The organism is Kocuria aegyptia (assembly GCF_039530085.1).
GTDB classification, from domain to species: domain Bacteria; phylum Actinomycetota; class Actinomycetes; order Actinomycetales; family Micrococcaceae; genus Kocuria; species Kocuria aegyptia.
On sequence record NZ_BAAAOA010000046.1, the window covers coordinates 615,026 to 672,333 of the forward strand.

The window sequence follows — 57,308 nt, forward strand, 5'->3', positions numbered from 1 at the left end:
CCCGTGGTCGCCCCGTACATCGCGCCCAGCATGGCCACCTTCGCCTGCGGGCGCTCGGTCAGCTCCGAGCCCCGCTCCTCGCCGAGGTCCGCGATGGCCTGGTAGAGGTCACGACCCCGGGACGCGGCGGCCAGGGCGTCGTCGTGGGCCAGCGCCGCCAGGACGCGCGGCTCGAGCTGGGCCGCGTCGGCCACCACGAGCACGCGCCCCGGGTCCGCCCGCACGGCGTCCCGCACCACGTGCGGGATCTGCAGGGCACCCCCGCCGCGGGCGGACCAGCGGCCGGTGACCACCCCGCCCACCACGTACTCCGGGCGGAAGCGGCCGTCCCGCACCCATGTGGCCAGCCAGTGCCACCCGTTGGCGCTGAGCAGCCGCGCCTGCTTCTTGTGCTCCAGGACCGGCTCGATCAGCGCCTGGCGCCGGGCGGCCAGGCCCGGCACGGCCCGGGCCCACTCGACGAGCTCCCACTGTCGCGTGCTCGTCACGTCGATCCCCGCCGCCCGCATCGCCTTGAGCAGCTCCTGCGGGGAGTCCGGGTTCAGCCCCGGGGCGTGCAGCGTCTCCCGCAGCCGGGCCACGGTCGCCTCCATCCGCGGGGGCCGCTCCCCGGGAGCCGGCTCGGGGCCCAGCGCGTCCTCCAGCAGTGCCCGGTGGACGTCCTCCCGCCAGGGCACCCCGGCGTGCTGCATCTCCGCGGCGATCAGGGCGCCCTGGGACTCCGCCGCCAGGAGCAGGGTCAGCCGGCGGGGATCCACGGCGCCCGCCACCGCGGCGAGCTGCGCCCGCAGCTCGGCGACCAGCACGGCCGCGTCCGGGCCCGCGGCGCGGGGGAGGTCGAACAGGCTCGACTGGTCCTCGGCGGGGGAGGGCGGGGGGAGCAGCCCGGGTGCCTCGTCGGCGGGCAGCGGCGCCAGCGCCGGCTCGTAGGGCAGCGGGCCCTCGGTGCCGGACCCGTGGGCGGTGGCGGCCGTGGCGAGGATCGCCTGGCACAGCCGCAGGTCGTGGCAGCGCTCCACCCGGACGCCGGCGGCCAGCAGCTGCGGGTAGACCGACCCCGTGCGCTCCCAGGTCCAGCGCGGCGGCGTGGACCCGGCCCGCCGGGCGGCCTCCTCGCGGTCGGCCACGAACGCGGCGAGCTCGCCGGCGGGCACGTCGACCGCGGGCCCGTCCGGGGCCCCGGAGCCCGTCAGGTCCTGGACCCGGTGCCCGCCCCGGCCGTCCTGCGCTGGTCCCACCACGATGTGCATCCGGCCATTGTCCTGCACGGGTCCGTCATGCTATGCCGGTGCCCGGACTGCACACGCCCCCGGGGTCGCCGGAACCCGGTTCCCCGTCCACACCGGAGCCGCTGTCGGGACGGGCCGGCTCCGGCCGCACCGACAGTGGGGCCATGAGCACCGCCGCCCATCTCCCCGCTCCGCCGCCCCCCGCCACCGCGGCCCGCGCGCGCACCGTGCGCCTCGTCAGCGACGACCCCGGGCTGCGCGCCACGGTCGAGCGCGTCTGCGCCGCCGCCGGCGTCGACCTGCTGGCCGACCCGCCCGGCGCGACGGCGAGCGGTGGCGCGCCGGGGACGGCCGCGGACACCGACCTCGTGGACGTGCGCCACGCCGTGCGGGGCCGGGTCCGGCCGGGCACCGTGCTCGTGGGCCGGTCCGAGGACCCCGGGATCTGGGACCGGGCGGCGGACCTCGGCGGCTGCGCGGTGGCCGTGCTGCCGGACGCCGCCGGATGGCTCGCCGACCTGCTGACCGCCCGGACCGGCGGCCCCGCGGGCCCAAGCGGCACGGGACGGGTGCTGGGGGTGCTCGGCGCCGTGGGCGGGGCCGGCACCTCCACGCTGGCGTGCTGGCTCGCCGACCGGGCCGCGCACGCGGAGCGCCTGGCCGTCCTGGTGGACGCGGACCGCGCCGGCTGTGGCATCGACGTCCTGCTGGGCCTCGAGGACCAGGACGGTCTGCGCTGGCCGGACCTGCTCCGGATCGCCGGGACGGTGCCCGCGGAGCAGCTGTGGCCGGCCATGGCCCGGACCGGACAGCTGCGCTGGCTCTCCTGGGACCGCTCCCGGCCGGACGGAGCCGCCGCCCCGTACGCCGCCGTGCTCGAGGCGCTGCGGCGGGCCGCGGACCTCGTCGTCGTGGACCTGGGCCGGGCGGGGCCGGGCACGGCGGACACCGCGGCCCTGTGCGACGACGTCCTCGTGCTCACGCCCCGGACGGTGCGGGGCGTGCTGGCCGCCCGGTGGGCCGCGGAGCTCCTCGCGGGAGCCGTGGCCCGCCTGGTGCCGGCCGGGCTCAACGTGGCCGACGTCGACGACGCGCTCGCCGCCGCGACGACCGGCCTGCCCGTCGCCGGCTCCGTGCGCTTCCACGGCGCGGTGCCGGACGCCGCCGAGACGGGCCGCCTGCTCGAGGCGGGCCGCTCCCGCAGGCTCGCCCGGGACGTGGCAGGCCTGCTCGAGGCCGTGGGGGCGGCGCCGTGAGCGCCGTGCTCCCGGAGCGACCGATCGCCCTGCCGGCCGGGCTCCTGGACGACGTGCGGGACCGGCTGCTCTCCGCCCCCGGGCCGGTCACCGACAGCGACATCGCCGAGGCCGTGCACGCGAGCGGCCGGGTGCTCGGGGCCGCCGGCACCCTGCGCGCGGTGCAGGCCGTCCGCGCCGAGCTGACCGGGCTCGGTCCCCTCGAGCCGCTGCTGCCGCACCGGGGGCTCACCGACGTCTACGTCAACGGACCCGACCAGGTCTGGCTCGAGACCGAGTCCGGGGTGCGCCGCGTCCCGTCCCCCTTCGGCTCCGACGCCGAGGTGCGCGCCCTCGCCGTGCGCCTCGTCACCGCCGCCGGGCGCCGCCTCGACGCCGCCCACCCCTGCGTGGACGTGCAGACGGCCGCCGGCTACCGGGTGCACGCCGTGCTCCCGCCCGTGTCCACGGGCGGGACCCTGCTGTCCGTGCGCTTCCGCAGCACGAGGACCCTGACCCTGCAGGACCTCGTGGCCGCCGGCACCGTGCTCCCCGGCACCGCCGAGCTGCTCGTGGCCGCCGTGCGCTCCGGCGCCAGCTTCCTGGTCAGCGGTGCCACCGGCGCGGGGAAGACGACGGTCCTCAACGCCCTGCTCTCCTGCTCCCCGGAGCACGAGCGGATCGTGCTCATCGAGGACGCCGCCGAGCTCCGGCCCGAGCACCCCCACGTGGTCGGCCTCCAGGCGCGGCATCCCAACACCGAGGGCGCGGGCGGCATCGACCTGGCCGAGCTCGTCCGGCAGGCCCTGCGGATGCGGCCCGACCGGCTCGTGGTGGGCGAGTGCCGCGGCGCCGAGGTGCGCGAGCTGTTCACGGCACTCAACACCGGTCACGCCGGGGCGGGCACCGTGCACGCCAACTCCGCCGAGGCGGTCCCCGCCCGGCTCTCGGCCCTCGGCGCCCTGGCCGGGATGAGCCGGGAGGCCGTGACCCTGCAGGCCGCGAGCGCCCTGGACCTGGTCGTCCACGTGGCGCGCTCGGGCGCGCGGCGAGAGCTCCGTGCCGTGTCCCTGCTCGAGGACCGCGCCGGCGCGCTCGTCACGGTGCCCGCGGCGGTCCGGTCCCACGACGGGGTGCGTCGCGGTCCCGGCTGGGACGGGCTGTGCGCGCTGCTCGACCGATCGAGCGGCCCCGGCCCCGACCTCGCGGAGCGCCGGCCGTGAGCACGGTCCTGGCCCTCTGCCTGTGCCTCGGCGGGAGCGCCGCGGTGCTGCTCGCCGGTCCGGTCCACCGCGTGCGCTCGGTCGCGCGGGCGGGCGCCGGCGCGGTCCCCGCGGTCCCGTGGTGGACCCGGTTCACCCGGGACGCCGAGGCGGAGTCCGCCGAGTGGACCGCGCTGCTGCGCCGGCTCGCGGCGCTGCTGCAGGCGGGCCGGTCCCCGGCGGCCGCCTTCGAGGGCGCGGGTCCCGGCGGACACCGCCGCCCCCGCACGGGAACCGGCCGGCACATCGAGCTGCTGTGCACCTCCGTGGCGGCCGCCGCCCGGCTGGGGCTGAGCGTGTCGACCGCCCTGGCGGGAGTGCCGGCACCGCAGCTCGGCCACCGTCCGCTGGAGCGGCGGGCCGTGGCCACCACGGCCGAGCTCTCCCTGTGCTGGGCGGTCTCCGAGCGCACCGGCGCGCCCCTGGCCGCCCTGCTCGGCGGTCTCGCCGACGCCCTCGAGGCGGAGCTCGACGCCGAGGCGGCACGCGGCACCGCCCTGGCCGGTCCCCGCTCCACCGTGCGGATCCTGACCTGGCTCCCGGTGCTGGGGATCGGTCTGGGCATGCTCATGGGCGTCGACCCGCTGCGCACGCTGCTCACCACGCCGTGGGGACTGGCCTGCCTCGTGGCCGGCGCGGTGCTCGCGCTGCTCGGGCGGGTGTGGACGCGCACGCTGATCGTCCGCGCCGAGGCGGTGGGGGCACGATGAACGCCCTCGCCGCGCCCGTCGCCGGGCTGCTCCTGCTGGCCGCCGTGGCGCTGGCCGTGTTCCCGTCCCGGGCCCGGCTGCCGGGAACGCCCCGGCCGGCCGCGGCCCGGCGCCCGTCCGGGCCGCAGGTCTCCGCGGGCGTCCTCGTGGAGCTCACCGCCGCCATGCTGGACGCCGGCCTGCCGCTGGGGGAGGCCGTGGCGGTGCTGGGCGGGAGCAGGAAGGACCCCACCGGCGCCGCCCTGGAGGGGGTGGGCTCCCGGTTGCGCCTCGGGCTGCCGTGGCACACGGCGTGGGCCTCGGCGGGAAAGCTGCCCACGCACCTGGTCGACTACCGCGAGGCGCTCACGTTCACCGCGACGTCCGGGGCGCCGTCGGCCCGGAGCCTGCGCGCGCAGGCGGCGCAGGTGCGGCGGGCGGCCTACCGGCGGGCCGAGCGCGCCGCGGAGTCGCTGTCCGTCCAGCTCGTGCTGCCCCTGGGCCTGTGCTCCCTGCCCGCCTTCGTCTGCTGGGGCGTGCTGCCGGTCGTGATGGGACTCGTCCCCGAGGTGTTCGGATGACCCGCCGAGCCCGGAGCCGCGGACCTCCGGCCGTGGGTCCGCACCCGTCCCGCACGGAATCCCCGTCCGTGCCCGGGTGCCGCCGGGGACCGGTCCGGTGCCACTGCGGCGTCCGTCCTCCTCCGGCGGCCCGTGCTGCTCGCCCGTCACGGTTCGCCCGGACCGTTCGTCCGGCGCTGTTCGTCCGGACCGCTCGTCGGGTACCGGCCGTCGTGTGACTGCTCGCCCGGCACGGTCCGCCCCGACCGCTCGCCCGGTACGGGCTGTCCTGCACCTGTTCGTCCCGCATCTGTTCGTTCTGCACCGAAAGGACCGTCATGTCCCAGCACCAGATCACCCCGTTCCGCCCCGTCCGGAAGCGCCGCAGCCTCCCGGGGCTCGATCCGGGCGTCGTCCGGGGCCGCCGCAGCACGCCGTCCGCCCGCGGGGCCACCGGGGCCCGGCCCCGTCCGCCCGCCCGGGTCGGGGACGCGGACCTCGGCGCGACCACCGTGGAGTACGCCATGGTCGTGCTCGCCGCCGCAGCCTTCGGCGGCGTCATGGCCGCAGTGCTGTCCTCCGGCCAGGTGCGCGAGCTCCTGACCGCGATCATCGAGAAGGCGCTCGGCGTCTGAGCGTCCCCCGCGGGGTCCGTGGTGCCTGCTCCGGCGCTGCGGATCCCGCGGGCGGGTCCTCCCGTCCCACGCGACCGCCGGCCCGGGCGGCCACGCACCATGCCCCGTGAGGAGTCGCCATGCCTGCCGACCGCCCCCGTTCTCGTCCTCGTTCCCGTCCCCGTCATTCCCCTTGCCGTCCCGGTTCCTGCCCCCGTAGCCGTGCCTGGGCCCCGCCCGGCTCACGGTCCCGCTCCGGGCCCCGGCCTGCAGCACGGGATCGCGGCGCCGTCACGGCCGAGACGGCCGTGCTCCTGCCCGCCCTCGTGCTGCTCCTGGCCGTGCTCCTCGCGTCCGCCGCGGCGGGGATGACCTTGATCCGCTACGAGGAGGCGGCGCGGGCCTCGGCCCGCGCCGCCGCCCGCGGCGAGAGCGCCGCCGTGATCCGCTCCACGGCGCTGCACGTGGCCGGGGAGGACGCGGCCGTGCGTCTGGGCGGGGACGCCGGGACGGCCACGGTCACCGTCACCGTCACCGGCCCTGCCCCCGGCATCCTCGGGACCTGGGGCGGCTGGGAACTGCGTGCGGACGCCTCCGCCGAGACGGAGGGGGCCGGCGCGGCCGGTGGGAACGGTGGCTGAGCCCGCGGTGCGGGGTGACCTGGGCCGGCTCGGCCGACCCGCGCACGGCGACGGTGACCGGGGAAGCGGCACCGTGCACGCGCTGACGCTCACCCTGGTGCTGGGGGTGCTGCTGGTGACCGTGCTCATGCTCGCCCAGGCGGGGATCGCGACCCACCGAGCAGGCAAGGCCGCCGACCTCGCGGCGCTCGCCGCCGCCGACACCGCCCGGGGTCTCGTGGCCGGCGACCCGTGCGGCACCGCCGAGCGCGTGGCCCGGGAGAACGGGGCGCGACTGGAGCGGTGCGCGCTCGTGGAACCGGAGCGCGTCGTCGTCGACGTGCGCACCGCCGTGGCCCTCGGCGGGCCGCTGGCGCGCTTCGGGTCGGCCCGCGGCGTGTCCCGGGCCGGGCCGCCGGAGGCCGCCGGTGCCCCGTGAGGAGTCAGGCGCGGGGGGCGTCCTGCAGCACCGCGTCGATCAGCCGCACCGCGCCGGCCTTGTCCAGCGGGTTGTTGCGGTTGCCGCACTTGGGCGACTGCACGCAGGACGGGCACCCGTGCTCGCACTCGCACGAGGAGATCGCCTCCCGGGTGGCGCGCAGCCACGCGACCGCCGTGTCGTAGCCGCGCTCCGCGAACCCCGCGCCGCCGGGGTGGCCGTCGTAGACGAAGACCGTGGGCAGCTCCGTGTCGGCGTGCAGCGCGGTCGAGAGCCCGCCCACGTCCCAGCGGTCGCACGAGGCCACGAGCGGGAGCAGGCCGATCGCCGCGTGCTCGGCCGCGTGCAGCGCGCCGGGGACGTCGGGCTCCTCGATCCCCGCGCCGGTCAGCACGGCGCCCGGGACGGTGAACCACACGGACTTCGTGAACAGGTCCCGGGCCTCGAGGTCCAGGGGCTCCTCGCCCAGCACCTCGTTGGAGACCACGGCCTTGCGCTGGAACGAGACCACCTTCGTGGTGACCTGGACCTGGCCGAAGTGGACGGTCACGGGTCCCCAGCGCTCCGAGCGCTCCTCGGTGACCACGCTCACCTGCGTGATGTCCCGCGCGGTGGTGTAGAAGTCGGGGTGCGCCCGCGTCACGGCGGCGACCGAGCCCGCCTCGTCGAGCTCGTCCACGATGTAGGTCCGGCCCTGGTGCACGTACACGGCCCCCGGGTGGGCCTGGTAGTGGGACTGGGGGGAGTCCATCGTGCCGAGCACCGCGCCGGTGTCGGTCTCGATGATCCGGATCGGCCCGCCGCCGTCCGAGCGCAGCGACACCATGCCCGCCGCGGACTGGGGGTGCGTCCAGAACCAGCCGGTCGGCCGGCGGCGCAGGTGACCGCTCGTCACGAGCGAACCGAGCACCTCCGCCGCGGTGGGCCCGAAGCTGTCGATCTCCTCCGCGCGCAGCGGGTGCTCGGCCGCGGCCGCGCACAGGTGCGGGGCGAGCACGTAGGGGTTCGAGGGGTCGAAGACCGTGGCCTCGACGTCCACGTCGAAGATCGCCTCCGGGTGGTTCACGAGGTACGTGTCGAGGGGGTCGTCGCCGGCCACGAAGGTCGCCAGGGCCTCCTGCCCGGCCCGGCCCGCCCGGCCGATCTGCTGGAAGAAGGACGCCCGGGTGCCGGGCCACCCCGCCACGACCACGGCGTCCAGCCCGGCCACGTCGATGCCGAGCTCGAGCGCGGACGTGCTGGCGATCCCGAGCAGCCGCCCGTCCCGCAGCGCCTCCTCGAGCTCCCGGCGCTCCTCGGGGAGGAACCCGGAGCGGTAGGCCGCCACCCGGTGGGCCAGCGCGGGGTCGACCTCCTCCAGCTGGCGGTGGGCGATCTGGGCGATCGTCTCCGCGCCGCGGCGGGACTTGATGAACGCGATGGTGCGGACCTGGCGGAGCACCAGGTCCGTGAGCATGTCGGCGGTCTCGGCCAGGGCGGTGCGCCGCACCGGGGCGTCGTTCTCGCCGCCGCCGTCCGTCTGCTCCGGTTCCCAGAGCACCACGGTGACCGGCCCGTGTGGGGAGAAGTCCGTGGTCACCGGCGTCACCTCGGCCTCGGGGACGCCCACGAGGCGGGCGAAGGAGGCGTGCGGCTCGAAGGACGTCGCGGACGCCCCGATGAAGACGGGGTCCGCGCCGTAGACGCGGCAGATCCGGCGCAGCCGCCGCATGAGGTTGGCCACGTGCGAGCCGAAGACGCCCCGGTAGGAGTGGGCCTCGTCCACCACGACGTACTTCAGGCGGCGGAAGAACCGGGACCAGCGCGCGTGGTTGGGCAGCACCCCGTAGTGCAGCATGTCCGGGTTGCACAGCACCACGTCGGCGTGATCCCGGACCCACCGGCGCTCCGCGGGGTCGGTGTCGCCGTCGTAGGTGGCGGCGCGCAGGGTCGGCAGGCCGAGCGCGTCCAGGCCCTTGAGCTGGTCGGCGGCCAGGGCCTTGGTGGGGGAGAGATAGAGGGCCGTGGCCTCGTCCGGGTGGTGGACCATGCCCGGGTTCGCCAGCGCCGCGAGCCGGCCTCGGTGCACGGCATCGGCCACGGGCGCCTGGTAGGCCAGGGACTTCCCCGACGCGGTCCCCGTGGCGACCACCACGTGCCGGGGGGCCAGCACCGCCTGGACCTGGTGCAGGTACGGCGCGTGCACGCCGAGCCGTTCGTAGGCGGCGACCACGTCCGGGTGGAGGTGCTCGGGCCACGGCGCCGTCACGGCGTCCCGGTCGGGGATCTCCCGGACGTGCCGCACCTGCTCCGGCGCGTCGCCGCGGCCGAGCAGGGGAACCAGGGAGTCGTGGTCGGAGGACGGCACCGGTTCATTGTGCCACCGCCGCCCCGTCGGCCCCACCGGCGGAGCCTCGGCGGGAGCCACCGGGGCGGCAGCGCGCGCCGGGCCCGGCGCCTCCACCCCGTGCCCCGGCGTCGTGCCTCAGCCCTGCGCCGCCCCCGAGCAGGTCCGCCGGTGCACGCGCGCCTCCCAGGGGCGCAGCAGCCCCTCCTCTCCGGGGGCGACTGCGTCGGCGCGGTTGCCGATCAGCACCTCCGTGCCGGCCCAGCCGTCGGGCAGCTCGGCCCGGACCTGCTCGCCCGAGACGTTGGCGAGCACGAGCAGTTCCACGTCCTCGAGCCGGCGGGTGAAGACGTAGATCTGCTCGTGGTGGGGGACCAGCATGGTGAAGTCACCCAGGGCCACGACGGGCTCGGTGTGCCGCAGCTCGACGAGGCGCCGGTAGTGGTGGAACACCGAGTGCGGCTCGGCCCGGGCGGCCTCGGCGTTGACCACCTCGTGGTTGGGGTTGACCGCGATCCACGGGGTGCCGGTGGTGAACCCGGCGTTCTCCCCGGGGCTCCACTGGACCGGGGTGCGGGCGTTGTCCCGGCCCGACCAGCGCAGCCCGGCCAGCACGGTCTCCGGGTCCGCGCCGGCGGCCACGGCGTGGCGGTAGTGGTTGAGGGACTCGATGTCGCGGAAGTCCTCGATCGTCTCGAACGGGGCGTTGGTCATGCCCAGTTCCTCGCCCTGGTAGACGTAGGGGGTGCCGCGGTGCAGGTGCAGCAGGGTGGCCAGGCAGGTGGCGGAGGCCACCCGGTGCTCCGGCGAGTCGTTGCCGAAGCGGGAGACCACCCGGGGCTGGTCGTGGTTGTTCCAGTACAGGGAGTTCCACCCCACCTCCTCCAGGCCCTCCTGCCAGCGGCCCAAGGAGGCCTTCAGATCGGTCAGGCGCAAGGGCCTCGGGTCGAACTTGCCCCCGGGACCGTGGTCGAGGCCCACATGCTCGAACTGGAAGACCATGTCCACCTCGGCCCGGGCCGGATCGGTGAACAGCTGGGCCTGCTCCACGGTGACCCCGGGCATCTCGCCCACCGTGATGAGCTCGGCGTCCCGGTGGGCGAAGACCTCCCGGTGCATCTCCTGGAGGAACTCGTGGATCCGGGGACCGCAGAGATAGGACGCCGACCCGTCGCCCCAGGGCGTCCCGTCCACGGGCGGTCCGTCGTGCAGGTGCCCGTCGGGTCCGGCGTCCTTGCTGATCATGTTGATCACGTCCATCCGGAAGCCGTCCACGCCGCGGTCCAGCCACCAGCCCATCATGGCGTACACGGCCGCCCGCACCTGGGGGTTCTCCCAGTTGAGGTCGGGCTGCTTGGTCGAGAACAGGTGCAGGTAGTACTCGCCCGAGGCCTCGTCCAGCTCCCAGGTCGACCCCGAGAAGAAGCTCTGCCAGTTCGTCGGCTCCGCCCCGGGCGCGCCGGCCTCCATGCCGCGGCGGGGCTTGCGCCACCAGTACCAGTCCCGCTTCGGGGAGTCGGGGGAGGAGCGGGACTCCACGAACCAGGGGTGCTCGTCGGAGGTGTGGTTGACCACCAGGTCCATCACCAGCTTCATGCCGCGGGCGTGCACGGCGGCGAGCAGCTCGTCGAACTGCTCGAGGGTCCCGAAGGTGGGGTCGATGTCCTGGTAGTCGCTGATGTCGTAGCCGTTGTCGTCCTGCGGGGAGCGGTAGATCGGGGAGAGCCAGATGACGTCCACACCCAGGTCCTGGAGGTGGTCCAGGTGGGCGAGGACGCCGCCGAGGTCGCCGATCCCGTCGCCGTCGGAGTCGGCGAAGGAGCGGGGATAGATCTGGTAGACGACCGCGTCGGTCCACCACGCGGGCGCGTCCCCGGTGCCGCTGCCGGTGCCGGGCCGCTGGGCGGTGATGTCCTGATGCTGTGGGACGGTGCTCATTCGGCTGCTCCTCGGGTGACGCCGCGGACGGCCGGTCCGCGACCGGCGACGGCACCCCGGGTGGTGGTGTCGTCGCTCCGGCGCGACCGGTCTCGATACCCGACCAGTCTGCTCGAACGGCGTGCTCCGCGACACCGCGGCCCCGAGCGAGGGACAACACGATGTCACACCAAGTATGTTCGAATGAACATCACACGGGCGTCGCGGGCCCGCGCCACCCCGGTGCACCGTCCCGCACCGGCCGCTCGACCCTCAGGAGGACCGATGTCCGACATGCTCCCCGACCGCCGACGGCGGGAGATCCTCGACCGTGTCCGGGCGGCCGGCGCCGTGCGGGTGGCCGACCTGGCCGAGGAGCTGGGCGTGTCCGACATGACCGTGCGCCGGGACCTGGACCGGCTGGCGCGGGACGGGGAGCTGCAGAAGGTGCACGGCGGCGCGAAGCTGCCCGCGGGGTCCTCCGCGGCCGAGCCGGGCTTCACGCGCAAGTCGGAGCTGCAGCTGCCGGAGAAGGCGGCCATCGCCGCCGCCGCCCAGGCCATGGTGGCCCCGGGGATGTCGGTCGCGCTGAACTCCGGGACCACCACCTTCGCCCTGGCGCGGACCCTGCGCCACGTCCCGGACATCACGGTGGTGACGAACTCCCCGCGCATCGCCGACGTGCTCCAGGACGCGCCGGCCCCGGGTCAGACCGTCGTCCTCACCGGCGGCGTCCGCACGCCCTCGGACGCCCTGGTGGGCCCGCTGGCCACCGCGGCCCTGCGCACCCTGCACGTGGACCTGTGCTTCCTGGGCGTGCACGGGGTCAGCGACCGCGACGGGCTGACCACGCCGAACATGATGGAGGCCGAGGTCAACCGTCTCTTCCTGGCACGCTGCGACCGCAGCGTGGCGCTGGCCGACTCCACCAAGTGGGGCCTGACCGGTCTCCACCGCATCGCCGGTCTCGACGAGGTGGACACCGTCGTGACCGACGACGGCCTCGACGCCGCGGGCCGCACAGCCTTGAGCCGATCCGTCCCCGACCTGCGACTGGAGCCCGTCCGATGACACTGCCGCTGCCCACCGAACACGCCGAAAGCTTCGCGCACCGGACCCACCACCTCGCCGACGGGCGGGAGGCCGTGTTCTTCAGCGACCGCGGCACCGCACCGGTGGAGCAGGTCGTGGACCGCAGGCCCCTGGACGCCCGGTCCGGCGGCGGTGAGGTCCGCTTCGACCGGTTGACGGGGGAGTGGGTGGCGGTGGCCGCCCACCGGCAGGCGCGCACCTACCTGCCCCCGGCCGACCAGTGCCCGCTGTGCCCGTCCGCGGGCGGGCGGGAGTCCGAGATCCCGGTCGAGGACTTCGACGTCGTCGTCTTCGAGAACCGCTTCCCCTCCCTGGGCCCGGGGCTGGCCGAGCTGCCCGACCCGCAGCGGACGGGGGAGCGGGCCCTGTGGGGGACTCCGTCCCCGGCAGTGGGCCGGTGCGAGGTGGTGGTGTTCACCCCGGAGCACCGGGGCTCCTTCGCGTCCCTGGCCCCGGAGCGGGCGCGTACCGTGGTGGAGGCCTGGGCCCAGCGCACCGAGGCGCTGACGGGGATGCAGGGCATCCGGCACGTGTTCCCCTTCGAGAACCGGGGCGAGCAGATCGGGGTGACCCTGCACCACCCGCACGGGCAGATCTACGCCTATCCCTACCCGGCTCCGCACGCCGCCCGGCTGGCGGCCCGCTCCCGGGCGCACCTCGAGCGCACGGGGCGGGCCCTGATGGGCGAGGTCCTGGCCGACGAGACCGCCTCGGGGGACCGGATGGTGATCGCGGGCGAGCACTTCTCGGCCTACGTGCCCTACGCCGCGCGCTGGCCGCTCGAGGTCCACTTGCTCCCGCACCGGCAGGTCCCGGACCTGGCGGCGCTGACCGGGGCCGAGCGGGACGAGCTGGCGGCGGTGTACCAGGACCTGGTCCAGCGCGTGGACCGGCTCTACGCCACGCCGACCCCCTACATCGCCGCCTGGCACCAGACCCCGATCACGACCGCCGACCGCGAGGCCGGCTGGCTGCACCTGCAGCTGACCAGCCCCCGGCGGGCGGCGGACAAGCTGAAGTTCCTGGCCGGCTCCGAGGCCGCCATGGGAGCGTTCATCAACGACGTCACCGCCGAGCAGACCGCCGCACGCCTGAGGGAGGCCGCACGATGACCGGACCGCACACCCACCAGCAGCCCGCTCAGAAATCAGCTCGGCGGCCGGGGCAGGACGACGCCGCCCGCGCCGAGGCACTCTCCCGCCGGTTCGCCGAGGTCTACGGGCACGACCCGGACGGGGTGTGGCGGGCCCCGGGGCGGGTGAACCTCATCGGGGAGCACACCGACTACAACGACGGCTTCGTGCTGCCCTTCGCCATCGACCGCTCGGCGATGGTCGCGGTCCGGCTGCGCCGGGACGCCGGGCCGGGGCGGCGGACCGGACAGGGGCAGGCCGGGCACGACGTCGTCGACCTGGCCTCCACCTGGGCCCCCGACGGGGAGGGGCTGTCCCGGGCCCGGTTCCGGATCGCCGACCTCGCCCCGGGGACGGCCGCGGGGTGGAGCGCCTATCCGGCCGGTGTGGTGCACGTCCTCGCGGGCCCGGACGGCGTGGACGTCCCGGGCTTCGAGCTGCTGCTGGACTCGACCGTCCCCGTCGGGGCGGGGCTGTCCTCCTCGCACGCCGTGGAGGTCGCCACGATCGTGGCCCTGAACGACCTGCTGGACCTCGGTCTGGACCGGCCGGCCATGGCCCGGCTGACCCAGCGGGCGGAGAACGAGTTCGTCGGGGCGCCCACCGGGATCATGGACCAGTCCGCCTCGCTGATGGGCCGCGCCGGGGCCGCGCTGTTCCTGGACTGCCGCACCCAGGAGGCCCAGCTCGTGCCGTTGCCGGTGGCCGAGCACGGGCTGGCGGTGCTGGTGATCGATACGGGAGTCGCCCACTCCCACGCCGACGGCGGCTACGGGGCCCGGCGCGCCTCCTGCGAGCACGGGGCCACCGCCCTCGGGGCGGCCTCGCTGCGCGACGTCCCGGCCGGGGCCGACCTGACCGGGCTGGACCCGGAGACCGCCCGCCGGGTCCGGCACGTGCTCAGCGAGAACCGACGGGTCCTGGGAACCGTGGAACGGCTGCGGGCCGGGGACCTCGCCGGCATCGGGGCGCTGCTGGTCGCCTCCCACGCCTCGTTGCGGGACGACTACGAGGTCTCGTGCCCCGAGCTCGACCTCGCCGTGGACACCGCCCTGGCCGCCGGGGCGGTCGGCGCGCGGATGACCGGCGGCGGCTTCGGCGGCTCCGCGATCGCCCTCGTGCCCGCGGCGCGGACGGAGCAGGTCCGGGACGCCGTCGCGCAGGCCTTCGCGGAGCAGGGCCGGCGGGCGCCGCAGGTCTTCGCCGTCGTACCGGGCGAGGGCGCCGGCCGGGTGCGGTGAGAAGATCCGCCCGGTGCCACCGGTCGCGACCATGACACGCGTCACCCCGGCGGAGGCCGCGTGCCAGAATGACCGCATGAGCAACCCCATGAACATCTCCGGGCGCAACCCCGACAAGGAGGCCCGGGCACACCGGTCCCCGGTCACGGTGCTGTCCCCGGAGCAGTGCTGGGAGCACCTCTACAGCTCGCGCTTCGGCCGGATCGCCACCATGGACGGCGACGAGATCGAGATCACCCCCATCAACCTCGTGGCCGACGACGAGAAGATCTACTTCCGCACCGCCGAGGGCACCAAGCTGCTGCACCTGGTGCTCAACGAGCACGTCGCCGTGCACGTCGACCACGCGCAGGGCGGGGAGGCGTGGTCCGTGCTCGTGCGCGGCACGGCCCGCCGGCTCACCGACGCGGAGGAGACCGCCCGGGTGGACGAGCTGCCGCTGCGGCCGTGGGTCGGGACCCCCAAGCCCGAGTACGTCGAGGTGGTCCCCACGAAGATCACCGGTCGCGTGTTCCACCTGGGCCACTGACCCGGCGCCCCGCACCCCGGGGTCCGTCCCGGACGGCGCCGGACGCCCCGCCGCGCTTGTAGCCTGGACCCGTGGCACAGCACCGGATCCTCCTGCACTACGTCTTCACCCCGCTCCCAGACCCCACGGCCGTGATGCTCTGGCAGCGCGCCCTGTGCGAGGGCCTGGGCCTGCGCGGGCGGATCATCGTCTCCCCGCACGGGCTCAACGCCACCGTGGGCGGTGAGGTCCGGGCGCTGAAGCAGTACGCCCGGAGCACCCGGTCCCATCCCGGTCTCCGGGACACGGTGTTCAAGTGGTCGGACGGCTCGGCGGAGGACTTCCCGCGGCTGTCGGTCAAGGTCCGGGACGAGCTCGTGTCCTTCGGCGCGCCCGGGGAGCTCGAGGTCGACGAGCACGGCGTCGTCGGCGGCGGCACCCGGCTGGCCCCCGCCGCGGTGGACGAGCTCGTGGCCCGCCGCGGCGAGGACGTCGTGTTCTTCGACGGCCGCAACGCCCACGAGGCCCGGATCGGGCGCTTCCGCGGGGCCGTGGTCCCGGACGTGGAGCACAGCCGCGACTTCGTGGCCGAGCTGGACTCCGGGAAGTACGACCACCTCAAGACCCGGCCCGTGGTCACCTACTGCACCGGCGGGATCCGCTGCGAGGTGCTCTCCGCGCTGATGCGCAACCGCGGCTTCCAGGAGGTCTACCAGCTCGACGGCGGCATCGCCGAGTACGGCCGTCAGCGCGGGGACCGAGGGCTGTGGGAGGGCTCCCTGTACGTCTTCGACCGGCGCATGCATGTGCGGTTCACCCCGGCCGCGGTCACCATCGGGCGCTGCGACCGGTGCGCCGGCCCGGCCAACCGCTTCGTCAACTGCGCCGACGTCGCCTGCCGCGCCCTCGTGCTCGCGTGCCCGGCCTGCCACGAGCAGTACCCGCAGCTCATCTGCCCCGCGGGGTGCGGGTCCGCCCCGGCACCCGCGGCCGGCGACGGCCCCCCGGTCGCCTCCGGGCCCGCCCCGGCACCCGTGCCCGTGTCCGTGCCCGTGCCGACGAGTGCCGCATGAGCCCGGACGCCCCCGGCCCCTCCGCGGCACCGGCCTTCTCCCGGGTTCCCGGGACCCCCGTCTCCGACGACCCGCGGGCGCCGGCCGCGCTGCACGACGCCCTGCGCCGGACGGGCTTCACCCACGACCGCGTGGCCGAGCTGCTGGGGGCGGCCGCCATGGACGCGCTCGCGCGGGACCAGGCGGTGCCCGCCCTGCGGCTGCTCGAGCCGGCGCTGCGCACACCCGGGCACCCGGACCGGGATCTCGCCGGGGTCGTCACCCTGTTCCTGCTCGGCCGCACCGTCCCCCTGGAGGTGCTCGAGCCCGCCCCGGTGCGCCCGGAGCAGCTCGTGGGCCTGGGCCTCGCCGAGGAGACGGCGGGCGGGCTGCGCTCCACCGTGGACCTGCGACCCCACGCCTCCGACGACGGGACGGAGCTGTACGTGGCGAGCGACCTGGGCGAGTCCCAGCGCCCCGGCGTGCTGCGCCGCGACCACGTGCTGGGCATCGGGCAGGCCTCCCTGACGCTGGCCCAGACGACCGACCGCCGCCGGGTGGACCGGGCGCTGGACCTGGGCACCGGATGCGGCATCCAGACGTTCCACCTGCTCGCGCACACCGGGCACGTGACCGCCACCGACGTCTCGGACCGGGCGCTGGGCTTCACCCGGTTCAACCTGCTGCTCAACGCAGAGGCCCTGGGCATCGACCCCGACCGGCTCGAGGACCGCGTGAGCCTGCGGGCGGGCTCCCTGCTGGAGCCCGTGCGCGGCGAGCAGTTCGACCTCGTGGTGTCCAACCCCCCGTTCGTCATCACCCCGCGCCCCGCCGGCGAGACCCCGCAGGAGCGCTACACCTACCGGGACGGCGGCCTGCCGGGGGACCGGATCGTGGCCGACCTCGTGCGGGAGCTGCCCGGGGTCATGGCCCCCGGGGCCACTGCCCACCTGCTCGGCAACTGGGAGGTGCTCGCCCCGCCGCCGGGGGACGCGCGCCCGGCCGCGGAGCGCTGGGCGCTGCGTCCCGAGCAGTGGGTGCCCGAGGACGTCGACGCGTGGTTCGTCCAGCGGGAACTGGCCGGCCCGGAGGAGTACGCCGAGACGTGGCTGCGGGACGCGGCGGAGTCCCGCGACCTCGACCACTACGAACGCGCCTACCGCGCCTACCTCGACGACTTCGCCGCCCGCGGCGTCGAGGCCGTGGGCTTCGGGATGGTCCGCCTCCGACGCCCCGCCGGGACCCGGCCCGGGGGCGCGCTCCGCCGCTTCGAGCACGTCCCCCACCCGGTCCAGCAGCCGCTCGCCCCCGCGCTCGCCGCGACGTGGGCACGGGCCGATTGGCTGGCGGCGCACCCGCAGGACTGGCCGGACGCCCGGCTCGTGGCCGCCGAGGACGTCACCGAGGAGCGCCACCAGCGCCCCGGCGCCGAGCACCCCGGCGTGATCCTGCTCCGGCAGGGGGCCGGGCTGCGCCGGACCGTGCTGCTCTCCAGCGAGGCCGCGGGCTTCGCCGGTGCCTGCGACGGCGAGCTGAGCGCCCGGCAGATCCTCGGGGCGCTCGCCGCCCTGCTGGACTGGGCGGGCGAGGAGCGGCAGCGGCTGACCGAGGAGGTCCGCCACCTCGTGCTCGACGGCTTCCTCGTCCCGCAGGAGCCGGTGCCGCCCTCCGCCTGAGCACCGCTGTGGGCGGATGAGCAGGGGACGCCGCGGCGGTGCGGGTGGGAGGATGGAGGCATGAGCATCGGAGAGAACCTGAACCCCGTCAAGACGCTCGACAAGGACACCGTCTGGCAGCTCCTCGAGCAGCACCCCTTCGGCCGGCTCGCCGTCGAGGCCGCCGGGCTCGTGGACATCTTCCCCGTGAACTACGTGGTGCACCAGCGCAAGCTGTACTTCCGCACCGCCCAGGGATCCAAGCTCTCGAGCCTCATCGTCAACGACCAGGTGGCGTTCGAGATCGACGAGGTCACGGAGGAGCACGTCGTGCGCTCCGTGGTGGTCCACGGCAAGGCCCGCCGGCTCGAGACGCGCGCCGAGATCGACGCCGCGGAGGAGCTGCCGCTGAAGCCCTGGGCCCCGACGCTCAAGTACAACTTCGTGGTCATCGACGTGGAGCACGCCACGGGGCGCGAGTTCACGATCGGCGACGAGCCCGAGCGCTACCCCGTGTGAGCCCGGTCCGGCCCGCCCGGGAGGCGCCGGCCCCGCCCGTCCCCGCCGCGCGAGGGTTGACGGCGGTGACGCGTTATGGTGGAGCGCAACGGCGGGCCGACACCCGCCCGTCCGCCCCGACGTCCAGCAGCGCCGCGGCCCGCGGCACCGCGGACCGCAGCAAGGAGTACCGTGCCAACGAAGGCCACCCAGAGCCCGGGAACGGGCAAGAGCCTGCTCATCGTGGAGTCCCCGTCCAAGGTCAAGACCATCGCCGGGTACCTCGGTGACGCCTACGAGGTCGAGTCCTCGATGGGGCACATCCGCGACCTCCCGCAGCCCTCGGAGCTGCCGGCGGAGCTCAAGAAGGGTCCCTACGGCAAGTTCGCGGTGGACGTGGAGCACGGCTTCGAGCCGTACTACGTGGTGAACCCGGACAAGAAGAAGAAGGTCACCGAGCTCCGGCGCAAGCTCAAGGAGGCGGACGCCCTCTACCTCGCCACCGACGGCGACCGCGAGGGGGAGGCCATCGCATGGCACCTCCTGGAGGTGCTCAAGCCCAAGATCCCCGTCTACCGGCTGACCTTCTCCGAGATCACCCGCGAGGCCATCGAGCGGGCCTTCGGCGAGCTGCGCGAGCTCGACCAGGACCTGGTCGACGCGCAGGAGACCCGGCGCATCCTCGACCGGCTCTACGGCTACGAGATCTCCCCGGTGCTGTGGCGCAAGATCGCCTCGGGCCTGTCCGCCGGACGCGTGCAGTCCGTGGCCACCCGCCTGGTGGTGGAGCGGGAGCGGCAGCGCATGGCGTTCGTGCCCGCCGACTACTGGGACCTCAGCGGGACCTTCGCCCGCGCCGACGGCGAGGACGCCGGCACCGCCTTCAGCGCCCGGCTCTCCGCCGTGGACGGCAAGCGGGTGGCGGGGGGCCGCGACTTCGGCGACGACGGCGTGCTCAAGGGCGCCGCCGGCAAGCTCGCGCACCTGGACGAGCAGGCCGCCCGCGAGCTGGCCGCCGGCCTCGAGCACGCGGCGTTCACCGTCCGGTCGCTGGAGACCAAGCCGTACACCCGCCGCCCGGCCGCCCCGTTCACCACGTCCACGCTGCAGCAGGAGGCGGCGCGCAAGCTGCGCTTCACCTCCCGCACCACCATGCAGGTGGCGCAGAAGCTGTACGAGAACGGCTACATCACCTACATGCGCACCGACTCCGTGGCGCTGTCCGACCAGGCGGTCACGGCCGCCCGGCGCCAGGCCACGGAGCTCTACGGCGCCGACTTCGTGCCCGGCTCCCCGCGGGTCTACAGCTCCAAGTCGAAGAACGCGCAGGAGGCGCACGAGGCCGTGCGCCCGGCCGGGGACTCCTTCCGCACCCCGAACCAGGTCCGCGGCGAGCTCTCCGCGGACGCCTACCGGCTCTACGAGCTGATCTGGAAGCGCACCGTCGCCTCCCAGATGGCCGACGCCAAGGGGTCGACGGCGACCGTGCGGCTCGGCGCGACGTCGTCGGCCGGACAGGACGCCGAGTTCTCCGCGTCCGGCACCGTCATCACCTTCCGCGGCTTCCTGGCCGCCTACGAGGAGGGCCGGGACGAGGATCCCGCCACGGACAAGGACGGTGGCAAGGACGGCGACAAGCGGCTCCCGCGGATGGCGGAGGGCGACCGCCTGGACGCCACCGACGTCGAGGCCGACGGGCACCGCACCTCGCCGCCGCCGCGCTACACCGAGGCGTCCCTGGTCAAGGTCCTCGACGAGCTCGGCATCGGCCGGCCCTCGACCTACGCCGCCGTGATCTCCACGATCATGGACCGCGGCTACGTCCGCGTGCGGGGCTCCGCGCTGATCCCCTCGTGGACCGCGTTCTCCGTGGTGCGCCTGCTCGAGGAGCACTTCTCCGACTACGTGGACTACGACTTCACGGCGGAGATGGAGGAGGGCCTGGACCGGATCGCCCGGGGCGAGGAGGACAGCACCGACTGGCTGCAGGACTTCTACTTCGGCTCCCAGGGCCACGAGAACGGGCTCAAGCCCATCGTCGACGACCTCGGCGAGATCGACGCCCGCGCCGTGAACTCCATCCCCGTGACCGAGGACATCACCCTGCGGGTCGGCAAGTTCGGCCCCTACCTGGAGGTGGCCGGCGCCGTGGACCCGGAGACCGGTGAGATCACCGACCCGGTCCGGGCGAACGTGCCGGAGGACCTCGCCCCCGACGAGCTCACGCCCGACAAGGCCCGCGAGCTCATCGAGACGGGCAAGGCGGACGGCCGGGAGCTCGGCCGCGACCCCGGGACCGGGCGCGTCATCGTGGCCAAGGACGGCCGCTACGGGCCCTATGTCACCGAGGTGATCCCCGAGCCCACCGCCGAGGAGCTCGCGGCCCAGCCCGTGGAGTACTACAAGAACGGCAAGCCCAAGCCCCCGAAGAAACCGGTCAAGGAGAAGCCCCGCACGGGGTCCCTGCTCTCCACGATGACCCTGCAGGACGTGACCCTCGAGGACGCCCTCAAGATCCTCTCCCTGCCGCGCACGCTGGGCACGGACGCCGAGGGCAACGAGATCACGGTGCAGAACGGCCGGTTCGGCCCCTACCTCAAGAAGGGGAGCGACTCGCGCTCGCTGCAGTCCGAGGAGCAGCTGTTCACGGTCACCCTCGAGGAGGCCCTGAAGATCTACGCCCAGCCCAAGCAGCGCGGCCGCGGCACCGCCAAGCCGCCGCTCGCGGACCTCGGCACCGACCAGATCACGGAACGGCCCATGGTGATCAAGGACGGGCGCTTCGGCCCGTACATCACCGACGGGGAGACCAACGTGACGGTCCCGCGCGGCGAGACCGTGGAGCAGATCACACCGGCGCGCGCCAGCCAGCTGCTCGCGGAGAAGCGGGCCCAGGGCCCCGCCCCGAAGAAGACGGCGCGGTCGTCGGGCAGGGGGACGGCGGCCAAGCCCAGCACGACGAAGAAGAGCACGGCCAAGAAGCCCGCGGCGGCCAAGCCCGCCCGCGCCGGGTCCAAGGGCTGAGCCGCTCCGCACGCGCGGGACGGACACGGAACTCGAAGGAGCACCACGGCATGCGTCTCGGAGTCCTCGACGTGGGGTCGAACACCGTCCACCTCCTCCTGCTGGACGTCTACCCGGGCTCCCGGCCCGAGCCGTACGCGTCCCACAAGCTGGCCCTGCGGCTGGTGCAGTACCTCGACGCGGACGGCAACATCTCCGACGCCGGCCGGGACGCCCTCACCGCTTTCGTGGTCGAGGCCCGGGAATTCGCCGTGGACAACCGGGCCGAGGACTTCCTGGCGTTCGCGACCTCCGCGATCCGCGAGGCCGGCAACGGGGCGCAGGTGCTGGACCACGTCCAGTCCCGCTCCGGCGTCACCCTCACGGAGCTGGCCGGGGACCAGGAGGCGGCCGTCACGTTCTTCGCGGTCCGCCGCTGGTTCGGCTGGGGAGCGGGAACCGTCCTGGACCTCGACATCGGCGGCGGGTCCTTCGAGATGGCCATGGGCGACAACGCGCTGCCCACCGTCGCGGCCTCGGTGCCGCTCGGCGCGGGGCGGCTCACCCGCGCCTTCATCGCCGGGGACGTCGCGACCCCGAAGGAGATGAAGGCCCTGCGCAAGCACGTGCGCCAAGAACTCAAGCCCGCGGTCGCCCGGGTGAGCGCGGCGGGGGAGCCCACCTGCGTGGCCGGCACCTCCAAGACGTTCCGCTCCCTGGCCCGGATCTGCGGGGCGGCACCGTACGCCATGGGCCCGTACGTGCCCCGCACCCTCCACCTCGAGGACCTGCGGCTGTGGACGCGCCGGATGGAGGCCATGACCCCGGAGGAGCGCGCCGAGCTGCCGGGGGTCTCCCCCGCGCGGGCCCACCAGATCCTCGCGGGCGCCGTGGTGGCCGAGGCGGCCATGGACGCCTACGGCGTCGAGTCGATCCGGATCTGCCCGTGGGCCCTGCGCGAGGGACTGATCCTGCGCCGCCTGGACCAGCTGAGCAGCCACTCCGACGTCCGCACCGTGGACCCCCGGCAACTGGTCGGTGCGGCATGAGCGAGCAGCAGGGCTCGGCCGCGGAGCCGTACCGCCCGCACGTGGCGCTGTCCACCAGCTCCCTCTATCCGCTCGGGGTCCCGGAGACCTTCGAGGCAGCCGTGGAACTGGGCTACGACAGCGTGGAGGTGCTCGTCACGCACGAGCGGATGAGCCAGCTCACCCACCAGCTCCAGGACCTCGTGCAGCGCCACCAGCTCCCCATCTCCACCATCCACGCCCCCACCCTGCTGCTGACCCAGCAGGTGTGGGGCAAGTCGTGGACCAAGATCCAGATGGCCGCCGCGCTCACCGAGCAGGTGGGCGCGGAGGTCGTCGTGGTGCACCCGCCCTTCCGGTGGCAGCGGCGGTACGCCGCGAACTTCGTGGAGGGCGTGCGGGTGGTCTCCCAGGCCACGGGCGTGAAGATCTCCGTGGAGAACATGTACCCCTGGCGGGTCCGCGGCCGCGACACCGTGGTCTACGCCCCGCACTACAGCCCGCTGGGCCAGGACTACGACTGGGTGACGTGGGACTTCTCGCACGCCGCGACGGCCCGGATGGACTCCCTGGCCGCCATCCGGGAGCTGGGCCCCCGGCTGGGCCACGTCCACCTGACCGACGGGTCGGGGGAGACCACGGCCGACGAGCACCTGCTGCCGGGCCACGGCGTGCAGCCGGTGGCCGAGTCCCTCGAGTTCCTCGCCTCCACCCGGTGGCAGGGCATCATCGGCGTCGAGGTCTCGACCCGGCGCTCGAAGAACTCCGAGGAGCGCACACAGTGGCTCGCGGAGTCCCTCGAGTTCGCCCGCCGGCACACGAGCGTGCCCGACGGCGCCCCGAGCGGCGGCACCGAGGGCGCGGCGAGCACCGAGGGCGCGGACAGCGCTGACGGCACCGCGGGCTGACGGCCGCAGGCACCCGGCCGCCCGGCCCGCGCCCACCCGTCCGATCTGCTCCCCGTGCTCCGAGCCCACCGATCCACTCCCACCGATCCATGACCACCGACGAGAGGACCTCACCGACCATGACTCCTGTGCTCTCCTTCCTGGGCTGCGGCTCCATGAACGGCTCCATCCTGCGGGGGGTGCTGGCCGCCGGCGTGCCCGCCGACCGGGTCCGGGCCACCGTCCGCTCCGCGGAGAGCGCCCGCCGGCTCGAGGACGAGACGGGCGTGCGGCCCTACGTCACGGGCGAGGACCCCGAGGCGAACCGGCGGGCCGCGCGCGAGGCGGACATCGTGCTGCTCGGCGTGAAGCCCGTGGGCATCCTCGACCTCGCCCGCGAGATCGCCCCCGCGCTGCGCCCCGGCACGGTCGTGGCGTCGGTGGCGGCGGGGGTCTCCGTCGGCGCCCTCGAGCGCGCCCTCCCCCCGGGGCAGCCGGTGGTGCGCACGATGCCGAACACGCCCTCCAGCGTGGGCCGCGGGGTCGTCTCGGTGACCCCGGGGGCCGCCACCACCCCCGAGCAGACGGAGTCCGTGCGCCGGGTGCTCGAGGCCGTGGGCACCGTGGTCGAGGTCCCCGAGGAGCAGGTGGACGCCGTGACCGGCGTCTCCGGCTCCGGACCTGCCTACGTGTTCCTGCTGGCCGAGGCCATGCAGCAGGCGGGGGAGCGGATGGGGCTGCCGGCCGACGTCGCGCGGGTCCTCGCGAAGGAGACCGTCTCCGGCGCCGGAGAGCTGCTGCGCCCGGCGGAGGCCGACCCCGCGGCCCTGCGCAAGGCCGTCACGAGCCCCAAGGGCACCACCGACCGGGCCATCACGACCTTCCAGGACCACGGCTTCGAGGACCTCGTCGCGGCCGCCGCCCAGGCCTCGGCGGACCGCTCGGCGGAGCTCACCCGCGAGTTCAGCGGGTCCTGAGCCGCGGCCCGGCACGCCCGGGTCAGGGGCGGGCCGCGAAGCGCTCGAGCAGGTCCACGTGCCCCGAGACGATCAGCAGGTCCCGGGAGGTGACCTTGGTGTCGGGGCGGGCGTACGTGAAGTCCTCGCCCGGGGACTTCACACCCACCACGGTCACGCCGTACTTGGAGCGGATGTTGGAGTCCCCCAGCGTGAAGCCCTGCACCTCCCGCGGCGGGTACATCTTGACGATCGCGAAGTCGTCGTCGAACTCGATGTAGTCCAGCAGCCGTCCCGAGACCAGGTGCGCGGTGCGCCGTCCCGCGTCCGCCTCGGGGAAGATCACGTGGTGGGCACCGATGCGGGAGAGGATCTTGCCGTGCGAGGGCGTGATGGCCTTCGCCCAGATCCGGCCCACGCCGAGGTCCACGAGGTTCGCCGTGATGAGCACGCTCGACTCGATGGACGTGCCGACCCCGACCACGGCGGAGTCGAACTCGGCCGCGCCCAGCTGCCGCAGGGCGTCGATGTCGGTGGCCTCGGCCTCGACCACGTGGGTGAGCTGCCCGGAGAGCTTCTGGACCAGCTGGGCGTCCCGCTCCACGCCCAGGACCTCCCGGCCCTGGCGGGCCAGCTGGAGCGCGGTGGCGGTGCCGAAGCGGCCGAGGCCGATCACCAGGACGGGAACGCTGTGGGACGAACGGTCAGCCAATGATGGGCCTTTCCTCGGGGTACTTGTACAGGCGCCGGCGCGAGCGCAGCGCCAGGGCTGCGGCCACGGTGGTGATGCCGATGCGTCCCACGAACATGGTGGCCGCGAGCACGTACTTGCCCTCCGGCGGGAGCTCCGCGGAGAGGCCGACGCTCAGCCCGCACGTGGCGTAGGCCGAGATCACCTCGAAGAGCACCCGGTCCAGGGGGGCGTCGGAGAAGGCCAGCAGGAACCCGCAGGCCACCAGCACGATCGTCGCCCCCATCATGATGACCGAGATCGCGATGCGCAGGGCCTCCTCGGGGATGGTGCGGTAGAACGAGATCACGGACCGGTCACCGCGGGCCTCGGCCAGGACCGCCAGGAACACGACGGCGAGCGTGGTGACCTTGATGCCACCGGCCGTGGACGCCGAGCCGCCGCCCGCGAACATCATGGCGTCCGTCATCAGCAGCGTCTGCGGCAGCTCGCTGTTGGTGTCGACGAGGGCGAAGCCGCCCGAGCGCATGTTGACCGAGGAGAAGAAGCCGTTGAAGATCTTCTGGCCCACGGACAGGTGCTGCAGCGTCCCCGGGTTGGACCACTCGAACGCGGTGTACATGATCCACGCCAGCACGAGCAGCACGGTCGTGGTCGTCACGGTGAGCTTCGTGTTGAGGTTCCACCGGGTGAACCGCAGCCCGACCTGCCGCACCACCAGGATGACGGGGAAGCCGAGGGAGCCGATGAACACCCCGAGGGCGATGGGCACGACGATCAGCCACGCCGTCGTGTAGGGCCCGAGACCGGCCTCGTTGGGCACGAAGCCGCCGTTGTTGAAGGCCGAGATCGAGTAGAAGACGCCCTGCCACAGGGCGAACAGGATCGGCTCGCCCTCGAGCAGGAACCCGACCGTGAGGACCGTGGCCAGCACCGCCTCGATGGTGACGGAGGTGACCACGATGATCTGCAGGAGCGAGCCGACCTCGCCGAGCCGCCCGATGTTGAGGGCCTCCTGCGTCAGGAGCCGTGACCGCAGACCGAGCTTGCGCCCCACGGCGAGGGCGAGGATCGACGTCATCGTCAGCGTGCCCAGGCCGCCGATCTGCATCGCGACCATGATGACGAACTGCCCGAAGAAGGACCAGTTCGTGCCGGTGGGCACCGTGGTGAGGCCCGTCACGGTGACGGCGGACGTCGCCGTGAACACCGCGTCCTCCAGTGAGGTGCTGACGCCGGGGGCGGACGAGACGGGCAGCCACAGCAGGAAGGAGAAGGCGGCGACGACGACGGCGAAGACGATCAGCGCCAGACGCGCCGGGGAGGAGGCCGCGATCCGGTCCACGAGGTCGCGCAGCGAGGTGAGCACCCAGAACCGGCCCCGCTCCTCGGGACGGACCCAGGGGCCGCGCTGCAGGTTGCTCACGGGCCCTCCTCCTGGTCTGCAGGCCGCCGGACGACCCGGGCGGCCGGCGGCGATCGCCGCGACCGCTGACAGTATCGCACTGCCGTCGGCGCTCGGGCGCGACGACACATAGGCCGCGACGGGCGGGCCCCGGGACACCGTCCGGCGCCCCGGGGTGATCTAATGTCGATGTGACCCCTGCTACATCCGGGCCTGGCGTCCCGTACCCCACGCGACTGTTCTGGGACCCCGCCCTGCTCGAGTACAACTTCGGGGACCACCACCCCATGCACCCGTCCCGGCTCGAGACCACCTACCGCCTGGTCCAGGAGTTCGGCCTCGACCGCCGGGACAACGTCACCGTGGAGGTGCCCGAGGTGGCCCCGGACGCGGTGCTCAACCTCGTGCACCCGCAGCACTACGTGGACTCCGTCCGGGCCGTCAGCGCCGACCCCTCCGTGGAGATCCCCGAGTGCGGGCTCGGCACCGAGGACACCCCCGGCTACCCCGGGGTGCACGAGGCCAGCGCCCGGCTCGTGGGCGGCAGCTACCAGGGCGCCGTGGCCGTCCTCGCCGGGGACGCGGTGCACGCCGTGAACTTCGGGGGAGGGATGCACCACGCCCACGCGGAGAAGGCCAGCGGCTTCTGCATCTACAACGACTGCGCCGTGGCGGTCCAGCACCTGCTCGACCAGGGGGTCCGGCGGGTGGCCTACGTGGACGTCGACGGCCACCACGGCGACGGCACCCAGGCGATCTTCTACGACGACCCCCGCGTCCTCACCGTCTCGCTGCACGAGACGGGGCTGACCCTGTTCCCGGGCACGGGATTCGCCAACGAGACCGGCCGCGGGGAGGCCGAGGGCCACGCCGTCAACGTGGCGATGCCCACGGCCTCCGACGACTCCATGTGGCTGCGCGCGTTCGACGCCGTGGTCCCGCCCCTCCTGCGCCAGTTCCGGCCCGAGGTGATCGTGAGCCAGCACGGCTGCGACTCGCACTTCGCCGACGAGCTCACCCACCTGCGCGTCAGCGTGGACGCGCAGCGGCAGACCGCCGTGGCCGTGGCCGGGCTGGCGCACGAGCTGTGCGAGGGCCGGTGGATCGCCACGGGCGGGGGCGGGTACAACTGCTACGACGTGGTGCCCCGCTCCTGGACGCACCTGGTCGGCGTCGCCGCGGGCCACCCGATCGACGTGCGCACCGCGGTGCCGCAGCCCTGGCGCGACTACGTGCGCGAGCGCTACGGCGCCGACGCGCCGCGGGTCATGGGCGACGGGGTGGACCTGTGGTGGCGCTCCTGGGAGGTGGGCTTCGACCCGAACGACGAGACGGACCGCACCATCATGGCCACCCGCAAGGAGGTCTTCCCCCAGTGGGGGCTGGACCCGTGGTTCGACTGAGCCCGCCGCCCGCGGGATCCGGCGACCGGGCCGACGGATGTGGCAGTGGCCGCGGCGGCGACCACGGCGGCGCCGCGGACGTGCCGGTGCCGGTAGCCGCGCGGCATCCCGTTTACAGTGATCGGATGGGCAACAACGACGTGTTCGCGGTGATCGCCGACAAGACCCGGCGGGGGATCCTCACCGCGCTCAAGGACGGCGAACGACCCGTGGGGGACCTCGTGGCGGAGTTGGGAGTGTCCCAGCCGACCGTCTCGAAGCATCTGAAGATCCTGCGCGAGGCCGGTATGGTGTCCATGGAGGCACAGGGGCAACGACGTCTCTACGCCGTGCAGCCGGAGCCGCTGGCCGAGGTCACCGCATGGGTCCACGAGGTCGTGGGCGGGGCGGCCCACCAGGTGGCCGTGCCGATGCGCGTCCCGGCGGGCACCGCCGGGACCGATACCGCCCCGACCGTCGGGACCGACGAGATCGGGACGACCGCGGGGGACCGCGAGGTGACGCCCGGGACGGACGCCGCGACGGCGCTCGTGCCGGCCCCGGCCGTCGACCCCGGCTCGGAACCGGCCGTCGCGCCCGGCCCGGGGCTGCCCGTCACCGGCACCCCCGCACGCCCGAACAGGGGCGCGGGGGCTCGCGCGGTGGACCTCCTGTCCAGCCTCTCCGGCCTGCGCCGCCGCACCAGGAATCCGCGGCGGTGACCGGCCGGTCCCAATCGATCCGAACGAGGAGCACCATGCACGAGGACCTGTACCCGATCCGCCAGGCCGTACTCGCCCGCAACCCCGGAGAGGTGGAGTTCCACCAGGCGGTGGACGAGGTCTTCGACTCCCTGGGCCCCGTGGTCGCGCGCCACCCCGAGCTGCTCGACGCGGCCGTGCTCGAGCGGATCTGCGAGCCGGAGCGGCAGATCATCTTCCGCGTCCCCTGGACCGACGACCAGGGCCGTGTGCACATCAACCGCGGCTTCCGCGTGGAGTTCAACTCCGCGCTCGGGCCCTACAAGGGCGGCCTGCGCTTCCACCCCTCCGTGTACCTCGGCATCGTGAAGTTCCTGGGCTTCGAGCAGATCTTCAAGAACGCCCTCACGGGCATGCCCATCGGCGGCGGCAAGGGCGGTTCGGACTTCGACCCGAGCGGGCGCTCCGACGGCGAGATCATGCGCTTCTGCCAGTCCTTCATGACCGAGCTCTACCGCCACATCGGCGAGTACACCGACGTCCCCGCCGGTGACATCGGCGTGGGCGGACGCGAGATCGGCTACCTGTTCGGCCAGTACAAGCGGATCACCAACCGCTACGAGTCCAGCGTGCTCACCGGCAAGGGCCTCAGCTGGGGCGGCTCCCTGGTGCGCACCGAGGCCACCGGCTTCGGCACCGTGATGTTCGCCGAGGAGATGCTGCGGACCCGCGGGCAGTCCTTCGATGGGCAGACCGTGCTGGTCTCCGGCTCGGGCAACGTGGCGACGTACGCCATCCACCGGGCGCAGCAGCTGGGCGCCACCGTGGTCACCGCCTCGGACTCCAGCGGCTACGTGGTGGACCCGGACGGCATCGAGCTGGACCTGCTGCGCGAGGTCAAGGAGATCGAGCGGGGCCGGATCGCCGAGTACGCCGAGCGCCGCGGCGGGCGCGCCCGGTTCATCGCGAAGGGCTCGGTGTGGGACGTGCCCGGCACCGTGGCCCTGCCGTGCGCCACCCAGAACGAGCTGGACGGCTCCCACGCCAAGAAGCTGCTCGGCCACGGCGTGCTCGCCGTGGCGGAGGGCGCCAACATGCCGACCACGGGGGAGGCCACCCGCCTGTTTCAGGAGGCGGACGTGCTCTTCGGCCCGGGCAAGGCGGCCAATGCCGGGGGCGTGGCCACGTCCGCGCTGGAGATGCAGCAGAACGCCTCCCGCGACTCGTGGACCTTCGAGTACACGGAGGAGCGGCTCGGCCAGATCATGAAGTCGATCCACGACACCTGCGCCGCGACCGCCGAGGACTACGGCATGCCCGGCAACTACGTGGCCGGCGCGAACATCGCCGGGTTCATGAAGGTGGCCGGCGCCATGATGGCGCAGGGCCTCATCTGATCCCGTGCCGGGCCCGGTCCCACCGGGCCCGGCAGGGTTCCCCGTCCGCACTTCCGACACGTCCGGAGCCGCGATCGCCCCACGGAGGGCCGCGGTGGTCCTACCCTGGAGACTATGGCAACGCATCGGCAGGTCCTGCAGTGGCTGGAGAACGAGCTGTTCGACGGCAACCTCGTGCTGGGCCAACAACTGCCCTCGGACCGCGACCTCGCGGCCATCCACCGCGTGTCCCGCAACAACATGCGGGAGGCGCTCAAGACCCTGGAGGCCCAGGGCATCGTGCGGCTCTTCGACGGGCCGCGCAAGTCGATCCTGCCGATGCTGGTGCGGGAGCCCGCGGCCTCCGCGGGGCCCGCGCTGCAGCTGCACATGGCCACCTCGGACTACCCCCTGCGGGACATCGTGCAGACCCGGGTGCTGCTGGAGACGTGGGCCCTGGAACGCTCGGACCCGGAGCACCCGGCCATGGCCGAGCTGCGGGCGCTGCTCGAGCAGATGGCCCGGGACGACCTGTCCCTCAAGGAGTTCCACCACCTCGAGGTCAGCTTCCACATCGCCCTGTGCAAGACCGCCGGCAACTCGGTGGTCTCGGCCCTGATGTCCTCCCTGCGGGACTCGATCTACGAGTACACGATGGCCCTCGTGGGCCACGTGCCCCTGTGGAGCACCACCTCGGAGCGGCTGCGCGCGGAGCACCACGCCATCTACTCGGCCGTGGCGGCCGGTGACCGCCGGCTCGCGTCCCGGCTGGTCGCGGAGCACATCGAGTACCAGTACCGCGAGGCCGGCGTGGACCCCGACCAGGAGCAGCGCACCCCCGGCCCCGCGCCGGACGCCCCCGCCGAGCTCAACCCGCCCGGCGCCGCGGCGGGGCCCCCGGACACCGCCGAGGACGCGTTCGGGGGCGAGTCCGGGGACGGGCCGGCGCCGGTGTCCCGCAGCGCCTGAGGCGCCCGCGGCCGCACCGAATGCGGCAATCTCCCCGTGAGACGGTAGGGTGTCAGTGAACGTTTGCCCGGCCGTCACCGCCCGCAGGCCGGCACCCCCGGGGCCCGCCTGTCGCGCGGAGCTCCCGGGACCACCACCGAGACATGAAGATGCGAGGGATCCTATGGGTTCAGTGATCAAGAAGCGCCGCAAGCGGATGTCCAAGAAGAAGCACCGCAAGCTGCTCCGCAAGACCCGTCACCAGCGCCGCAACAAGAAGTGACGCTGCGCTGAGCACGCCACCGGGGCCGCCGTCCGATCCAGGACGGCGGCCCCGGTGCGTTCCCGGGCCCATCCGCACCGCGCGACGGACCCGTAGCATGGGCTCCATGAGCTCTCCTCCGCCTCCCGCCGTGACCCTTCTGACCCGGCCGGGCTGCCACCTCTGCGTGGCCGCCCGGGAGTCCGTGGACCGGGTCACCTCCGCGCTGGGGCTGGCGTGGGAGGACGTCGACGTCGACACCGACCCCGAGCTGGCCCGCCGGCACGCCGAGGAGATCCCGGTGCTGCTGGTGGACGGCGTCCCGCGCGACTTCTGGCAGATCGACGAGCGCCGCCTCGCCCGGCTGCTGCGCGAGCGCCTGGCCGGCTGAGCCCCGTTTGGGGCCGGTGCGCCCGGTCTGGGACCATGGGTGCCATGCCCTCCTCGACAGTCCATCTGCTGCGCCACGGCCAGGTCCTCAACCCGGACCGCATCGTCTACGGGAGGCTCCCCCGCTACGGCCTCACCGAGCTGGGCGCGCGGATGGCGGAGGCCGCCGCCGCGGAGCTCGTCCGCCGCGTGAACGCCGGCTCGCGCATCGTCCACCTCGTCTCCTCCCCGCTGCAGCGGACCCGGGAGACCGCCGCGCCCGTGGCCCGGGAGCTGCACCTGCCGGTGCACCCGGACGAGCGGATCATCGAGGCGCCCAACCACTTCGAGGGCCTGCACGTGGACGTCCCCGAGCTGCTGAAGCCGCGGCACTGGCCGCACCTGCGCAACCCCCTGCGGCCTTCCTGGGGCGAGCCCTACCGGCACCAGGTCGCGCGCATGGCGGAGGCCGTGCTGGACGCCGGGCGCACCGCCGCGGAGCGCGGCGGCGAGGGGGCCGAGGCCGTGCTGGTGTCCCACCAGCTGCCGATCTGGCTCACCCGCCGCTCCGCCGAAGGGCGGCCCCTGCCGCACGACCCCCGCCGGCGGCAGTGCAACCTCGCCTCCCTCACCTCGCTCGTCTTCGACGACCTCGGGTCCGGCCGTCCGCCCCGGGTCGTCTACAGCGAGCCCGCGGCCGACCTCTACTCAGGGGTCAACCAGCTTCCCGGTTCATAATGGCCGGGCGCCGCCGCCCTCCCCGTCCCGTCCAGAGCACCAGGTGATCCGTCCGTGACCTCCCGCCCCTCGCCCGCCTCCCGTCCGTCCCGCCGCCGCGTGCTCTCGCTCGCGGGCCTCGGCGTCCTCGGGCTCGCCCTCGCCGGGTGCACGGAGGAGGACTCCCTCGCCCAGCAGGCGAACTCGGGGGACCGGAAGGGCTACATCGCCGGGGACGGCACGGTCTCGGAGTACCCGCCCGCCGAGCGCGGGGAGCCGGTGCAGTTCGCCGGCACGCTCTTCGACGGCACGTCCCTCTCCGCCGAGGACCTGCGCGGACAGCCGGCGCTGCTCAACTTCTGGTACGCGGGGTGCGCGCCGTGCCGCGTCGAGGCGCCCGACCTCCGCGAGCTCGCCGAGCGGTTCGAGGGCCAGGCCGCCTTCTACGGCGTGAACCTGCGCGACGAGCGGGCCACCGCCGAGGCGTTCGAGCGGACCTTCGAGATCCCGTACCCCTCCGTCGAGGACAAGGGCGGGGGCGTGCTCATGGCGCTGAGCGCCTACGTGCCGCCGCAGGCCGTGCCGACGACCCTCGTGCTCGACGCCCAGGGGCGGGTGGCCGCCCGCATCCTGGGCATCGCGGACCGCTCCGTGCTCGAGACCCTCCTCGAGGACACGGTGGCCGAAGCGGCATGACGGCTGGCAACCCCTTCGCCGAGATCGTCCTCGACGGCTCCCTCCTCGTCGCGCTGCCCGTGGCGCTGCTGGCCGGCCTCGTCTCCTTCGCCTCTCCGTGCGTGCTGCCCCTCGTGCCCGGCTACCTCGGCTACGTCACCGGCCTGACGGGCGCGGACCTCCAGGAGCAGCGGCGCGGGCGCGTGCTGGCGGGGATCACGCTGTTCGTCCTCGGCTTCTCCGCCGTGTTCCTGGTGATGTCCGTGCTGCTGGCCCAACTGGGCGCCTACGCGTGGTTCCTGGGCCAGGACTGGATCACCGTGGTCCTCGGCGGCCTCGTGGTGCTCATGGGCGTCGTGTTCCTCGGCGGGGTGTCCTTCTTCCAGCGCGACCGCAAGATCGGGCGCCGCCCACCGCCGGGGCTCTGGGGCGCCCCGCTGCTCGGCGTGACGTTCGGCCTCGGCTGGGCGCCCTGCATCGGCCCGACCTTCGCGGCCGTGCAGGCGCTCGTCTACGTGGACGGCGCCTCGACCGGCAAGGCGGCCGTCCTCACGGTCGCCTACTGCCTGGGCCTGGGCGTGCCGTTCCTGGCCCTCGCGCTCGCCCTGCGCCGGGGCATGGGCGCCATGGGCTTCTTCCGGCAGCACCGCCTCGGCATCCAGCGCGCCGGCGGCGGTCTGCTCGTCGTCGTCGGCCTACTCATGATGACGGGCGCGTGGACCGCGTTCGTCTCCTGGGTGCAGGCCGAGCTCGTCACCGACTGGGTGATGCCGATCTGAACGCCTCCGAGCCCCGGCCCGCGACCGACCACAGAAAGGCCGGCATGAGCACCGCAGCGCCCCCGTCCTCCTCGGAGCCCTCGTCCCCGGACCCGTCCCGGGGGCGCACCCCGGACGCCGAGCTCCCCGCCCTCGGGCCCCTCGGCATGGCCCGGTGGGCCTGGACGCAGCTGACCAAGATGAACACCGCCCTGTTCCTGCTGCTGCTCCTGGCGGTCGCCGCGGTGCCGGGATCGATCTTCCCGCAGCGGATCCAGGACCCGGCGGCGGTCCAGGACTACCTCGACAACAACCCCGTCCTGGGGGAGTGGCTGGACCGGGTGCAGCTGTTCGACGTCTTCTCGTCGGCGTGGTTCTCCGCGATCTACATCCTGCTGTTCGTCTCCCTCGTGGGGTGTGTCCTGCCGCGCGCGGCCAAGCACTGGCGGGCGTGGCGGGCCCAGCCCCCGCGCACCCCGCGCCGGCTCGAGCGGCTGCCCGAGCACCGCGCCCTCGCCCTGGGCGGGCGCGAGGGCGCCGGGGCCCCGGCCCCCGACGACGTCGTCGCCGACGCCGCGCGGCTGCTCAAGAAGCGCGGGTACCGGGTGGCGGTGCGTGACGCCGGCACGGCCGCACCCTCGGTCGCCGCCGAGCGCGGGATGTGGAAGGAGGTCGGCAACATCGTCTTCCACCTCGCGCTGCTGGGCGTGCTCGTCTCGGTGGCCGTCGGCTCCCTGTTCGGCTACAAGGGCCAGCGGGTGGTCGTGGAGGGCGAGTCCTTCGTCAACACCCTCATCGGCTACGACTCCTTCACCCCCGGCACCAACTACGACGCCGACTGGCTCGAGCCGTTCTCGCTCCGGCTCGACCGCTTCGAGGCAGAGTTCAACCGGGACACCACGGACCCGCGCAACTACGGGGCGCCCTTGGACTTCACCGCCGAGGTCACGGTGCAGGACGAGCCCGGCGCCGAGCCGCGGCAGGAGGTCCTGAAGGTGAACCAGCCGCTCAACGTGCACGGCGTGAAGAGCTACCTCGTGGGCAACGGCTACGCCCCGGTGATCCGGGTGACCGACGGCAACGGGGACGTGGCCTTCGAGGGCCCGGTGGTGACCGTCCCCTCCGACGGCGTCTACACGTCCTCGCTCGTGCTCAAGGTCCCGGACGCCCGTCCCGACCAGCTCGGCCTCGTGGGGCTGCTGCTGCCCACCGCCGTGGGCGGAGAGGGGGAGATGCCGCGGTCGGTGGACCCCGGCCTCGCCAACCCCCGGCTGATCCTCTCCGCGTACCACGGCGACCTCGGCCTGGACAGCGGGGAACCGCAGAACGTGTACGTGCTCGACGTCGAGCCGCTCACCGAGCTCAACGCCATGGCCAACGAGAACGGGGCCATCACGCTCGACGCCGCGAACCCCGTGCACGAGCTGCCCGACGGCAAGGGCACCGTGGAGTTCCTGGACGTCAAACGCTACGTGGGCCTGGACATCCACTACGACCCCGGCAAGACCGGCGCGTTCGTCTCCTTCGTCGCGGCGTTCGCGGGTCTGCTCATGTCGCTGTTCATCGCCCGGCGCCGGGTCTGGGTGCGCGCGGCGGAGGGCGTCGACGGGGACGGCCGGCCGTGCACGGTGCTGGAGTACGGGCTGCTGGCCCGCGGCGAGGACCCGCGGCTCGCCGCGGAGGCCGAGCGGCTGGACCGGCTCTGGACCGAGCAGTGGCAGGACGCCGGCGTGCGGGACACGGACACCACGACGGCGGCCACGACAGCGGCCACGACACCGGCGACGACACCGGCGACGACACCGGCGACGGCGGCGGCCGGGAGCACTGTGCGCGCCGGCGGCCGACCGGGCGCCGGGCCGGACCCCCGGCAGGACTACGAGTGAGAGGATGGGCGGCATGACCGTCAACGAGACACTGGGCGCCTGGAGCGAGCTGTTCATGCTCCTGGCGGCCATGACCTACCTGGTCGCCTTTGTGGCCTTCGCGTGGGACGTGGCGTCCCACTCCAAGGCCCTGCGCGGGACCGCGGGCACCGGGGAGCGCGAGCTCGTGGGCGCCTCCGCGGGGGCCTCCGCGGCGACCGCGGGGGACGCCGCCGAGCCCGCCGACTCCCGGGCGGGGCACGGCGCGGGCCACCGCGGCCGCGGCTACCGCACGAGCGCACGCTCCGCCCTGGCGGGGCACGTGGCGGACGAGGAGATGCGCTACACCGGCGAGCGACGCCCCGCCGCGCGCGTGGCCGTGGCCGTCATGGTCCTGGGCTTCGCCGTGCACACCGCCGCCGTGCTCAGCCGGGCCTTCGCGGCCGGACGGGTGCCGTGGGGCAACATGTACGAGTTCTGCACCACGGGCGCCCTGGTGGTCGCGGGCGTCTTCCTGCTGGCCCTGCTGGCCCGGGACCTGCGCTTCGTGGGCTCCCTGGTGTCCGGGCTCGTGGTGATCATGCTCTGCGCGGCCACCATCGGCTTCCCCACTCCGGTGGGGCCGCTGCAGCCCGCCCTGCAGTCCTGGTGGCTGGTGATCCACGTGTCCATCGCCGTGGCCGCCTCCGGGGTCTTCACCATCACGTTCGCCATGGCCGTGCTGCAGCTGCTGCAGGCCAGGAGGGAGCGGGCGATCCTCTCCGGCGACCGGCCCGGGATGGGCTTCCTCGCGATGGTCCCGTCCTCCCAGGCGCTCGAGAACCTGTCCTTCCGGCTCAACGCGGTGGGGTTCGCCTTCTGGACCTTCACCCTCGCCGCCGGCGCCATCTGGGCGGAGCAGGCCTGGGGCCGCTACTGGGGCTGGGACACCAAGGAGGTCTGGACCTTCGTGATCTGGGTCGTCTACGCCGCCTACATGCACGCCCGGGCCACCCGCGGCTGGACCGGCAACCGGTCGGCCTGGCTGTCGATCGTCGGGTACCTCTGCATCATCTTCAACTTCACCGTGGTCAACACGGTCTTCCCGGGCCTGCACTCCTACTCCGGGGTGTGACCCCTCCGGCCCTCCTGCTCCGGGGGCCGACCCTCCGGCCGCCCGCGCCGGACCACGACGAACGGCCCGCACTGCCGGTGCGGGCCGTTCGCCGTGGTCGGATCGTCGTTCGCCGTGCTGGGGTCGTCGGTGGGTCGGGTCCGTCGGTGGGTCGGGTCTGCGGGGGGGCTCAGTCGTGCGGGGGCCGGTTGCCGGGAGAGCCGTCGGTCGGTCCGTCCGTCCGGCCGGCGGACGACCCGCCGGAGGGCCCGTCGTCGGGGCGGTCACGGGGGCCGTTCTGCGGCCCGGTGCCGCCGGCCGCTCCCGGCCCGCCGTTGCGCCGCAGCTCCTCCTCCCACCGGCGGAGCTTCTCGGCCTTCTCCTGCTGCCGGCGGCGCTCCTCGAGGTTGCGCAGGAACTGGGGGTCGTCGTCGGGCCCCTTGCCGCGCACGGGACGTGACGACTCGGCGGTGCCCTTGGGGCGCCCGAGGAACAGCCACAGGAGGGCGCCGACGAGCGGGAGGAGGAGGATCACCGCGATCCAGCCCCCCTTGCGGAGACCGCGCATGTCGGCGCTGTCGGTCCGGGCGCACTCGATGAGGGAGTACACGATGACGCCCACCGCCAAAGCGGCCGCGCCGATGATGAGGATGGCTCTGCCCATGCCGACAATCGTAGGGGAGTTGCCTGGACGCCAGCTCAGCGCCCCGGAGTCCTGCCGGCCCGCCCCGCTAGACTGGGGGCGTGAATTTCTTGAAGTACTCCCTGCTCCGGTTCGCGCTGCTCGTGCTGGCCTTCCTGCTCAGCATGTGGCTGGGCGTGGGGTTGGTCCTGTCCGGGGTCGCCGCGGTGGCGGTCTCCTTCGCGGTCTCCTACCTGTTCTTCCCGCGTCTGCACAGGGCCGCGGGGGAGGAGTTCCACCGCTGGTTCGCGCGGTCGCCGAAGCCCCGCAACCGGGTGGCCCTCGAGGACCAGGAGGCCGAGGACGCCTACGTGGACCGGAGGCTGCGCGAGGACGGCCGCGAGCTCTGAGTCCCGGCCGCTGACTCCTCGGCGGGGGCTCACCCCCACTGCCGCAGCAGCACCGCCAGCAGGAAGAGCACGGCCCAGCCCACGTTGAGCACCCCGCACTGCCGGAGCACGGGGATGAGCTGGCGCCGGTCCTGCACCCGCAGCACCGTGGCCACGGGCGCCCACGCCAGCGGCAGGAGCAGCAGCACCAGGAGCATCCACGGGTTGTAGGGCACCAGGAACAGCACCAGGGCGAACGCCACGGCGATCTCGGCGGTGAACACCACCCGGGCCAGCGCGTCGCCCATCCGCACGGCCAGCGTCCGCTTGCCGACCTCCCGGTCCCCGGGCAGGTCCCGGAGGTTGTTGGCCATCAGCAGGGCGGTGGCGATCAGACCGGTGGACAGGGCCGCGATGAACGCCTCCAGGTTGAGGGTGCCGGCCTGGGTGAGCGTGGTGCCGAGCACGGCCACGAGCCCGAAGTAGACGAACACGAACAGGTCCCCGAGTCCGCGGTACCCGTACGGGCTGCGCCCCCCGGTGTAGCCCCACGCGGCGAGCACGGCCGAGAGACCGACGGGGATGAACCACCACTGGCGGCTCAGCACCACCAGCACCGCGCCGGCGAGCGCGGCGAGCGCGAAGCACAGCAGGGCCGCGGCCTTCACCCGTGCCGGCGCGGCGGCCCCGGAACCCGTCAGGCGCAGGGGCCCCACGCGGTCGTCGTCGGTGCCCCGGATGCCGTCGGAGTAGTCGTTGGCGTAGTTCACGCCGATCTGCAGGAAGAGGGCCACCAGCAGCGCGAGCAGCGCCCGGACGAGGTCGAAGGAGTACAGGGCCTGGGCCGCGGCGGAGCCGGCCACCACGGGGGCGAGGGCCATCGGCAGCGTCCGGAGCCGGGCCCCCTCGATCCACTGTGCTGGCGTGGCCACGGGCTACCTCCGTCGGGAACGACCCGCGCGGGACGCGGGGTGCGGGATGCGGGCCGCGGCGGGGGTCCGTGGCCGCGGACCATTGTGTCACGGCCCCGACCCGGACCCGGCGCGGGCAGGACCCTCAGCCGAGCAGACGGCCCACGGCGGCGCGGTCCGGTTTGCCGGTGGGCAGCAGGGGCAGCTCGTCCGGCCAGACCCAGCGCCGGGGCACCGCGGCGGCGCCGTGCCGGGCGCGCACCGACTCCTCGAGCTCGGCGCGCAGCCGCGGGCGGTCCGTGCCGGGGGCGGTGACGACCGCGGCCCCCACCGCCTGCCCCCACTCGGCGTCGGGCACGCCGAGCACCATGGCCTGGCGCACCGCGGGGTGCTCCGACAGCACCGCGGTCACGAGCCCGGCGGCGACCTTGACGCCGCCGGTGTTCACGACGTCGTCGGCGCGCCCGTGCACCGTGAGCACGCCGTCGGCGGAGAGCTCGCCGAGGTCGTCCGTGCGGTACCAGCGGGTCCCGGCGGCCTCCCGGAAGTGCCGAGCGGTCTGCTCCGGGTCCCCGGCGTAGCCGGCGGCGACGACGTCCCCGCCGAGCCAGATCCGGCCCGGCCCGGCCGGGCCGCGGAGCCCGGGGCGCGGGGCGTCGTCGTCGGCCCCCGCCGTGGCCACGTGCGCGGTGACGCCGTCCAGGGGCACGCCGTCGTAGACGCAGCCCCCGCACGTCTCGGACATCCCGTAGGTGGAGACCACCCGGATGTCGGCGGCCCGGGCGGCCGCCAGCAGGCGCGGGGGAGCGGCCGAGCCGCCGAGCAGGATCGCGGAGAAGCTCTTCAGCGCGGACACGGCGTCACCGTTGCGCACCCCGGACGCCGGTTCCAGGATCCGCTGCAGCTGGGTGGGCACCAGCGAGGTGTACCGCACCGGGTCCTCCAGCTCCTCGGCGGCCGCCGCGAAGGCCTCGGGGGTGAAGCGGGCCGCCGGATCGAGGACCACGGGGTCCGTCCCGGCGTAGAGGGAGCGGACGAGCACCTGCACCCCCGCCACGTAGTGGGCGGGCAGCGCGAGCAGCCACTGGCCCACCCCGCCGGTGCGCACCGCGGTGGCCATCGAGGACGCCGCGAGCGCGTCCCGGGTGAGGACCGTGCGCTTGGCCCGGCCGGTGGACCCGGACGTGCGCACCACCACGGCGGGGCCCTCCCGGCCCAGCGCGCGGGTCAGCGGGGACAGCAGGCGCAGGGGGTCGCCGGGCACGGGCCCGTCGAGGACCACGGCGTCGCCGGGGACGATCAGCTCGGCCATCGCGGCCCTCCTCCTCGCGCGGCCGGCCCGGCCGTGACCCGGGGACGGGTCGTGGCTCAGCCGGCAGGCGGCCTAGAAGTAGTAGGGGAAGCCGGACCAGTCCGGGTCGCGCTTGCCCAGGAACGCGTCCCGGCCCTCGACGGCCTCGTCGGTCATGTACGCCATCCGGGTCGCCTCGCCCGCGAAGACCTGCTGGCCGACCATCCCGTCGTCGGGCAGGTTGAACGCGAACTTCAGCATCCGGATCGCCTGCGGGGACTGGGCCGCCACGTCCCGGGCGGCGGCGATCGCCGCGTCCTCCAGCTCCGCGTGCGGGACCACCTCGTTGACCGCGCCCATCTCGAGCATCCGCTGCGCGCCGTACTCCCGGGCGAGGAAGAAGATCTCCCGGGCGGCCTTCTGCCCCACCTGCCGGGCGAGCAGCGCGGAGCCGTAGCCGGCGTCGAAGGAGCCCACGGTGGCGTCCGTCTGCTTGAACCGCCCGTGCTCCCGAGAGGCGATCGTGAGGTCGCAGACCACGTGCAGGGAGTGCCCGCCGCCCGCGGCCCACCCGGGGACGGCGGCGATGACCACCTTGGGCATGGTGCGGATCAGGCGCTGCACCTCGAGGATGTGCAGCCGCCCCGCGCGGGCCGGATCGATGCTCTCGGCGGTCTCGCCCTCGGCGTAGCGGTAGCCGTCGCGGCCGCGGATCCGCTGGTCCCCGCCGGAGCAGAAGGCCCAGCCGCCGTCCTTGGGGGAGGGGCCGTTGCCGGTGAGGACCACGGCGCCCACGTCGGAGGACATCCGCGCGTGGTCGAGCGCGCGGTAGAGCTCGTCGACCGTGCCCGGCCGGAAGGCGTTGCGCACCTCCGGGCGGTCGAAGGCGATCCGCACCCACGGCAGGTCCCGCACGACCGCCCCGTCCGGGTCCCGCTCCACGCCGCGGTGGTAGGTCAGGTCCTGCAGGTCCTGGAAGCCCTCGACCGTGCGCCACTGCACGGGGTCGAAGAGCTCCGAGACCTGCTCGGGGAGGTCGTTGCCGGGGGCGCGGGAGGTGTCGGTCACGCTCCCGAGTCTACGACGGCGGATCCGGCCGGACACCCGCGGGGACCTGTTGCGCGGGCACGGCGGCGCCGGGGCGGCGACGGCGGAGCACGGCCGCTGCCCGCTCGGGCGCGTGCCGGCCACGGCGGTGCCCCGGCCCGCCGGGGCCGCCTCCGGGGCCGTCTCCTGGGCCGTCTCCGGGGCCGCAGGGGCGACGGTGCCGAGAACTGCCTAAGCTCAGAGGATGACTGACTTCCGGACGAGCACCCTGCACACGACCCCCGTCGGCGACGACGGCGAGCCCGTCGTCTTCCTGCACGGCCTGTTCGGCAGGGGCAAGAACTTCGCCCGGATCGCCAAGGACCTCCAGCCGGACTTCCGGAGCCTGCTGGTGGACCTGCCCAATCACGGCCGGTCCGAGTGGACGGACCGGGTCGACTACGAGCAGATGGCGGACTCCGTGGCCGAGAGCCTGCGCGACGACGTCGCCTCGGCGGGTCCGGTCGCCGTCGTCGGGCACTCCCTGGGCGGCAAGGTGGCCATGGTGCTGGCGCTGCGACACCCGGATCTCGTCTCCCGGCTCGTCGTGGTGGACATCGCTCCCACCCGGACCGGGGGCGGCGAGGGCGAGTTCGCGCACCTGCTGGACAGCCTCGCGGCCGTGGACCTGACGGCCGTCGAGCGCCGCTCCGACGCGGACGAGGCCCTCAGGGAATCCATCCCGCAGGACACCACCCGCAGCTTCCTGCTGCAGAACCTGCGCAGCGGCAAGGAGGGCCTCTCCTGGGAGCCGAACCTCGAGCTGCTGCGGTCGAGCCTGGACACCATCGGCAGCTTCCCCGACACCGGTGACGCCGTCTACGAGGGGCCGGTGCTCTGGGTGGCCGGCGGGCGCTCGGACTACGTCCGCGACGAGCACGCACCCCTCATGCGCAGCCTGTTCCCCAGGGCGCACCGGGTGACGATCCGCGAGGCCGGCCACTGGGTCCACTCGCAGGAGCCGGAGAAGTTCGTCGAGGTGCTGCGCGGGTTCCTGACGCGCACCGGGGACTGACCGCTCGCCCCGCGCGGGCGCGCCCGTTCCGGGCGGCGGGTGCGGCAGCCGCCGGACCACCACGACCGGACGGCTCGTTCCGGTGGGAGACTGGGACGGTGAGCACCGCACCCTTCGACCTCGCCCGGATCGGCGCCGGCCTGCCGGTGGCCGGGGTGCTCGGCGAGCTCCGCGCGGCGCTGGCCGGCGATGTCGCCGTGGTGCAGGCCCCGCCCGGCAGCGGCAAGACGACCCTGGTGCCCCCGCTCGTCGCCGACCTGCTGCACGAGCGCGCGGCCGGGTCCGCCCCCGGCCGGGTGGTCGTCACCCAGCCCCGGCGGGTCGCCGCCCGCTCGGCGGCACGCCGGCTGGCGGAGCTGGCCGGGACCCGGGTCGGCGAGCTCGTGGGCCACACGGTGCGCGGCGACCGGCGCGCCGGGGCCCGCACGCTCGTCGAGTTCGTCACCCCCGGCGTGCTCCTGCGCCGGCTGCTGCAGGACCCGGGGCTGAGCGGAACGGGGGCCGTGGTCCTCGACGAGGTCCACGAGCGCGGCCTCGAGTCCGACCTGCTCGTCGGCATGCTGGCCGAGGTCCGGCAGCTGCGCGAGGACCTGGTGCTCGTCGCGATGTCCGCGACCCTCGACGCCCCGCGCTTCGCCGGCCTGCTGGGGGAGGGATCCCCGGCCCCGGTGGTCGACTGCCCGGCCGCCCTCCACCCGCTCACGGTCCGGTGGGCCCCGGTACCCGGCCGCCGCACCGACGACCGCGGGGTCACCCGCTCCTTCCTCGACCACGTCGCCCGGACCGCGGCCGACGCGCACACCCGGTCCCTGGCCCGGGACGCCACCACGGACGCGCTCGTGTTCGTCCCCGGGGCGTGGGAGGTCGCCCAGGTCGCCCGGCGGCTGCGGGAGGCCTGCCGCGGGACCGAGGTGCTCGAGCTGCACGGCCGGGCCGGGGCCGCCGAGCAGGACCGGGCGACCTCGGGACGCCGGCCGGGTGACCCGCCGCGCGTGGTCGTCACCACGTCCCTGGCCGAGTCCTCCCTGACGGTGCCGGGCGTGCGCCTCGTGGTCGACTCCGGGCTGTCCCGGGAGCCCCGGCGGGACGCGGGCCGCGGCATGACGGGCCTGGTCACGGTCGCGGCCTCCCGGGCCTCGGCCGAGCAGCGGGCGGGCCGCGCCGCCCGGCTCGGGCCCGGGGAGGTCGTGCGCTGCTACGACGAGCGGACCTGGGCCGCGATGCCCCGCCACCTCACCCCCGAGCTCGCGGCCGCCGACCTCACGGGCGCCGCCCTGCTGCTCGCCTGCTGGGGCGCCCCAGGTGGACGGGGCCTGCCCCTGCCGGACCCGCTGCCCGCGCCGGCCCTGGCCGAGGCCGTCGCCGTGCTGCGCGGGCTCGGTGCGCTCGACGGCGAGGGCCGGGCCACCGCCACCGGCCGGCGGCTCGCGGAGGTGCCCGTGGACCCGCGCCTGGCCCGCGGTCTCCTCGACGGCGCCCGCACGGTGGGGGCCCGGCCGGCGGCCGAGGTCGTCGCGATGGTCTCGGACGACCACCGCCCGCCCGGCGGGGACCTGTCCCGCCTGCTCGCCGAGCTGCGCACCGGGCGGGCCCCGGACGCCCGGCGCTGGGCCGACGAGGCCCGCCGCCTCGAGCGGATCGCCGCGGACCCGCCGCCCGCCGGACCGCCCGGCCGGCCGGCGCCGCCGGCGGCCGGTGCGGTCGCGGCCGAGCTCGTGACCGGTGCCGTCGTGGCGCTGGCCCTGCCGGAACGGGTCGCCCGGAAGGTGGGGGACACGTACCTGCTCGCCTCCGGGACCCGTGCGGGCCTGGCCCCCGGCAGCGGCCTGGCGGGCCACGAGTGGCTGGCCGTCGCCGACGTCTCCCGGGCAGCCGGACAGGCCGCCGCCGGGACCGGCGCGGTCGTGCGCGCCGCGGCGGCACTCGACCGCCCCCTCGCCGAGCGCTGCGCCGAGCACCTGCTCACCGACGAGGTCCGCACCCGGTTCGAGAACGGGCGGGCGAGCGCCCGCCGGGTCCGCGCGCTCGGGGCGATCGAGCTGTCCTCGACCCCAGTGCGGCCCGCGCCGGAGGCCGCCCGCGACGCGGTGCGCGCCGCCCTGGCCGAGCAGGGCCTCGGCCTGCTCGGCTGGTCGGACGGCGCCGACCGGATCCGGCGCCGGCTCGCGCTGCTCCACCACCGGCTGGGCGAACCGTGGCCCGACGTGGCCGACGCCGCGCTGCTCGACCGCCTCGACGAGTGGCTCGCCCCCGAGCTCGGCGCCCTCGCCGGCGGCGAGCAGGTCGACCTCGCGGCGCCCCTGCGACGGCTGCTCCCGTGGCCGGAGGCCGGCCGCCTCGACGAGCTCGTGCCCGAGCGGCTGGTCGTGGCCAGCGGCTCCCGGGCGAGGATCGACTACCCGGCCGCCGACGACCCCGCCGGCCGCCCGGTGGTCAGCGTCAAGCTCCAGGAGTGCTTCGGGTGGGCGGCGTCCCCGACGGTCGCCGACGGCCGCGTGCCGGTCCTCTTCCACCTGCTCTCCCCGGCGGGGCGGCCGCTGGCCGTGACCGACGACCTCGCCTCGTTCTGGTCCGGCCCCTACGCCCAGGTGCGCGCCGAGATGCGCGGCCGCTACCCCAGGCACCCCTGGCCGGAGGACCCCTGGACCGCGCCCGCCACCGCCCGCACCGCGCGCCGCTCCTGAACCCCGGTCCGGGTCCGCGCGCGGTGGGTGGCGCCCTCCTGTGATCTGCGTTACGGTGGAGTCACCGCACCTGCCGAGCGCGTTGATCCAGCGCGCACGGACCGGCTCGCCCACCTCGCGATCCCCGGCCCGAGGCACGCCCCGGCCGGACCCCCGCGACGCGATCGTTCCCGCGGTTCCGGCACCGGGCACGGTTCCGCCGGGCAGCACCTGCCCTCCCCGCACGGTTCCCCGGCACGCTTGCCGCAGCGCAGCGCGCTGCACCTCACGAAGAACGGGTACGCCCTCATGACTGCCACCTCGATCGAGACCTCGTCCACGACCCCGACCACCTCGTCCCTGCCGCTGGTTCCCCAGGCCGCCGCGCCCGCGGTCGGCCCGGAGCTCGCCCGCTCCTGGCTGCTCGTCAACGGCGCCCAGGCCGAGCGGTTCGCGGCGGCCCGGGCGAGCGCGGCCGACGTCGTCGTCCTGGACATCGAGGACTCCGTGGCGCCGAAGGACAAGGAGCGGGCCCGACGCAACGTCATCAGCTGGCTGGACGCCCAGGACGAGCAGGGCGAGCAGCACCACGCGTGGGTGCGGGTCAACGGCTTCGGCACCCAGTGGTGGGAGGAGGACCTCCGGGCCCTCGCCGGCGTCCGCGGCCTGGACGGCGTCATGCTGGCCATGGTCGAGTCCCCCGAGCACGTCACCCGCACCGCGGAGCTGCTCAAGGACACGCGGATCGTCGCGCTCGTCGAGACGGCCCGCGGCGTGCAGCACCTGCAGGCCATCGCCGGCGCCCGCTCCACCTACCGGCTGGGCTTCGGCCTGGGCGACTTCCGCCGCGACACCGGCTTCGGCGAGAACCCCATGACGCTGGCCTACACGCGTTCGCAGTTCACCATCGCCTCCCGGGCGGCCAATCTGCCCGGGCCCATCGACGGGCCCGCCGTCGGGGCGCTGGGCCCCAAGCTCGCCGAGGCCACGTCCGTGACCCTGGAGTTCGGCATGACGGGCAAGCTGTGCCTGATGCCGGAACAGGCCGCCACGGTCAACGAGGGCCTGAGCCCGTCCCTGTCCGAGCTGTCCTGGGCCACCGAGTTCCTGCAGGAGTTCGACGCCGACGGCGGGGAGATCCGCAACGGCTCCGACCTGCCGCGACTCGCCCGAGCCAGGAAGATCCTGGGCCTGGCCGGCGCCTTCGGCCTGAGCGTGCCCGAGGGCTACGACGTCCACTTCGAGGCGCCGACCGACACGTACCACTGCTGATCCGGTGGTCAGGGGCCGGCCCCCGGCCCCGCCCCGCGCGGGAGCGCACCCCCTCCCCGCGCATCCGACGGACCGGTGGGTGCCGTGCAGACACGGCACCCACCGGTCCTTCCGTGTCCTGAGCCCTCCGCCGGGTCTGTGCCGGGCGGGCCGAGCGGACTAGATTCGGTACCGTGCAGACGTCCCGCTCCACCCGGCAGCCCCCGGCGCCCCGGCCCCTCGGCCGGTGGCCGAGGACCGCCGTCCCCATGGCGCTCTCCGCCGCCCTCCTCGTCACCGGCTGCTCGGTGCTCTCCCCCGACGACGCACGGGAGGCCGCCGAGCGGGTCGCCACGGCCCTGGGCGCGGGCAGCGTCGAGGAGCTGTCCTTCGGCGACGTCGAGGGCGCCTCCGCCCAGGCGCAGTACGAGCGGATCACGGCCGGGCTCGGGGAGGCCGCCCCGGCCGTCGAGGTCTCCGCGGTCGAGGACGCCGGGGAGGAGGGGCGGCGCGAGGCCACCCTGTCCTGGTCCTGGGACCTCCCGGGGGCGGAGCAGGACTGGGCGTACGACTCGGTCCTGCCGCTGGTGCGGTCCGGGTCCGGGGAGTGGGTCCCCGAGTGGTCCCCGGCCGTGGTGCAGCCGGGTCTGGCCGAAGGGGAGGCGCTGCGCGCCCGGACGGTGGCCGCGGACCGCGGGGACATCCTCGGGGCGGGCGGCGAGACGCTCGTGACGGAGCGGCCGATCCGGCGGGTCGGCATCGACCGGTCGCAGCTGGAGGGGGCGGAGCCCGAGGAGGCGGCGCGCCGGCTCGCCGCCGCCGTGGACCTCGACGCCGACGCCTACGCCACGGCCGTCGAGGAAGCCGGGCCCGAGGCGTTCGTGGAGGCCCTGCCGTTGCGGGAGGAGGACTTCCGGGAGCTGGACGCCGAGCAGATGGCCGCCGTCCCGGGGCTGCTCGTGGTCGAGGACGAGATGCCCCTGGCCCCGGCCCGCGGCTTCGCCGCCGACCTCCTGGGCGGGGTGGCCGAGGCGACGGCCGAGGACGTCGCGGACTCCGGCGGGGAGCTCGCCCCCGGAGCGACGGTCGGCCGCGGGGGAGTGCAGGAACGCTTCGACGACCGGCTGCGCGGCACTCCCGGCGTCGTCGTCGAGGAGATCGGGGAGGAGGCGGTGGCCGGCGGCGAGCCGCTGTTCGAGGTGCCGGCGCAGGCCGGTGAGCCGGTCACGGTGACGCTGGACCGCGGGCTCCAGACCACCGCCGAGGAACTGCTGGCCGGGATCGAGTCCCCGTCCGCCGTCGTGGCGGTCCGGCCCTCCACGGGCGAACTCGTCGCCTCGGCCAACGGGCCCGGCTCCGAGGGCTACTCCACCGCGCTGCTGGGCCAGTACGCGCCCGGCTCCACCTTCAAGGTGGTCACGGCCCTGGGGATGCTCCGGAAGGGCGACACTCCCGCCACGGTCGTGCAGTGCCCGCCGTCCACGACCGCGGCGGGTGTGCGGATCGACAACGTCGAGTCCTATCCGGACGAGTTCACCGGGCCCATCACCCTCACCGAGTCCCTGGCCCACTCCTGCAACACCAGTTTCGTGGACCAGCACGACCGGATCAGCCAGGCGGAACTGGCCGAGGCCGCCGCCGCACTCGGCATCGGCGCCGGGACGGACCTCGGGGCGCCGGTGTTCTCCGGCTCCGTCCCCGAGGAGGAGGAGCCGGCCCAGCACGCCGTGGCGATGTTCGGGCAGGGCCGCACGCTCGTGTCCCCGCTGAGCATGGCGAACCTCACCGCCTCGGTCGCCGCCGGAGAGCTCGTCACCCCCCGGCTGGTCAGCACCGAGGGCCTGCTCGAGGAGGACGCCACGGCCGGGCCGGGCCCGGAGGAGCCCCTGACCGCCGAGGAGGCGGAGCAGCTGCGCACCATGATGCGGGCCGTCGTCTCGTCCGGGCACCTGGGCGTGCTCCAGGAGCTCGAGCCGGACACCGCGATCGGCAAGACCGGCACGGCCGAGTTCGGTGACGAGGACCCGCCCCGGACCCACTCCTGGGTGATCGCCGAGCACGAGGACCTCGCCGTGGCGGTCTTCGTGGAGGACGGCGACCTGGGCTCGGTCACCGGCGGCCCCCTCATGCGGGACTTCCTGGCAGCGGCCTCCGCGTCCCGCGAGGGCTGAGGGGCGCCGCGACACGGCGCCCAGGGGCCTTCCGCGACCCGTGCCCGCTGGCCCAGGATGGGAGTACACCGTCCGCTGCCGCGGACCGCCGAGCCTTCGAGGAGTTCCCCGTGCCCGAGACCGTGCCCACCACTCCCGCGCGAACCAAGATCGGCGTGGTCGGCGCCGGCTCCGTCGGCTCGTCGCTGGCCTACGCGGCCCTCATCAAGGGCGTCGCGCAGGAGGTGGCCCTCTACGACCTGGCCGGGGACCGGGTCCGCGCCGAGGGCCTGGACCTGGCCCACGGGGCGATGTTCACCCCCAGCTCCCGGGTGACCGGCTCCGACGACATCGCCGTGCTGGCCGGCTCGGACATCGTCTTCGTGACCGCCGGGGCCAAGCAGCGGCCCGGCCAGACGCGGATGGAGCTGGCGGGCGCCAACGCCGCGATCCTCGAGCAGCTGATGCCGCGCCTGGTGGAGCAGGCGCCCGAGGCCGTGTACGTGCTGGTGACCAATCCGTGCGACGTGCTCACGGTCATCGCGCAGAAGCTCACCGGGCTGCCCACGGAGCGGGTGATGTCGTCCGGGACCGTGCTGGACACCTCCCGGCTGCGGTGGCTGCTGGCCGAGGAGGGCGGGGTGTCCACCACGAGCGTGCACGCCACGATCGTCGGCGAGCACGGGGACACCGAGTTCCCCCTTTGGTCGAACGCGAACATCGGGCAGATCCCGTTGCGGGACTGGACGGTCGAGGGGCGCCGGCCGTTCACCGACGAGCGGCTGGGCGAGATCACGCACCGGACGATTAACGCGGCGTACACGGTGATCCAGGGCAAGGGCGCCACCAACTACGCGATCGGCCTGGCCGGGGCGCGCGTGGCCGAGGCCGTGCTGCGCGACGAGCACGCCGTGCTGCCGGTCTCCACGGTCCTCGACGACTACCGGGGGATCAGCGGCGTCGCCCTGTCCGTGCCGTCGGTCGTCGCGCGGCGGGGCGTCGTCGAGCGCCTGGTCGTGCCCATGGACGAGCAGGAACTGGCCATGCTGCACCGCTCCGCCGAGGCGATCCGGGCGAGCCTGGCCTCCATCGGGTACTGACCCGCGAACGGCCCCGGGGCCCGTTCCGGCGTGCGGAACGGGCCCCGGGGCTGCAGCGCGGGGGGTCAGCGGGCGGCCATCTCGTCCTGCGCGGCGTGGGTGAGGCGCACGGCGTCGTCGAACTCGCGCTCGACCGCCTCGTCGCGCCGGTAGGTGGCCTTGGAGACCAGCATGGCGGAGACGAGGCTCACCACGAAGCCGGGGACGATCTCGTAGAGGGCGGCCCACGGGGTCACGGTCCACGCGAAGACGGTCACCGCGCCCAGGACCATGCCGGTGATCGCGCCCAGGTTCGTGAGCTTGCGCCAGAACAGCGACAGGATCACGATCGGGCCGAACGAGGCGCCGAAGCCGGCCCACGCGAAGGCCACGAGGCCGAGGATCGTGTTGTTCTGCTCCCAGGCCAGGACCACCGCCACGAGGGCGACGAGGGCCACGCCCGCCCGGCCCATCCACACCTGCTTGCGCTCGGACGGCGACTGCTTGACGGTCAGCTTGTACAGGTCCTCCACCAGGGCGGAGGAGGAGACGATGAGCTGGGAGGAGACCGTGGACATGATCGCCGCCAGCACGGCCGCCAGCACGAAGCCCGCGACCACCGGGTGGAAGAAGACCTGCGCGAGGTCCAGGAACACGGACTCGGGGTCGGTCGGGCTCTCGTCCGGGCGGTTGCCGTAGTAGGCGAGGCCCACGAGGGCGGTGGCGATCGCCCCGAGAACGCTGAGCACCATCCAGGTCAGCCCGATCCGGCGGCCGCTCTTGGCGTCGGAGGGGGAGCGCATGGCCATGAACCGGACGATGATGTGCGGCTGGCCGAAGTAGCCGAGACCCCACGCCAGCGCCGAGACGACGCCGATCACGGTGGCGCCGCGCACCAGGGACAGGGCGTCGGGGTCCACCGCGGTGATGTTCTCCGCCATCTGCCCGAAGCCGCCGACGTTGATGATCCCGACGACCGGGACCATGAGCAGGGCGAGGAACATAAGGATGCCCTGGGCCACGTCGGTGTAGGTCGCGCCCAGGAAGCCGCCGAAGAGGGTGTAGGCGATGGTCACGCCGACGACCAGGAGCAGGCCGGCGTGGTAGGTCGAGCCGAAGGAGGACTGGAAGAACAGGCCGCCCGCGACCATGCCGGAGGAGACGTAGAACGTGAAGAACACCAGGATGATCAGCCCGGAGACGACGCGCAGCAGGCGGGTGCCGCCCTTGAGCCGGTTGTCCAGGAAGGACGGGATCGTGATCGAGTTGTGCGAGACCTCGGTGTAGGAGCGCAGCCGGGGCGCGATGAACTTCCAGTTGACCCACGCGCCGATGATCAGCCCGATGGCGATCCACGCCTCGACCAGGCCGGAGAGGAACACCGCCCCCGGCAGGCCGAGCAGCAGCCAGCCGGACATGTCGGAGGCCCCGGCGCTGAGTGCGGCGACGCCGGGCTTGAGGTTGCGCCCGCCGAGCATGTAGTCGTCGAGGTTCTTCGTCCTGCTGTTGGCGTAGAGGCCGATCGCGATCATGGCGGCGAAGTAGATGACGATCGCGATCGTCTGAGCTATCTCTTGGGGCATGGTGTCCTTTCCGCCCGGAGCCGGCCCGGTGGAGCGCAGCGTCCAGGGGGGTGGGTGGATCAGAGGTCGCACAGGACTTTACGCCCGCTCCCGGGCAGTGGCCAGCCACTACGGGTGCAGGTGGCCGGCCACTGCGGGTGCGGGCAGACCGCGCCCGCACCCCGCGGGGCCGGCTCAGGCGCCGTCGTGGGCCTGCAGGAACTCGTAGACCTCGCGCTCGTCGACGCCCGGGAAGGCACCCTCGGGCAGGGCGGCCAGCACGTGCGAGTGCGCCCGGGTGTTGGGCCACGCGTGGCCCGCCCACACCCGGCTGAGCTCCTCGGGCGGGCGCCGGCAGCATGAGGGGTCCGGGCACGTGGACACGGTGCGGTGCGGGGTATCGCGGCCGCGGAACCAGCGGGCGTCGGTGAACGCGACGCCCACGCCGATCGAGAACACGCCCTGGCTCGAGAGCTCCGTGCGCGTGGAGCACCAGTAGGTGCCGGAGGGCGTGTCGGTGTACTGGGCGAACGCCGTGAACTGGTTGGGCTGGTCGAAGACGGTGCGCCCGGACCACTTGCGGCAGGACATCTGGCCCTCGATCGCCCCGGTGTGGTCCGTGGGGAACGCCAGGCCGTTGTTCTCGTAGGCCTTGTGGATCACCCCGGACGAGTGGACCTTGTGGAAGTGGGTGCGGATCCCCAGGTGGCGCGTCGCGAGGTTCGTGAAGCGGTGCCCCGCCGTCTCGTGGGAGACGGCGAAGCGGTCCTTGAGGTCCTCGAGGAACAGGTCCCGGTCCTTCTTCGCCTCGAGCAGGAACGGGACGGTCTTGTCCTCCGGGAGCATCACGGCCGCGGCGAAGTAGTTCGTCTGCACCCGCTGGGCGAGGAACTCGGCGTAGTCCTTCGGCGGCTGGTGGCCCAGCACCTGGTGGCCCACGGCCTGGAGCAGCACCGCGCGGGGGTCGTGGTCCGCCCGAGGGCTCTGCACCAGGTAGATCCGCCGGTTGAGCAGGTCGGTCACCGAACGGGTCGAGTGCGGGAGGTCCGTGACGTGGTGGATGCCGTAGCCGAGCCGGCCCACCATCTCGGAGATCACGGAGTTGGACACGGGACCCGAAGAGTAGCCGCCCAGGGCGAGCAGCTCCTTCGCGGCCTGCTCCAGGTCCGGGAAGTAGTTGTCCTGCTCGCGCATGAGCCGGCGCAGCTGCACGTTGGCCCGGCGGGCCTCCTCCGGGGTGGCCGAGTTCTTCTCGAGGGCCTCGGCCAGCCGCTCCTGCAGGGCCACGAGCGCCTCGAGCACCTCGGTGGACAGGGCGGAGCTGACCCGGACGGTCGGCAGCCCCAGCTGCTCGTAGAAGGGGGAGCGCTGGGTGCGCTCGAGCTGGATCTCGAGCGCCTCGCGCCGGGTGCCGGGCTCGGCCCCGAGCAGGGAGTCCACGCTCGTGCCCAGGACCTCGGCGAGGCGCCGCAGCAGGCTCAGCCGGGGCTCGCGCCGGCCGTTCTCGATGACGGACAGCTGCGACGCGGCGGTGCCGGTCCGGTCGGCGAGCTCCGCGAGCGTCAGCCCCCGGTCCTTGCGCAGCGATCGGATGCGCCGGCCGAGACCGATGAGATCGGTGCTCCCGGACGGCTCCGCCGACGTCGGTTCCTCGGTGCCCCACGCGCTGGTCGTCATTTCTTCACGGTAGAGGAAGAACAGAGAAATTTCACCGAGAAACTTGGGGTGGACCCGGTGCGGATCGGGGCAGAGTGGGATGCGTCACCACGGGAGCGCGAACTTCCCGGGGAGCTCAAAGCCGAAGCACCCGTCCACGGACCACTCAACGAGGAGCCGACATGTCCTACCCCAACGCCCCCAAGACCGCCGACGAGATCCGCCAGGAGTGGGACGCCGATCCCCGCTGGGCGCAGATCACCCGCGAGTACACGGCGGAGGAGGTCGTCCGCCTGCGCGGCACGGTGCAGGAGGAGCAGACCCTCGCCCGCCGCGGTGCGGAGCAGCTGTGGGAGAAGCTGCACACCGAGGACTTCGTCAACTCCCTCGGCGCCCTGACCGGCAACCAGGCGGTCCAGCAGGTGAAGGCCGGTCTCAAGGCCATCTACCTCTCCGGCTGGCAGGTCGCCGGCGACGCGAACCTCGCGGGTCAGACCTACCCCGACCAGTCGATCTACCCCGCGAACTCCGTCCCGGCGGTCGTGCGGCGGATCAACAACGCGCTGATGCGCGCCGATCAGATCGAGCACTCCGAGGGTACGAGGACCGTCGAGGACTGGCTGGTCCCGATCGTGGCCGACGCCGAGGCCGGCTTCGGCGGCCCGCTCAACGCCTACGAGCTCATGAAGGCCATGATCGCCGCCGGTGCGGCCGGCGTGCACTGGGAGGACCAGCTGGCCTCCGAGAAGAAGTGCGGCCACCTGGGCGGCAAGGTGCTCATCCCCACCCAGCAGCACGTCCGCACCCTCAGCGCGGCCCGGCTCGCGGCGGACGTCGCCGACGTCCCCTCGCTGATCATCGCCCGCACCGACGCGGAGGCGGCCACCCTGATCACCTCGGACGTCGACGACCGCGACAAGCCGTTCGTCACCGGCGAGCGCACCGCGGAGGGCTACTACAAGGTCCGCAACGGGCTCGAGGCCTGCATCGCCCGCGGCAACGCGTACGCCCCGTACGCGGACCTGCTGTGGATGGAGACCGGCACCCCGGACCTCGAGCTGGCCAGGAAGTTCGCCGAGGGCATCCACGCGGAGCACCCCGAGCAGATGCTCGCCTACAACTGCTCGCCGTCCTTCAACTGGAAGAAGCACCTGGACGACGCCACGATCGCCAAGTTCCAGCGGGAGCTGGGCGCGATGGGCTTCAAGTTCCAGTTCATCACGCTGGCCGGCTTCCACGCCCTGAACTACTCGATGTTCGACCTGGCCCACGGCTACGCCCGCAACCAGATGACGGCCTACGTGGAGCTGCAGGAGCGGGAGTTCGCGGCCGAGGAGCGGGGCTACACCGCCACCCGGCACCAGCGAGAGGTCGGCACCGGCTACTTCGACCTGGTCTCCACCGTGCTCAACCCGGAGTCCTCCACCACGGCGCTCGCCGGGTCCACCGAGGCCGCCCAGTTCTGAGCCGGCCGGCGCGGCCGGGGCCCCGAGCGGGTCCCCGGCCGCGCCGCATCCGACGACGACCGGCTCCGGCCCGCTCCGGAGCCGCCCACCAGATCTTCCCAGGACACTCTTCAGGCGAGGAACCAGCCATGATGACGATGACCAGCAACCCCGTGACGATCAACGGGGTGACCCTCACGGGCCACCACGTGCCCCGGCAGAACAGTGTGCTCACCCCCGACGCGCTCGGCTTCCTGGCGGCCCTGCACCGCGAGTTCGAGCCGCGCCGGCGCGAGCTGCTGGCCGCCCGCGAGGAGCGGCGCAAGGCGATCGCCCGCGGCACCGACCCCACCTTCCTGCCGGAGACGCGGAGGGTCCGCGAGGACGACTCCTGGCGCGTGCCCCCGCCCCCGCCCGGGCTCGAGGACCGCCGCGTGGAGATCACCGGCCCCACCGAGCGGAAGATGACCATCAACGCGCTCAACTCCGGGGCGAAGGTGTGGCTCGCGGACATGGAGGACGCCAACACCCCGCACTGGACCAACGTGGTCACCAACCAGCTCAACCTGATCGACGCCCTCGAGGGGTCCATCGAGTTCACCGGCCCGGACGGCAAGAAGTACGCGCTGCAGAACAAGGACGCCCGGGCCAACCCCACCATCGTGGTACGGCCCCGCGGGTGGCACCTCGAGGAGAGGCACCTGTCCGTGCGGGAGGAGCCCATCGCGGGTGCCATCGTGGACTTCGGCCTGTACTTCTTCCACAACGCCCGCCGGCTCAGGAAGCTGGGCCTGGGCCCCTACTTCTACCTGCCCAAGACCGAGTCCCACCGGGAGGCGCGGCTGTGGCACGACATCTTCAGCCGTGCGGAGTCCCTGCTCGGGGCCGACCGCGGCACCATCCGCGCCACCGTGCTGATCGAGACGATCACCGCGGCCTTCGAGATGGAGGAGATCCTCCACGAGCTCGGGGAGCACGCCGCGGGGCTCAACGCCGGGCGCTGGGACTACATCTTCTCGATCATCAAGAACTTCCGGACCCGCGGGCCCCGCTTCATCCTCCCGGACCGCAACGCCGTGACCATGACGCAGCCGTTCATGCGGGCCTACACCGAGCAGCTCGTGCGGGCCTGCCACCGCCGCGGGGCGATGGCCATCGGCGGGATGGCCGCGTTCATCCCCTCCCGCCGGGACGAGGAGGTCAACCGCACCGCGATCGAGAAGGTGCGGGCCGACAAGACCCGTGAGGCCCAGGACGGCTTCGACGGGTCCTGGGTGGCCCACCCCGACCTGGTCCCCGTGTGCCGCGAGGTCTTCGACGCGGTGCTCGGCGACCGGCCGAACCAGCTGGACCGGCTCCGCGAGGACGTGGTGCCCGACGACAAGTCGCTCATCGACATCGCCTCCGCGACGGGGAGGATCACCGAGGAGGGGATCCGCAACAACATCGAGGTGGGGATCCGCTACATCGAGGCGTGGCTGCGCGGCAGCGGCGCGGTGGGCATCCACCACCTGATGGAGGACGCCGCGACGGCGGAGATCTCCCGCTCGCAGATCTGGCAGTGGGTGAACACCCGCGCCATCACGGACGAGGGCGAGGAGATCACCCGGGACTGGGTGCAGGAGCTGGTGGAGGAGGAGTTCGCGAGGATCGAGCGCGCCGAGGGCGACCGCTTCGACGACGCGCGCTCCGTCTTCGAGGAGGTGGCCCTGGGCGAGGACTACCCCGCGTTCCTGACCACCCCCGCCTACGAGCGGTTCCTGGCCGAGCCCGAGGACCCGCACGCCCCCGAGGAGGCCGGGGCCGCGGTGTCCTCGCGCACCTGAGCGGTCCACCGGGCCGGGTCCAGGACCCAGGGCTCCCGGGGCAGGACGTCCTCGTCGAAGACGGCGAGGACGTCCTGGGCCGTCCGGATCGGGCCGGGGAGGCCCAGCGACGCGGCCAGCCGGCCCAGCACCTCCTCGGGGCCGTGCCCCGCCGCCGCGAGATCGGCGAGGGTCACGGCGCCGTCGCGCTTGGCGAGACGCTGCCCGCGGGCGTTGAGCACGAGCGGGACGTGCGCCCACTCCGGCTCCGCCAGGCCGAGCACCGAGGCCAGGTACGCCTGCCGGGGGGTGGAGGGCAGCAGGTCGTCGCCGCGGACCACCTGGTCCACGCCCTGGTGGGCGTCGTCGAGTACCACCGCCAGGTTGTAGGCGGGGCGGCCGTCGTTGCGCAGCAGCACGAAGTCGTCGACGAGCCCCGTGCACGCCCCGGCCCAGCGGTCCACGACCGTGCGCGAGCGCACGTCCGCGCGCAGCCGCACCGCGGGGGGCCGCTCACCCCGGCGCCGCGCCCGCTCCGCGTCGCCGAGGTCCCGACACGTGCCCGGATAGGCGCCCGGGGCCCCGTGCGGGGCGCTCGCGGCCGCCCGGATCTCCCGGCGCGTGCAGTAGCACTCGTAGGTGCGCCCCGCCGCGGTGAGCCCCGCCACCACGGCCCGGTGCTCCTCCTCCCGCGAGGACTGCAGCAGCGGCGGGCCGTCCCAGTCCAGGCCCAGCCGGGCGAGGTCCGCGAGCTGCCGCTCGGCCGCCCCCGGCCGCACCCGGTCGATGTCCTCGACACGCAGGACGAATCGCCGGCCCGTCGAGCGCGCGAGGGCCCACGCGAGCAGCGCCGTGCGGAGATTGCCGAGGTGCAGGTCCCCCGAGGGGGACGGAGCATAGCGGCCGGCGCCGCCGGCCGCGCGGTCCGGGGCCGAGGCGGTCATGGTTGTCAGGATAGCCAGCAGCGGTCGGTACGCTGGTCGGGTGGCGCGCATCAACGAACTCCGCGACGGCATCTTCGCCGTGAGCACGGACAACTGGAGGCTGAACTCCGGTGTCGTGCTCGGGACCCGCCGCGCCCTGGTGGTCGACACGGGCGCGGGCCCGCGCCAGGCCCGGGAGATCCTGGAGGCCGTCCGCTCGCTCACGGCTCTGCCGCTGACCGTGGTGAACACCCACGCCCACTGGGACCACTTCCTGGGCAACGCCGTGTTCCAGCGCGCCGGGGCCGAGGACTTCTGGGCCCACCGCGGCTGCGCGTCGGCGATCGAGGCGCACGGCGACTTCCAGCGCTCCTTCGTGGGCACTCACGAGCCCGAGATGGCCGCCGCCGAGGGACCGGACACCCGTCTCGTCGTGCCCAACCGGCACCTGCCGGGCACGGGGCGGCGCCCCGCCCTGACCCGGGTGGACCTGGGGGAGCGGGCGGCGGTGCTCTTCTCCTTCGGCCCGGCCCACACCGACAACGACCTCTGCGTGGGCGTCGACGACGTCGTGTTCACCGGCGACCTCGTGGAGCAGGGCTCCGACCCCGACTTCGACGACTCCTATCCGCGGGGCTGGGCCACGGCCCTCGAGGGCTTGGCCGCCCTCGACCGGTACCGGGTCTTCGTCCCCGGCCACGGCAACCCCGTGGAGCGCGGCTTCGTGCTCCAGCAGGCCCGGCTCATGCGCACGGCGATCGAACGGGTGGACGCGAGCGAGGCCGCCGCGGCGCAGCCGGACGGCATGCGGCCCGTGACGGCCTCGATGTTCCGCCTGCCCTACACCCCGGGCGCGGCGCGGGTCCTCCTGGACCGGCTCGAGCGGATCAGGGCCGAGGACGCCGCGACCGGGGCGCTTGCAGCGCTGTCAGCGCCGCTGCCGCCAGCAGACTGACGCCGAGGATCGCCGCGCAGGCCGCGACCGCAGCCCAGCCCCCGCCCGGCAGGCGCAGGGCCGCCCACAGCGGCAGCAGGCCGACCAGCAGGGCCCCCGCGCCGGAGACGGCCAGCAGGGCGGTCAGGCCCCCGTCCCGGACGGGGCGCTCCACGGGCCCGGTCAGGCGCAGCACGAGTCCGCCCAGGGCCGCCCAGCCCGCCACGACCAGCAGGGCCGCCACGACGTCCGAGGGCCGGTGCCAGCCGTTCAGCAGCGTGGCCACCCCGGTCGCGGTCGTGGCGACGGCCCCGAGCAGCGCGACGAGGGGCCGGGAGGC

The 57,308-nt window shown here is 74.3% G+C and carries 51 protein-coding genes (2 of these 51 running past the window's edge); 38 read left to right on the forward strand and 13 right to left on the reverse strand.

Annotated features, from left to right (window positions below; genetic code table 11):
• Positions 1-1,250 carry the 5' portion of a bifunctional 3'-5' exonuclease/DNA polymerase gene (locus ABD220_RS17140; protein ID WP_344124662.1) on the reverse strand. 499 nt of this gene lie to the left of the window's left edge, so the window shows 1,250 of its 1,749 coding nt (coding positions 1-1,250); its start codon is at positions 1,248-1,250; its stop codon lies beyond the left edge, outside the window.
• Between the two features lie 143 nt (positions 1,251-1,393).
• Here ABD220_RS17140 and ssd point away from each other — a divergent pair, with 143 nt between their 5' ends.
• From ssd to ABD220_RS17175, 7 genes are all read left to right on the forward strand, one after another.
• Positions 1,394-2,485, forward strand: a complete 1,092-nt coding sequence (gene ssd / locus ABD220_RS17145) for a septum site-determining protein Ssd (protein ID WP_344124663.1) — start codon at positions 1,394-1,396, stop codon at positions 2,483-2,485.
• Positions 2,482-3,687, forward strand: coding sequence for a TadA family conjugal transfer-associated ATPase (locus ABD220_RS17150; RefSeq protein ID WP_344124665.1), 1,206 nt, complete (start codon positions 2,482-2,484; stop codon positions 3,685-3,687). The genes ssd and ABD220_RS17150 overlap by 4 nt, the downstream gene beginning before the upstream one ends.
• On the forward strand, positions 3,684-4,436 hold the full coding sequence (locus ABD220_RS17155; protein ID WP_344124668.1) for a type II secretion system F family protein: 753 nt from the start codon (positions 3,684-3,686) through the stop codon (positions 4,434-4,436). The genes ABD220_RS17150 and ABD220_RS17155 overlap by 4 nt, the downstream gene beginning before the upstream one ends.
• Positions 4,433-4,996 carry a type II secretion system F family protein gene (locus tag ABD220_RS17160; RefSeq protein WP_344124670.1) on the forward strand — a complete coding sequence of 188 codons (564 nt, stop codon included), beginning with the start codon at positions 4,433-4,435 and terminating at the stop codon, positions 4,994-4,996. Before ABD220_RS17155 ends, ABD220_RS17160 begins: the two co-directional genes overlap by 4 nt.
• Positions 4,997-5,313: 317 nt before the next feature.
• Positions 5,314-5,610, forward strand: coding sequence for a DUF4244 domain-containing protein (locus ABD220_RS17165; RefSeq protein ID WP_344124672.1), 297 nt, complete (start codon positions 5,314-5,316; stop codon positions 5,608-5,610).
• A gap of 287 nt (positions 5,611-5,897) precedes the next feature.
• Positions 5,898-6,230 (forward strand): TadE family type IV pilus minor pilin, encoded by a 333-nt coding sequence (locus ABD220_RS17170; protein WP_344124674.1) that lies wholly within the window; start codon positions 5,898-5,900, stop codon positions 6,228-6,230.
• Complete coding sequence (locus ABD220_RS17175; protein ID WP_344124676.1) at positions 6,223-6,648, forward strand: Rv3654c family TadE-like protein; 426 nt, start codon at positions 6,223-6,225, stop codon at positions 6,646-6,648. The genes ABD220_RS17170 and ABD220_RS17175 overlap by 8 nt, the downstream gene beginning before the upstream one ends.
• 4 nt (positions 6,649-6,652) lie before the next feature.
• Here ABD220_RS17175 and ABD220_RS17180 read toward each other — a convergent pair whose 3' ends face one another.
• Positions 6,653-8,995 carry a DEAD/DEAH box helicase gene (locus ABD220_RS17180; protein WP_344124678.1) on the reverse strand — a complete coding sequence of 781 codons (2,343 nt, stop codon included), beginning with the start codon at positions 8,993-8,995 and terminating at the stop codon, positions 6,653-6,655.
• Positions 8,996-9,112: 117 nt separating this feature from the next.
• A complete protein-coding gene (locus ABD220_RS17185; protein WP_344124680.1) occupies positions 9,113-10,912 on the reverse strand; it encodes a glycoside hydrolase family 13 protein in 1,800 nt (599 codons plus the stop codon).
• Between the two features lie 264 nt (positions 10,913-11,176).
• On the opposite strand from ABD220_RS17185, the gene ABD220_RS17190 reads away from it, so the two are divergent.
• The 11 genes from ABD220_RS17190 (at position 11,177) to proC (ending at position 23,965) form a co-directional block, all read left to right on the forward strand.
• On the forward strand, positions 11,177-11,962 hold the full coding sequence (locus tag ABD220_RS17190; protein WP_344124682.1) for a DeoR/GlpR family DNA-binding transcription regulator: 786 nt from the start codon (positions 11,177-11,179) through the stop codon (positions 11,960-11,962).
• Positions 11,959-13,095 (forward strand): galactose-1-phosphate uridylyltransferase, encoded by a 1,137-nt coding sequence (gene galT / locus ABD220_RS17195; RefSeq protein WP_344124683.1) that lies wholly within the window; start codon positions 11,959-11,961, stop codon positions 13,093-13,095. Before ABD220_RS17190 ends, galT begins: the two co-directional genes overlap by 4 nt.
• Positions 13,092-14,357 (forward strand): galactokinase, encoded by a 1,266-nt coding sequence (galK, locus tag ABD220_RS17200; protein ID WP_344124684.1) that lies wholly within the window; start codon positions 13,092-13,094, stop codon positions 14,355-14,357. Before galT ends, galK begins: the two co-directional genes overlap by 4 nt.
• Before the next feature lie 76 nt (positions 14,358-14,433).
• The gene (locus tag ABD220_RS17205) at positions 14,434-14,886 is read left to right on the forward strand and encodes a pyridoxamine 5'-phosphate oxidase family protein (RefSeq protein ID WP_344124686.1); all 453 of its coding nucleotides are present in this window, start codon (positions 14,434-14,436) and stop codon (positions 14,884-14,886) included.
• Positions 14,887-14,957: 71 nt separating this feature from the next.
• A complete protein-coding gene (trhO, locus tag ABD220_RS17210; protein WP_344124688.1) occupies positions 14,958-15,938 on the forward strand; it encodes an oxygen-dependent tRNA uridine(34) hydroxylase TrhO in 981 nt (326 codons plus the stop codon).
• On the forward strand, positions 15,935-17,593 hold the full coding sequence (locus ABD220_RS17215; RefSeq protein WP_344124690.1) for a DUF7059 domain-containing protein: 1,659 nt from the start codon (positions 15,935-15,937) through the stop codon (positions 17,591-17,593). The genes trhO and ABD220_RS17215 overlap by 4 nt, the downstream gene beginning before the upstream one ends.
• A gap of 60 nt (positions 17,594-17,653) precedes the next feature.
• Positions 17,654-18,091 carry a pyridoxamine 5'-phosphate oxidase family protein gene (locus ABD220_RS17220; RefSeq protein ID WP_344124692.1) on the forward strand — a complete coding sequence of 146 codons (438 nt, stop codon included), beginning with the start codon at positions 17,654-17,656 and terminating at the stop codon, positions 18,089-18,091.
• Between the two features lie 171 nt (positions 18,092-18,262).
• Positions 18,263-21,094: a type I DNA topoisomerase gene (topA, locus tag ABD220_RS17225; RefSeq protein WP_344124693.1), complete on the forward strand. Its 2,832-nt coding sequence runs from the start codon at positions 18,263-18,265 to the stop codon at positions 21,092-21,094.
• Positions 21,095-21,144: 50 nt separating this feature from the next.
• Positions 21,145-22,122, forward strand: coding sequence for a Ppx/GppA phosphatase family protein (locus ABD220_RS17230; protein ID WP_344124695.1), 978 nt, complete (start codon positions 21,145-21,147; stop codon positions 22,120-22,122).
• The gene (locus tag ABD220_RS17235) at positions 22,119-23,009 is read left to right on the forward strand and encodes a sugar phosphate isomerase/epimerase family protein (RefSeq protein ID WP_344124696.1); all 891 of its coding nucleotides are present in this window, start codon (positions 22,119-22,121) and stop codon (positions 23,007-23,009) included. Before ABD220_RS17230 ends, ABD220_RS17235 begins: the two co-directional genes overlap by 4 nt.
• A gap of 119 nt (positions 23,010-23,128) precedes the next feature.
• Positions 23,129-23,965: a pyrroline-5-carboxylate reductase gene (gene proC, locus ABD220_RS17240; RefSeq protein ID WP_344124698.1), complete on the forward strand. Its 837-nt coding sequence runs from the start codon at positions 23,129-23,131 to the stop codon at positions 23,963-23,965.
• A 22-nt stretch (positions 23,966-23,987) separates the two neighbouring features.
• Here proC and ABD220_RS17245 read toward each other — a convergent pair whose 3' ends face one another.
• Entirely contained in the window at positions 23,988-24,656 is a 669-nt protein-coding gene (locus ABD220_RS17245) for a potassium channel family protein (RefSeq protein WP_344124700.1), read from the reverse strand.
• Positions 24,649-26,061: a TrkH family potassium uptake protein gene (locus ABD220_RS17250; protein WP_425552584.1), complete on the reverse strand. Its 1,413-nt coding sequence runs from the start codon at positions 26,059-26,061 to the stop codon at positions 24,649-24,651. The genes ABD220_RS17245 and ABD220_RS17250 overlap by 8 nt, the downstream gene beginning before the upstream one ends.
• 170 nt (positions 26,062-26,231) lie before the next feature.
• Between ABD220_RS17250 and ABD220_RS17255 the strand changes: the two genes are divergently transcribed.
• The 11 genes from ABD220_RS17255 to ccsB all read left to right on the forward strand — a co-directional run bounded on the left by ABD220_RS17255 (position 26,232) and on the right by ccsB (position 36,207).
• Entirely contained in the window at positions 26,232-27,443 is a 1,212-nt protein-coding gene (locus ABD220_RS17255) for an acetoin utilization protein AcuC (RefSeq protein WP_344124702.1), read from the forward strand.
• A gap of 125 nt (positions 27,444-27,568) precedes the next feature.
• Entirely contained in the window at positions 27,569-28,144 is a 576-nt protein-coding gene (locus ABD220_RS17260; RefSeq protein ID WP_344124704.1) for an ArsR/SmtB family transcription factor, read from the forward strand.
• Between the two features lie 35 nt (positions 28,145-28,179).
• A complete protein-coding gene (gdhA, locus tag ABD220_RS17265; RefSeq protein ID WP_344124706.1) occupies positions 28,180-29,520 on the forward strand; it encodes an NADP-specific glutamate dehydrogenase in 1,341 nt (446 codons plus the stop codon).
• Positions 29,521-29,634: 114 nt separating this feature from the next.
• Positions 29,635-30,468: a FadR/GntR family transcriptional regulator gene (locus ABD220_RS17270; protein ID WP_344124707.1), complete on the forward strand. Its 834-nt coding sequence runs from the start codon at positions 29,635-29,637 to the stop codon at positions 30,466-30,468.
• 163 nt (positions 30,469-30,631) lie between these two features.
• Positions 30,632-30,730, forward strand: coding sequence for a 30S ribosomal protein bS22 (locus ABD220_RS17275; protein WP_005504750.1), 99 nt, complete (start codon positions 30,632-30,634; stop codon positions 30,728-30,730).
• Positions 30,731-30,836: 106 nt separating this feature from the next.
• Positions 30,837-31,100, forward strand: coding sequence for a glutaredoxin family protein (locus ABD220_RS17280; protein ID WP_344124709.1), 264 nt, complete (start codon positions 30,837-30,839; stop codon positions 31,098-31,100).
• Between the two features lie 44 nt (positions 31,101-31,144).
• The gene (locus tag ABD220_RS17285; RefSeq protein WP_344124711.1) at positions 31,145-31,816 is read left to right on the forward strand and encodes a histidine phosphatase family protein; all 672 of its coding nucleotides are present in this window, start codon (positions 31,145-31,147) and stop codon (positions 31,814-31,816) included.
• A 54-nt stretch (positions 31,817-31,870) separates the two neighbouring features.
• Positions 31,871-32,491, forward strand: coding sequence for a TlpA family protein disulfide reductase (locus tag ABD220_RS17290; protein ID WP_344124713.1), 621 nt, complete (start codon positions 31,871-31,873; stop codon positions 32,489-32,491).
• Positions 32,488-33,249, forward strand: a complete 762-nt coding sequence (locus ABD220_RS17295) for a cytochrome c biogenesis CcdA family protein (RefSeq protein ID WP_344124715.1) — start codon at positions 32,488-32,490, stop codon at positions 33,247-33,249. Before ABD220_RS17290 ends, ABD220_RS17295 begins: the two co-directional genes overlap by 4 nt.
• 44 nt (positions 33,250-33,293) lie before the next feature.
• Complete coding sequence (resB, locus tag ABD220_RS17300) at positions 33,294-35,114, forward strand: cytochrome c biogenesis protein ResB (protein WP_344124717.1); 1,821 nt, start codon at positions 33,294-33,296, stop codon at positions 35,112-35,114.
• A gap of 13 nt (positions 35,115-35,127) precedes the next feature.
• Positions 35,128-36,207: a c-type cytochrome biogenesis protein CcsB gene (gene ccsB / locus ABD220_RS17305; protein WP_344124719.1), complete on the forward strand. Its 1,080-nt coding sequence runs from the start codon at positions 35,128-35,130 to the stop codon at positions 36,205-36,207.
• Between the two features lie 169 nt (positions 36,208-36,376).
• Here the strand turns inward: ccsB and ABD220_RS17310 are convergent, their stop codons facing one another.
• Positions 36,377-36,850: a PLDc N-terminal domain-containing protein gene (locus tag ABD220_RS17310; RefSeq protein ID WP_344124720.1), complete on the reverse strand. Its 474-nt coding sequence runs from the start codon at positions 36,848-36,850 to the stop codon at positions 36,377-36,379.
• 80 nt (positions 36,851-36,930) lie between these two features.
• Here ABD220_RS17310 and ABD220_RS17315 point away from each other — a divergent pair, with 80 nt between their 5' ends.
• Positions 36,931-37,218 (forward strand): DUF4229 domain-containing protein, encoded by a 288-nt coding sequence (locus tag ABD220_RS17315; RefSeq protein WP_344124721.1) that lies wholly within the window; start codon positions 36,931-36,933, stop codon positions 37,216-37,218.
• 29 nt (positions 37,219-37,247) lie between these two features.
• On the opposite strand, the gene ABD220_RS17320 is transcribed toward ABD220_RS17315, so the two are convergent.
• The 3 genes from ABD220_RS17320 to ABD220_RS17330 form a co-directional block, all read right to left on the reverse strand.
• A complete protein-coding gene (locus ABD220_RS17320) occupies positions 37,248-38,129 on the reverse strand; it encodes a 1,4-dihydroxy-2-naphthoate polyprenyltransferase (protein WP_344124722.1) in 882 nt (293 codons plus the stop codon).
• Positions 38,130-38,253: 124 nt separating this feature from the next.
• Positions 38,254-39,420: an AMP-binding protein gene (locus ABD220_RS17325; protein WP_344124723.1), complete on the reverse strand. Its 1,167-nt coding sequence runs from the start codon at positions 39,418-39,420 to the stop codon at positions 38,254-38,256.
• 72 nt (positions 39,421-39,492) lie between these two features.
• Entirely contained in the window at positions 39,493-40,467 is a 975-nt protein-coding gene (locus ABD220_RS17330) for a 1,4-dihydroxy-2-naphthoyl-CoA synthase (protein ID WP_344124724.1), read from the reverse strand.
• A gap of 223 nt (positions 40,468-40,690) precedes the next feature.
• Between ABD220_RS17330 and ABD220_RS17335 the strand changes: the two genes are divergently transcribed.
• The 5 genes from ABD220_RS17335 (at position 40,691) to ABD220_RS17355 (ending at position 48,664) form a co-directional block, all read left to right on the forward strand.
• The gene (locus ABD220_RS17335; RefSeq protein ID WP_344124725.1) at positions 40,691-41,500 is read left to right on the forward strand and encodes an alpha/beta fold hydrolase; all 810 of its coding nucleotides are present in this window, start codon (positions 40,691-40,693) and stop codon (positions 41,498-41,500) included.
• A gap of 98 nt (positions 41,501-41,598) precedes the next feature.
• Complete coding sequence (hrpB, locus tag ABD220_RS17340; protein ID WP_344124726.1) at positions 41,599-44,184, forward strand: ATP-dependent helicase HrpB; 2,586 nt, start codon at positions 41,599-41,601, stop codon at positions 44,182-44,184.
• A gap of 288 nt (positions 44,185-44,472) precedes the next feature.
• Complete coding sequence (locus tag ABD220_RS17345) at positions 44,473-45,435, forward strand: HpcH/HpaI aldolase/citrate lyase family protein (protein WP_344124798.1); 963 nt, start codon at positions 44,473-44,475, stop codon at positions 45,433-45,435.
• Positions 45,436-45,683: 248 nt separating this feature from the next.
• On the forward strand, positions 45,684-47,585 hold the full coding sequence (locus tag ABD220_RS17350; RefSeq protein ID WP_344124727.1) for a penicillin-binding transpeptidase domain-containing protein: 1,902 nt from the start codon (positions 45,684-45,686) through the stop codon (positions 47,583-47,585).
• 110 nt (positions 47,586-47,695) lie between these two features.
• Positions 47,696-48,664: an L-lactate dehydrogenase gene (locus ABD220_RS17355; RefSeq protein WP_344124728.1), complete on the forward strand. Its 969-nt coding sequence runs from the start codon at positions 47,696-47,698 to the stop codon at positions 48,662-48,664.
• Between the two features lie 65 nt (positions 48,665-48,729).
• Here ABD220_RS17355 and putP read toward each other — a convergent pair whose 3' ends face one another.
• Both putP and ABD220_RS17365 read right to left on the reverse strand, forming a co-directional pair.
• A complete protein-coding gene (gene putP / locus ABD220_RS17360; RefSeq protein WP_344124729.1) occupies positions 48,730-50,226 on the reverse strand; it encodes a sodium/proline symporter PutP in 1,497 nt (498 codons plus the stop codon).
• A 174-nt stretch (positions 50,227-50,400) separates the two neighbouring features.
• Positions 50,401-51,882 (reverse strand): helix-turn-helix domain-containing protein, encoded by a 1,482-nt coding sequence (locus ABD220_RS17365; protein ID WP_344124730.1) that lies wholly within the window; start codon positions 51,880-51,882, stop codon positions 50,401-50,403.
• A 161-nt stretch (positions 51,883-52,043) separates the two neighbouring features.
• Between ABD220_RS17365 and aceA the strand changes: the two genes are divergently transcribed.
• Positions 52,044-53,327, forward strand: a complete 1,284-nt coding sequence (gene aceA / locus ABD220_RS17370; protein ID WP_344124731.1) for an isocitrate lyase — start codon at positions 52,044-52,046, stop codon at positions 53,325-53,327.
• Positions 53,328-53,458: 131 nt separating this feature from the next.
• Entirely contained in the window at positions 53,459-55,132 is a 1,674-nt protein-coding gene (aceB, locus tag ABD220_RS17375) for a malate synthase A (protein ID WP_425552589.1), read from the forward strand.
• On the opposite strand, the gene gluQRS is transcribed toward aceB, so the two are convergent.
• Positions 55,054-56,055 carry a tRNA glutamyl-Q(34) synthetase GluQRS gene (gene gluQRS, locus ABD220_RS17380; RefSeq protein WP_344124733.1) on the reverse strand — a complete coding sequence of 334 codons (1,002 nt, stop codon included), beginning with the start codon at positions 56,053-56,055 and terminating at the stop codon, positions 55,054-55,056. The genes aceB and gluQRS overlap by 79 nt on opposite strands.
• A 40-nt stretch (positions 56,056-56,095) precedes the next feature.
• Here gluQRS and ABD220_RS17385 point away from each other — a divergent pair, with 40 nt between their 5' ends.
• On the forward strand, positions 56,096-56,989 hold the full coding sequence (locus ABD220_RS17385; RefSeq protein WP_344124734.1) for an MBL fold metallo-hydrolase: 894 nt from the start codon (positions 56,096-56,098) through the stop codon (positions 56,987-56,989).
• Here ABD220_RS17385 and ABD220_RS17390 read toward each other — a convergent pair.
• A protein-coding gene (locus tag ABD220_RS17390; protein WP_344124735.1) for a phosphatase PAP2 family protein crosses the window boundary here: on the reverse strand, positions 56,922-57,308 show its 3' portion. 462 nt of this gene lie beyond the right edge of the window; only the last 387 of its 849 coding nucleotides appear in the window; the start codon falls outside the window, past its right edge; the stop codon is at positions 56,922-56,924. The genes ABD220_RS17385 and ABD220_RS17390 overlap by 68 nt on opposite strands.

Bases quoted from the DNA above. Each gene is read 5' to 3' on its own strand.
- ssd (WP_344124663.1), top strand. From the start codon at position 1,394: ATGAGCACCGCCGCCCATCTCCCCGCTCCGCCGCCCCCCGCCACCGCG.
- ABD220_RS17160 (WP_344124670.1), top strand. From the start codon at position 4,433: ATGAACGCCCTCGCCGCGCCCGTCGCCGGGCTGCTCCTGCTGGCCGCC.
- ABD220_RS17165 (WP_344124672.1), top strand. From the start codon at position 5,314: ATGTCCCAGCACCAGATCACCCCGTTCCGCCCCGTCCGGAAGCGCCGC.
- ABD220_RS17185 (WP_344124680.1), bottom strand. From the start codon at position 10,912: ATGAGCACCGTCCCACAGCATCAGGACATCACCGCCCAGCGGCCCGGC.
- ABD220_RS17190 (WP_344124682.1), top strand. From the start codon at position 11,177: ATGTCCGACATGCTCCCCGACCGCCGACGGCGGGAGATCCTCGACCGT.
- galT (WP_344124683.1), top strand. From the start codon at position 11,959: ATGACACTGCCGCTGCCCACCGAACACGCCGAAAGCTTCGCGCACCGG.
- galK (WP_344124684.1), top strand. From the start codon at position 13,092: ATGACCGGACCGCACACCCACCAGCAGCCCGCTCAGAAATCAGCTCGG.
- ABD220_RS17205 (WP_344124686.1), top strand. From the start codon at position 14,434: ATGAGCAACCCCATGAACATCTCCGGGCGCAACCCCGACAAGGAGGCC.
- ABD220_RS17215 (WP_344124690.1), top strand. From the start codon at position 15,935: ATGAGCCCGGACGCCCCCGGCCCCTCCGCGGCACCGGCCTTCTCCCGG.
- ABD220_RS17220 (WP_344124692.1), top strand. From the start codon at position 17,654: ATGAGCATCGGAGAGAACCTGAACCCCGTCAAGACGCTCGACAAGGAC.
- ABD220_RS17230 (WP_344124695.1), top strand. From the start codon at position 21,145: ATGCGTCTCGGAGTCCTCGACGTGGGGTCGAACACCGTCCACCTCCTC.
- ABD220_RS17235 (WP_344124696.1), top strand. From the start codon at position 22,119: ATGAGCGAGCAGCAGGGCTCGGCCGCGGAGCCGTACCGCCCGCACGTG.
- proC (WP_344124698.1), top strand. From the start codon at position 23,129: ATGACTCCTGTGCTCTCCTTCCTGGGCTGCGGCTCCATGAACGGCTCC.
- ABD220_RS17260 (WP_344124704.1), top strand. From the start codon at position 27,569: ATGGGCAACAACGACGTGTTCGCGGTGATCGCCGACAAGACCCGGCGG.
- gdhA (WP_344124706.1), top strand. From the start codon at position 28,180: ATGCACGAGGACCTGTACCCGATCCGCCAGGCCGTACTCGCCCGCAAC.
- ABD220_RS17270 (WP_344124707.1), top strand. From the start codon at position 29,635: ATGGCAACGCATCGGCAGGTCCTGCAGTGGCTGGAGAACGAGCTGTTC.
- ABD220_RS17275 (WP_005504750.1), top strand. From the start codon at position 30,632: ATGGGTTCAGTGATCAAGAAGCGCCGCAAGCGGATGTCCAAGAAGAAG.
- ABD220_RS17280 (WP_344124709.1), top strand. From the start codon at position 30,837: ATGAGCTCTCCTCCGCCTCCCGCCGTGACCCTTCTGACCCGGCCGGGC.
- ABD220_RS17285 (WP_344124711.1), top strand. From the start codon at position 31,145: ATGCCCTCCTCGACAGTCCATCTGCTGCGCCACGGCCAGGTCCTCAAC.
- ABD220_RS17295 (WP_344124715.1), top strand. From the start codon at position 32,488: ATGACGGCTGGCAACCCCTTCGCCGAGATCGTCCTCGACGGCTCCCTC.
- resB (WP_344124717.1), top strand. From the start codon at position 33,294: ATGAGCACCGCAGCGCCCCCGTCCTCCTCGGAGCCCTCGTCCCCGGAC.
- ccsB (WP_344124719.1), top strand. From the start codon at position 35,128: ATGACCGTCAACGAGACACTGGGCGCCTGGAGCGAGCTGTTCATGCTC.
- ABD220_RS17310 (WP_344124720.1), bottom strand. From the start codon at position 36,850: ATGGGCAGAGCCATCCTCATCATCGGCGCGGCCGCTTTGGCGGTGGGC.
- ABD220_RS17325 (WP_344124723.1), bottom strand. From the start codon at position 39,420: ATGGCCGAGCTGATCGTCCCCGGCGACGCCGTGGTCCTCGACGGGCCC.
- ABD220_RS17335 (WP_344124725.1), top strand. From the start codon at position 40,691: ATGACTGACTTCCGGACGAGCACCCTGCACACGACCCCCGTCGGCGAC.
- ABD220_RS17345 (WP_344124798.1), top strand. From the start codon at position 44,473: ATGACTGCCACCTCGATCGAGACCTCGTCCACGACCCCGACCACCTCG.
- ABD220_RS17350 (WP_344124727.1), top strand. From the start codon at position 45,684: ATGGCGCTCTCCGCCGCCCTCCTCGTCACCGGCTGCTCGGTGCTCTCC.
- putP (WP_344124729.1), bottom strand. From the start codon at position 50,226: ATGCCCCAAGAGATAGCTCAGACGATCGCGATCGTCATCTACTTCGCC.
- ABD220_RS17365 (WP_344124730.1), bottom strand. From the start codon at position 51,882: ATGACGACCAGCGCGTGGGGCACCGAGGAACCGACGTCGGCGGAGCCG.
- aceA (WP_344124731.1), top strand. From the start codon at position 52,044: ATGTCCTACCCCAACGCCCCCAAGACCGCCGACGAGATCCGCCAGGAG.
- aceB (WP_425552589.1), top strand. From the start codon at position 53,459: ATGACGATGACCAGCAACCCCGTGACGATCAACGGGGTGACCCTCACG.
- gluQRS (WP_344124733.1), bottom strand. From the start codon at position 56,055: ATGACCGCCTCGGCCCCGGACCGCGCGGCCGGCGGCGCCGGCCGCTAT.